We start from the raw sequence: 57,671 nt of genomic DNA, 5'->3' as shown, positions 1-57,671 counted from the left end.
GTCGACCAGCTCGCCCTCGGCGTGCTCGTCTGCGCCGTCGCCCAACTGGTGCTGACCCGGTTCGCCCTCAACCAATCCCACCGGTTCGGCGAGCGGGCCCTCGCACGGCTCCGGGAGGAGGTCGTGGACCGGGCGCTCGCCCTGCCCGCCCGGGTGGTGGAGCAGGCCGGCACCGGCGACCTGACGACCCGTGCCTCGATGGACGTCGGCACCGTCGCCACCACACTGCGCAACGCCATCCCGGACGTGTTCGTCGCCGGAATGCAGTTGCTGTTCATCTTCGTCGCCGTCTTCCTGCTGCACCCGATGCTCGGCCTGTGGGCCCTGGTCGGCATGCCCTTCGTGTTCCTGGTCACCCGCTGGTACCTCGCCCGGGCCAGGACCGCCTACCTCGCCGAGGGCGAAGCCGCCTCGGAGGTGGCCGAGATCGTCGCCGCCACCGCCGAGGGCGCCCGTACGGTGGAGGCGTTCGGCCTGCGCCGCCGCCGCGTCCGGGACGCCGACGCGGCCATCGGCCGCGCGTACGGTGCCGCCCGCCGCACCCTGTTCCTGCGCACCGTGCTGTTCCCCGTCACGGAGTTCGCACACTCCCTGCCCGTCGCGGTGACCTTGCTCGTCGGCGGCTACGCCTACCTCGACGGCACCGTCAGCCTGGGAGTGGTCGTCGCCGGCAGCCTCTACATGTGGCAGTTGGTGGAACCGCTCGACCGGGTGCTGATGTGGATGGAGCAGCTCCAGCGCAGCGGCGCGGCCTTCGCCCGCATCAAGGGCATCGGCATGGTCGCGGGCGAGCCCCGCAGCGGCGTGCCCGCACCCGCCGACGACCGCATCGAGGTCCGCGGCGTCACCTACGCGTACGTGGAGGGCCACGACGTGCTCAAGGACGTGGACCTCACCGTCCGCCCGGGGGAGCGCCTCGCCCTGGTCGGCCCGTCCGGCGCGGGCAAGACCACGCTCGGCAAACTCCTGTCCGGCGCGGACACCCCGCGTACGGGCAGCGTCAAGGTCGGCGGTGTGCCGGTCGTGGACCTCGCCGCCGCCGACGAGCTCGGCAACCGAGTCGTCCTGGTCACCCAGGAGCACCACGTCTTCATCGGGAGCCTCCGCGACAACCTGACCATGGCCGCCCCCGACGCCGACGACGAGCGACTGCTGGACGCGCTCGCCGTGATCGGCGCCGACTGGGTCAAGGACCTGCCCGACGGCCTCGACACGCAGGTCGGCTCCGGCGGTGCCGAGCTCGACCCCGCGCAGGCCCAGCAACTGTCCCTGGCCCGGGTGGAGCTGGCCGACCCGCACACCCTGATCCTCGACGAGGCCACCTCGCTGCTGGATCCGACCACCGCACGGCACGCGGAGCGGGCCATGGCCGCCGTACGGGCCGACCGCACCGTGATCGCCATCGCCCACCGCCTGCAGACCGCCCACGACGCCGACCGCGTCGCCGTGGTGGAAGACGGCCGGATCGTCGAACTCGGCTCACACGACGAGCTGGTCACGGCCGGGGGGCCGTACGCGGCGCTGTGGCGCTCCTGGCACGGCCGGGGCGCCACGGCGGACGAAGGCCACGCGGGCTGACCCCCGCGTTCCCTTCCCACACGACCACCTATCGCATCTGGTTCCACGAGAACGAACGAATGGGGACGCCGCAGTGCCGGATGACGAGAAGAGCAAGGGCGGCGCGGGAGGCACGTACACACTCGCCTGCCTGTGCTGTGACGTCGAACTCGAACTCGCACTGGTGTACCGGTGCCCGAACTGCTCCGGGGCACTGGAGCCGCGCCACACCCTCCGCGGCGCGGCACGCCGCGACCACGAAACCCCCGAGCGGGCGTACTTCGACTTCCTTCCGCTGAGCTCTCCGGACTTCCTGGACGACGGCATCACACGCCGTACGCCCTGCCGGCCGGCCCCGGACCTCGGCGCCGCCATCGGCGTGCCCGGGCTGTGGACGAAGGACGAGTCGCGACAGCCCACCGGCACCACCAAGGACCGCCTGGCCTCGGTCGTGCTGGCCGTGTTCCGGCAGTTCGGGATCAAGGAGTTCGTCGGGTCGAGCACGGGCAACAGCTCCACCGCCCTCGCCCGCGCGGTCCGCAGGGACCCCGCGATGCGCGCCCACTTCTTCTGCGGCGAGGACTTCGTCACCAACCACGACGTGCCCGACCACGCCAGGACCTCGCTCACCGTGGTTCCCGGCACCTACGTGGACGCTTCCGCGAAGGCCCGCCGCTTCGCCGCCGAACAGGGGCTCCACCTGGACGCCGGGTTCTTCAACTGGGCGCGGCGCGAAGGCCTCAAGCTGGCCTACCTGGAGGCCCTCGACCAGATGGACCGCACGCCCGACGTGGTCGTCCAGGGCATCAGCAGCGGCATGGGGCTGCTCGCCGCCCACAAGGGCATGCGCGAGTACCTGATGACCGGTGCGATCGATCGGATGCCGCGGTTCCTCATGGTCCAGGAGGAGTCGTGCGCGCCCGCCGCCACCGCCTGGCGGCAGGGCCGGCGTGAACTGACCGCCGCCGACCGGATCGACCGGCCCCAGGGGCTGGCCACGGCCATCCTGCTCGGGGACGGCGCACCGTACTACCCGTACCTGTACGACATCGCGTCGCAGACCGGGGGAGCCGTCGTCTCGGCCTCCCGCCGGGAGCTGGTCGAGGCCAGGACGATGCTGCGGGAACTCGAGGGCCTCGACGTGTGCTACGCCGCGGCGGCGACGATCGCCGCGGTACGCAACGAGGCGGCCGCCGGGCGGATCGGTGAGGACGCGACCGTACTCGTCAATCTGACCGGGCGCAGCCGGACGGACGTACCCGCCTGAGCCGGGGATCCGAGGACGGGGGAGAGACACATGCTCGCTGCGGGAACGGGAGACCGATGACAGACCAGCAGTTCGACGAGTACGCGGAGAGCCTGGACATCGCGGTGATCGGCATGGAGGGCCGGTTCCCGAAGGCTCCGGACGTCGACGCCTTCTGGCGCAACATACGGGACGGGAAGTGCGCGGTCACCTTCCTGTCCGAGGACGCGTTGCTCAGCCGCGGGGTCGCCCCGGAGACGGCCCGCGACCCGCTGTACGTACCGGCGGCCAACGAGCTGGCCGACATCGACGCCTTCGACGCGGAGTTCTTCGGCTACTCGCCGCGCGAGGCCGAACTGATGGACCCCCAGCACCGGCTGCTGCTGGAATGCGCGTGGGGCGCGCTGGAGAAGGCCGGCCACGACCCGGCCCGCTACGACGGGCTGATCGGCGTCTACGCCGGCGCCGGCACCAACACGTACCTGATGTTCAACGTGGCGGCGAACCGCCGGGCCGCCGGCATGCTGGGCGGCAGCCAGGTCATGATCGGCAACAGCGGTGACTTCCTCGCCTCCCGCGTGTCGTACAAACTCGGTCTGCAAGGCCCCAGCGTCAACGTCCAGTCGGCCTGTTCCACCTCGCTGGTCTCGGTGGTCCTGGCCTGCCAGGCCCTGCTCTCCTTCCAGTGCGACACGGCACTCGCGGGCGGTGTCGCCGTCGACGAGTCGAAGCACAAGGGCTACCTGTACGCCGAGGACGGCATCTTCTCGCCGGACGGCTACTGCCGCTCCTTCGACGCGGACGCCCGGGGCACCGTAGGCGGCAACGGCGTCGGGATGGTCGTCCTCAAGCGGCTGGGTGACGCCATCGCCGACGGGGACCACGTCCACGCCGTCATCAAGGGCTCGGCCCTCAACAACGACGGCGACCGGCGCGTCGGCTTCACCGCACCGAGCGCCGACTCCCAGGCGTCAGTCATCACCACCGCCCTGGCCAACGCCGACGTGGAACCCGAGACCGTCGGGTACGTCGAGACGCACGGCACCGCCACGGTCCTCGGGGACCCCATCGAGTTCGCCGCGCTCACGGCGGCGTTCGGCACGGCCACCGACAAGCGCAACTTCTGCGCCCTCGGCGCCGTGAAGACCAACATCGGCCACCTCGACGCGGCCTCCGGCATCGCCGGACTGATCAAGGCCGTCAGCGCCGTCGAGCACGGACAGATCCCGCCCACCCTCCACTTCGAGCGGCCCAACCCGCGCATCGCCCTGGACGACAGCCCGTTCTTCGTCAACACCGAGCTCGCGCCCTGGCCCGTCACCGAAGGCCCCCGCCGCGCCGGAGTGAGCTCCTTCGGGCTGGGCGGCACCAACGCGCACGTCGTACTGGAGCAGGCCCCGGACCGTCCCGCGCCCGAGCCCTCGGGCGAGGAGCAGCTCATCGTCCTCTCCGCCCGCAGCGACACCGCGCTCGAGGCGATGTCCGACCGGCTCGCGGACCATCTGCGGGAACACCCCGACACCCCCCTGGGCGACCTGGCGTTCACCCTCCAGAGCGGGCGCAGGCCGTTCCACCACCGCCGGGTGCTCGTCGCGTCCGACGCGGCGGAGGCCCTCGACGCCCTCGACGCCCGCGACGACGGGCGCGTCCTCAGCGCCGCCCGCGCCGGGGACGGCCACCGCCCGGTCGCCTTCATGTTCAGCGGCTTCGGCGAGCAGTACCCGATGATGGCGGAGCGCCTCTACGCGACCGAGCCGGCCTTCCGGGAGGCGCTCGACGAGTGCGTCTCGATCCTCGACCCCCTCCTCGGCCGGGACATCCGAGAGGTCGTCTTCGACCGGGAGGCCGCGCGCCGCCCCGAGGGGGACGGGAAGCCGGACCTCCGGCGCATGCTGACGGGCCCCCGGATCAGCGACCACCCGCTGGACCAGCCCGCGCTCGGCTACCCGGCCGTGTTCGCCGTCGAGTACGCGCTGGCCCGGCTGTGGCGCGCCTGGGGCGTCGTCCCGGAAGCGATGATCGGCCACAGCCTCGGTGAGTACGTCGCCGCGTGCCTGGCCGGGGTGTTCTCCCTGCCCGACGCCCTGCGGCTGGTCGTGGAGCGTGCCCGGCTGATCTCCGCCTGCGGCGAGGGCGCCATGGTGGCCGTACCCCTCACCGAGGAGGGGGCCGCGCGGTACCTCACCGACGAGGTCTCCGTAGCCGCCGTCAACGACCCGCGCACCTGCGTGCTGGCCGGCCCGCCGCACGCGATCGACCGGGTGTCCGCCGCACTGGAGGCGGACGGCGTGGTCTCGCGACGGCTCAACACCCGGCTCGCGTTCCACTCCCCGATGATGGACCCGGTCGTCGCGTCGTACGCCGAGGCCGTGCGCCGGGTACCGCTGAACCCGCCCGCCATACCGTTCGTCTCCAACGTCACCGGTACGTGGATCACCGCGGAGCAGGCGACGGACGCCGACTACTGGGCCCGGCACGTCCGGCTCCCGGTGCGCTTCGCCGACGGCATGCGCACCCTGTGGGGCGTGGACGGCGTCGTCCTCGTCGAGGTCGGCCCCGGCCGGGCGCTGACCTCGGGGGCGATGCAGCACCCGGCGAGCGCGGAGGTCACCGACCGGGTCGTCGTCCCATCACTGCCCGACGCGTTCACCGCCGAGTCCGACCGGGCGGTCGCGCTCCGGGCGCTGGGCCGGCTGTGGCTCGCCGGCATCACCCCCGACTGGGCGGCCCTGCACGCGCACACCCCGCGCCGCCGGGTGGTGCTGCCCTCCTACCCGTTCGCCCGCACCCGGTACTGGCTCGACGCCGACCGGAGCGACCGGCACACGGCCGCGTCCGGGGAACGGGCCGGGACGGACGACTGGTTCTACGACACCTCGTGGCAGCGGCTCGGGCCCGTGGAAAGCACCCTCGCCGTGGACGGCCACCGCTGGCTCGTGTTCGCGGACGACGGCGGCCTCGGCGGCGAGGTCGCCGCCCGGCTGTCCGCGCTGGGCGCCCCCGTGGTGACCGTCACGGCGGGACCCGCCTGGCAGGACGACGGGGCCGACCGGTACGTCATGGACCCCGCCGATCCGGACCACTACGGCAGACTCGCCGAGAGCCTGCGCGCCCGGGGGACCTTCCCCGACCGCGTGGTGCACTGCTGGGCCGTCGACCCGGGGCCCGCGACGGACGACCGCGCGGCGGCCGAGGAGACCCTGGAGCGCGGGTTCCACAGCCTCGTGCGGTGGGCCCGCGCGTGCGAGCCCGAACTGATGGTGGGCCGGCAGCACTGGACCGTGCTGTCCAGCGAGACGTACCCGGTGCTCGGAGACGAACCGGTGAACCCCGTCAAGGCCACCGTCCAGGGAGTGTGCAAGGTCGCACCCCAGGAGTACCCCTCCCTGCGCTGCGCCCAGATCGACGTGCCCGTCCCGGCCGGAGCCTTCGGCCTCGCGGACCGGGTCGTCGCGGAACTCGCCACCGAGGCCGACAGCGGGATCGTCGCGCTGCGCGGCACGACGCGCTGGCGCCAGGTCCTCGTACCGGCACCGCTGACGGCACACACCGGGACCGCGCTGCGGCCCGGCGGCGTCTACCTGATCACCGGCGGCCTCGGCAGGATCGGGCTGGTCCTCGCCCGCGCCATCGCCGCCCGCACCCCCGGTGCGCACCTCGTCCTGATGGGACGTACGGGCCTGCCCGACCGCAGCGCCTGGGACGGCGAGCACGACCCCGCCACCGCCGCGGCCGTCGCCGCCGTCCGCGAACTGGAGGCCATGGGCGCCACGGTCGTCATCTCCGCCACGGACGTGGCCGACCCCGACGCCGTCGCCGCGGCGGTGGACAAGGCCGTCCAGGAGTGCGGCCCCGTCAACGGCCTCATCCACGCCGCAGGCACCACGGGCCCGGCCGCCCACCAGGTGCTCGCCGACCTGACGGACGACGACTGCTCCCGCCACTTCGGGCCGAAACTGCACGGCGTGCGCGTACTCGACCGGGCTCTGGCGGGGCAGCCCCTCGACTTCGCGGTGCTCTGCTCCTCCGTCGCGTCCCTGCTCGGCGGACTCGGCTTCACCGCGTACGCCGCCGCCAACGCCTTCCTCGACTCCTTCGCCCGGCGCGAGCCCCGGCCCGGACGCGTCCGGTGGACGTCGCTGAACTGGGAGGCGTGGCACTTCCCCGGCGACGACACCGCGCAAGCCGGCATCGGCGCCGCCATCCACCACGTCGCCCTCGACCCGGACGAGGGGCGCGCCGTCTTCGAACGCCTCCTCGACGCGGCGGCCCGCCCTCAGGTCATCGTCTCCACGACCGACCTCGCCGAGCGCGTCCGGCAGTGGTCCGCACCCGGCCAGGACACAACGGCGGCGGCGGAGCAGCGCCACGCCCGTCCCAGCCTGCGCAACCCGTACGTGGCCCCGGCCACCGACCTGGAACGCCGGCTCGCCGCCATCTGGGAGGAACTCCTCGGCATCGAGGCGGTGGGAGTGCAGGACAACTTCTTCGAACTGGGCGGCAGTTCGCTGCTCGGCCTCCAGGTGGTGCACCGGCTGCGCAGCGGCCTCGGGATGGCCGTCCCGCTGACCGTCGTGTACGAGGGCCCCACCATCCGCTCGCTGGCCGGCCTGATCGGTGAACTCGCATGAGCCGGGACCGGGACATCGCGATCGTCGGCATGGCGGGGCGCTTCCCCGGCGCGCGCGACCTGGACGAGTTCTGGGCGAACATACGCGACGGCGTGGAGAGCGTCTCCTTCTTCACCGACGAACAGCTCCTCGCCGCGGGCGCCTCACCGGACCACCTCGACCAGCCGAACTTCGTACGCGCCGGCGCCTGCCTGCCCGGTGTCGACACGTTCGACGCCGAGTTCTTCGGCTACACGGCCCGCGAGGCGGAGATCATGGACCCGCAGCACCGGGTCTTCCTGGAGACGGCGTGGCAGGCGCTGGAGCACTCCGGGTACGACCCGGCCCGGTTCGACGGGGACATCGGCGTGTTCGCCGGCGCCGGCAGCAACGGCTACCTGGCCCACGTCTACTCCCACTCCGAGATCGTCGAGACCACCGGCGGCACGCAGATCCTCCTCGGCAACGAGCTGGGCTTCCTGTCCACCCGGGTCTCCTACAAGCTCGACCTGCGGGGCCCCAGCGTCTCGCTGCGCACCGCGTGCTCCACGTCGCTGGTCGCCGTGCACCTGGCCTGCCGCTCACTGCGCGAGCGCGAGTGCGACATGGCGCTGTCCGGCGGTGTCTTCCTCAACCTGGAGCAGGAGCGCGGCTACTTCCACCAGGAAGGCTCGTTCGTCTCCCCGGACGGCCACTGCCGCCCCTTCGACGCCCGTGCGGCCGGCACCCTGTTCGGCAGCGGAGCGGGTGCCGTGGTGCTCAAGCGCCTCGACGACGCCCTCGCCGACGGCGACACCGTCTACGCCGTCGTCAGGGGTTCGGCCGTCAACAACGACGGGGCGGTCAAGGTCGGTTTCACCGCCCCCACCGTCGCCGGCCAGGCCAGGGTGATCGCGGACGCGCTGCGTGACGCCGGTACGGACCCGGCCGACATCGGATACGTCGAGGCGCACGGCACCGGCACCTCGCTCGGAGACCCGATCGAGGTCCGCGCCCTCACCAAGGCCTACGACGGCGTGCCGTCCGCCACGGTCGCCCTCGGATCGCTCAAGTCGAACTTCGGTCACCTGGACGCCGCTTCCGGCATCGCGGGACTGATCAAAACGGTCCTGTCCCTGTGGCACGAGACGCTGCCACGCACCCTGCACTTCGAATCCCCCAACCCGGACATCGACTTCGCCGCCGGACCCTTCACCGTCCAGCGGGACACGGCGCCGTGGCCGCGCTCCGGTGGGCCCCGCCTGGCCGGGGTGAGCGCTTTCGGCTTCGGCGGCACGAACGCCCACGTCGTCCTCCAGGAAGGCCCTCCTCAGGGCCGCCCCGACGCCGGAGGGGACACCCGGCCCGAACGCCCCTCGCACCTCCTCGTGCTGTCCGCACGCAACCACGCGGCGCTGGAGGAGCTGAGCGACGCGATGGCCGCACGACTGCGCCGGGGAGGGGCACGGCTCGCCGACGTCACGTACACCGCCGCGACGGGCCGCCACCGCTTCCCGGTCCGCCGCAGCGTCACCGGCCCCGACGCCGCGTCGCTCGCCGCCGCCCTGGAGGCACGGGACCCGGCACGCGTGACGACCGGCGAGTGCGGCGGCACACCCCCGCGCGTCGCGTTCCTGATCAGCGGGCAGGGAGCCCAGTACCCCGGCATGGCCAGGGAGCTCTACGCGCACGAGCCGGTCTTCCGCGAAGCCGTGGACCACTGCCTGACGGAACTGGCCTCGCGCGACGGCGCCGACGCGGGCCTCGTGGAACTGCTGCTCGACGCGGACGGGTCCGAGGCCGCTTCCACCGAGCTCGACCGGACCGGGCTCGCCCAGCCGGCCCTGTTCGTCCTCGAATACGCCCTGGCACGGCTCTGGGCGTCATGGGGCGTCGAACCCGCCGCCCTGCTCGGCCACAGCCTGGGAGAACTCGTCGCGGCCTGCCTCGCCGGAGTGTTCACCCCGCGAGACGCCCTCGCCCTGGTGGCGCTGCGCGGACAGTTGATGCAGGAGCAGCCGACCGGGGCGATGCTCAGCGTCGTCGCCGACCGTGCGACCGTCGAGTCCCTCCTGCCCGCCGACGTCTTTCTGGCCGCCCACAACGGTCCCAAGGACTGTGTCGTCTCCGGAGACCACACCGCCGTGGCGGCGTTCGCCGCGCTGCTCGCGGAGCGGGGCACCGCGTCCCGGCCCGTCAGCACCTCGCACGCCTTCCACTCCGCGATGATGCGGCCCATGGTCGACCGGTTCGTGGCCGCCGTCGCCGCCGTACCGAGGCAGGCACCCCGCACCAGGTTCGTCTCCAACGTGACGGGCACCTGGATCACGGACGACGAGGCCCGCGACCCGGCGTACTGGGGCCGGCATGTACTGGCCCCGGTGGAGTTCGACGCCGGTGTGCGCACCCTGTCGGAGGAACCCGGCCTCGTGTTCCTGGAAATCGGCCCCGGCCAGACCCTCACCAGTCTCGCCCGGCGCGTCGTCACGGGCGGAGCACCCCGCCTGGTCACCTCCACCTTGCCGCACCGCCAGGACAGGAGGCATCCGGTGGAGGCCGCGCAGCGTGCCCTCGGCCAACTGTGGCTCGCCGGCGGCGAACCCGACTGGACCTCCTTCCACCAGCCGCGAGACGGCGGGCGGCGCCGCAGAGTCGCCCTGCCCGTCTACCCGTTCCAGCGGCAGCGGTACTGGCTGGACCGGCACGCCGCACCGGCCGCGAGCACCCCGGCGACCCGGCGGTCCGACGTCACCGACTGGATCCAGGCCCCCTCCTGGGAACGCAGCGTGCTGCCCCCGGCGTCCACCTCCCCCGGCGGTCGGCGCTGGCTCGTCTTCGACGACCGGCAGGGGCTTGCCGAGGCGCTCACGGCCCGGTTGCGCCGCGACGGCGCCCAGGTGACCACTGTGATCGCGGGAGACCGGTGGACGCAGGCCCCGGACCGTTTCACGATCGACCCCGCCGACGCGGAGCACTACACACGGCTGCTGCGGGCACTGCGCGAGCAGGACCAGCTGCCCACCCGCGTCGCCCACTGCTGGAACGTGACCGGTGCCGCCCCCGACCCCGAGAACGGCGACGCGGCCGCCGGGTTCGCCGCCGCCCGCCGCGCCTTCGACGGCCTGCTCTTCCTGGCCCAGGCCCTCAACAGCCACCCCGACCAACCGGACTGCGACATCTGGGTCGTCAGCGACGGCCTGCACCGGGTCCTCGGCACCGAACGGCTCATGCCGCTCAAGTCCACCCTGCTCGGCCCCGTCCGGGTCATCCCGCGCGAACACCCCGGCCTCGCCTGCCGCAGCGTCGACATCGTCCTGGACGGCGAGCCGGCCGAGCGCACCGTCGACCAGTTGCTGCGCGAATTCTCCCTGCCGCCCGGGCACGCCGCCGTCGCCTACCGGGGAGCGCACCGCTGGTCGCAGACCTACGTGCCCGCGCCGCTGCCGCCCTCGGACGGCGCCCCGTCCGCCCTGCGCGACGACGGCGTCTACCTGATCACCGGCGGAACCGGCGGGCTCGGGCTCGCCCTGGCGGAGCACCTCGCCCGCCCCGGCCGGAGACTGGCCCTGCTCGCCCGCACCGCCGTCCCCCCGGAGGAGGAGTGGGACCGCCGGCTCGCGCAGCCCGGCGGCGGCAGGACCGCCGAGGTCATCGAGAAGGTCCGCGCCGTCCGGCGGCGGGGCGCCGAGGTGATGCTGCTGACCGCCGACGTCTGCGACCACGCCCAGGTCGAGGCCGCCGTGTCCGCCGTCGTGGACCGGTGGGGAGGCGTCCACGGCGCCTTCCACGCGGCGGGCTTGGCCGGCGGCGGCCTCGTCCAGCTCGCCACCTCGAAGAAGGCCGCCCAGGTCATGGGCCCGAAGGTGCTCGGCACGCTCCACCTCGACCACGCGCTGGCCGGGCTGCGGCCCGACTTCCTGTTCCTCTTCGGCTCCAACGCCGCCCACGTCGGTGACTTCGGCCTGGCCGACTACGTCGCCGCCAACAGCTTCCTCGACGCGTACGCCCACACCCACGCGGTCGAACGCCGGGTACTCACCGTCGACTGGGGGCCGTGGAAGGAGGCGGGCATGGCCGTCGCCGCGGACCTCCCCGACGCGCTGGCGGAGGTCCGCGGCAAGGACGTCGCGGAGCGAGGCATGGCGTCGGCGCAGGCCCTGGAAGCGCTGGAGCGCGTCCTGTCCTCGTCACCAGAACCCCAGTTGATCGTGTCCCCGGTGGACGTCAAGGCCCTGATCGAGCAGGCTTTCGCCCTGGGCGCGGACGGCGGGGGCGACGAACGGCTGGCCGGACTCGGCGCACCGCAGGCCCTCCACCCCCGCCCGGACGTCCCCAGCACCTACGTCCCGCCGAACAGCGAGACCCAGCGCCGGCTGTGCAAGGCCTGGCAGGACCTGCTCGGCATCGACCAGGTCGGTGTCGAGGACAGCTTCTTCGACCTCGGCGGAAGCTCCCTGGTCGCCATCCAGCTCGTGGCGACCGTCAACAAGGCCCTGGGCGCCTCGCTCACGGTGGCGCAGCTTTACGAAGTGCTCACCGTCGCCGGTCTCGCGCGGCTGATCGACGGGGCGGACGCCGAACCGGCCGAGACGAGCGGGCACGCGATCGAGCAGGTCAAGAGCCGGGCCGGCGCACGTCGGCAGCACCAGCAGAACCGGATGGCCCGCGCCCGCGCCCGTCGGCAGACCTGATCCGGCGGCCGGCCCGTCCCGCGCCGGGCCCACACCGGGCCCACACCGGGCCCACACCGGGCCCGCGCCGGAGCGCACCCGAGTCGACACCGTCGCCCCACCGGCCGGTGGGTGTTCCCGGCGCTCCCGTCAAGGGGCGCCGGGCGCGGTACGAAAGGAGCATGATGCCCGCTCCCTCCTCCAGGGGATCGAGACTGGACGTCCTCGTCAGGGAGATCCGCCAAGGGCTGCGCGTCCCCGTCGGCCGGTGCGAGCAGGCGGGCCGGCGGGTGGCGGACATCGTCGCCGCCCATCTGCGCCACGACGACCTGCTGACCGAGGAGCAGCTCACCCCCGACCCGGCCGCGTACAAGCAACACGTCCTGCACATCGAGCCGGACGGTACGTTCTCCGTCGTCGCCCTCGTGTGGCTGCCCGGCCAGCACACTCCGATCCACGACCACGTCTGCTGGTGTGTGATCGGCGTCCACCGGGGGGCCGAGGAGGAGATCCGCTACCGGCTCGTCGACGAGGACGGCTCACCGCACCTCGTCCCCGTCGACGTCACCGTCAACCACACCGGAACCGTCGCCCACCTCTCGCCGCCGGGGGACATCCACGAGGTCCGCAGCGCGACCGACGGACTGACCGTCTCCCTGCACGTGTACGGGGCCGACGTCGGCAGGCTCGGCACGAGTGTCCGGCGACGCTACGACCTGCCGGTGCGGTTGCCGCACGCCGCCCTCGGTGCGGCACAGCGGCCTGTCAGGCCGTAAGGGAAGCGACATCATGGGGGACAGCGTGCACAACCCGCCGACCACCCTGCCCGAGCTCTTCTCGGCGCAGGTGGCCAGAACGCCCGACGCGGTCGCGATCGTCGCCGACGGCACCGTACTGACCTACGCCGAACTGGACGCCCGGACCGAGCGGCTGGCCCGTGCCCTGGCGGCCCGCGGCGCCGGGCCGGAGACAGTCGTCGCGGTGAGCGTGCCGCGTTCCGTGGAGCTGGTCCTCGCCCTGTACGCGGTCCACCGGACGGGGGCGGCCTACCTGCCGCTCGACCCGGGGCATCCGGCCGAACGGGTCGCGCTCATGACCGAGGACGCGCGGCCCCTGACGGTGCTGACCGCCGACGACGTCCGGGACCTGTCGGCACGGGACACCTCGGAGGACCACCCCCTGCCGCCGCCGCACCCGCTGAACACCGCGTACGTGATCTACACCTCGGGGTCGACCGGACGGCCGAAGGGCGTCGCCGTACCGCACCGGGCGATCGTCAACAGGCTGCGGTGGATGCAGGACCGGTACCACCTCGGTGCCGACGACCGGGTGCTGCAGAAGACCCCGGCGGACTTCGACGTCTCGGTGTGGGAGTTCTTCTGGCCCCTGAGCGTCGGCGCGGCCCTGGTCGTGGCCGAGCCCGGCGGACACCGGGACCCGCGGTACATCGCGGAGCTGATCCGGTCCCAGCGGGTGACGGCCGTCCACTTCGTGCCGTCGATGCTCAGGCTGTTCCTCGACGAGCCCGCAGCCGCCGCGTGCACCGGTCTGCGCCGGGTCTTCGCCAGCGGAGAAGCCCTCCCCGGCGAACTGCGCGACCGGTTCTTCCCCGTCCTCGGCGGCGCCGAGCTGCACAACCTGTACGGCCCCACGGAGGCGGCCGTCGACGTCTCCCACTGGGAGTGCCGGGCCGGTGACCCGCCGGGGCCGGTCCCCATCGGCCGGCCCGTGTGGAACACCCGCCTGTACGTTCTCGACACCGACCTCCGGCCGGTGGAGCCCGGCGTCACCGGCGAACTCCACATCACCGGCGTCCAGGTGGCCCGCGGCTACGTGAACCGCCCGGACCTCACCGCGGACCGTTTCCTGCCCGACCCGTACGGACCGCCCGGCAGCCGCATGTACCGCACCGGCGACCTCGCCCGCCTGCGCCCCGACGGAGCCGTCGAGTACGCCGGCCGGACCGACCACCAGGTCAAGGTGCGGGGCATGCGCGTCGAACCGGGCGAGGTCGAGGCAGTGCTGGCGGGCCTGCCCGGCGTGGCGACCGCCGCGGTCGTGGCCCGGCCGGACGAGACGGGCGGCGCGCGACTCGCCGCCTACCTCGTCCCGGACGCCCGCGAGGCGGGCCCCCTGCTCCAGGTGTGCCGGCTCGAACGCCAGGGCCTGCTCGGCGCCGACGAGCGGCACACACTGCCCGACGGCACGCTCGTCGCGTCGGGCAACCACACCGAGACGGACTTCGTCTACCAGGAGGTCTTCGAGCGCCGCGAGTACCTCCGCAACGGCATCACCCTGCCGCCGGGCGCGTGCGTGTTCGACGTCGGCGCGCACATCGGGCTGTTCACCCTCGCCGTCGCCCGGTCCTTCCCGGACGCCGTCATCCACGCGTTCGAGCCCATACCCGACCTGTTCCGTCTGCTGGAGCTGAACACCCGCATCCACGGTGCCGACGTCCGGCTGTTCCCCTACGGGCTCGGTGAGAAGGAGGACACGGCGACGTTCACCTACTACCCGGGCCTGTCCATCATGTCCGGCAGGTTCGGCGACACGGCGCAGGAGCGCGGCGTCGTGGAGGCGTACGTACGCAACGACCCTCTGGCGACAGGCCTCGGCACGCCCGGGTCCGAGGCCGACCTCGACGTGCTGCTCACCGAACGGCTGCGGCACGAGGAGGTGGTCTGCCGGCTGCGGACCCTGTCCGACGTCATCCGCGAGTCCGCGGTGGACCGCGTCGACCTGCTGAAGATCGACGCGGAGAAGAGCGAACTCGAGGTCCTGGACGGCATCGACGACGCCCACTGGCCCCTCATCCGGCAGTTGACGATCGAGGCGCACGACGCGGGCGACCGGGTGGCCCGCGTCAAGGACCGGCTCACGGCTCACGGCTACTCCGTCGAGGTCGAGACGGCGCCCCTCCTCACGGGCACGGGACTGGTCACCGTGTACGCCCGCCGCCCGGGCGACGCGCCGGACGGTCCGGCCCGAGCCGCCGCCGAGCCCCGCCCCGGCCGGCAACTCCCCTCCGACCCGGACCTGTTCGCCGAGGAGGTCCGCCGCGCCGCGGCACGGCGTCTCCCGGAGCACATGATCCCGTCGACGTTCACGGTCCTCGACGCGTTTCCGCTGTCACCGAACGGCAAGCTCGACCACAGGGCGCTCCCGGACCCGCTCCCGCGCACCGTCGCCTCCGCCGCTCCGCGCACTGCGCAGGAGGAGCTTCTGTGCGCCCTGTTCGCGGAGGTGCTCGACCTCCCCGGGATCGGAATCCACGACAATTTCTTCCACGTGGGCGGTCATTCGCTGCTGGGCATCCGCTTGACCGAGCGCATCCGCTCGGTCTTCGGTTGCGACCTGGACATCCGCTCCCTCTTCGAGTCGCCCACCGTGGCCGGCGTGGCCCACCGTCTGATCAACCGGCCTTGAGTTCGGCGGATCGGAGGAGCCGGACGTACTACGGTGAGGGCTCGACGCCGTGTGCAGGTATCCGCAGCACCCGTCGGACGCGGACCTACCGGGGTATGGGTCCTCGCTGGACACCCCATTTCGGCTGCGGGACGCCGCCATGCGTGGGGCGGAGGTCCCTCCACCCGCGAAAACGCCAGTGCCATCCGGCAGTGCTGTGCAGCCTGTGGGACGTTCTCGCCCATGGCGTCGTCGACCACCACCCGCTCGTGGCCGGCACCTTCGCCGACGTGGCCGACCACGTGCGGGAGCGGTTCGAGGCGGGAGCCTGCGACGGCTTCCCGCTCGTCATCGACGACCATCGCCAGGGCGTCGGAACCATGGTCGACCAGGTCGTCCCATCCGCGGGCACGGTGCCTGTCCCCCCTCGACCGAGAAGGCTCCACCCCGCGCAACCATTTCGGAGCCCGCGACCAGTTCGGGCTCGACTCCCGCGTCATAGAAACGGCCCGGTATGCCCACCCCCAAGCCCTCCAGCACCATGACCCCGCAAGCGTTTCGCGACGCCATGTCCACTGTCGTCTCCCCTGTCGCCGTGGCCACCGCGATGGACGGTTCGCGCCCGCACGGCACCACGGTCAGCGCCTTCGTCTCGCTGTCCCTGACGCCCCCGATGGTGCTGGTGTCCCTGGCCAACGGCTCTCGACTCCTCGCGGTCATCCGCCGCACCGGTCGCTTGGGTCTCAACATCCTGGGCGCCCACCAGGCTGATCTCGCCATCGCCTTCGCCCGTTCCGGACCGGACAAGTTCGACGGCGTGACCTGGTTGCCGAGCCAGGATCGTCCCCGCCTGCCGGGATCGGCGGCATGGATCGCCGCCGAGGCCGGTGACTACGTCACCGCCGGGGACCACACGGTCCTGCTCGCCCATGTCCTCACGGCCGAACCGGGTGAGGGAGACCCGGTGAGTCCCAGCCCCCTCACCTACCACCAACGCTCCTTCGGCACCCATACACCGCTCGCCTACTGACGCTGCGGTGCCGGACCGCAGGGGGGCGGGTGTGGGTGCGGGAGGGTCAGTACTCCAGTTCGGGCCGCAGCGGTCCGCCGACGGCGTGGAGATGCCTCAGCACCTGGGCGTAGGAGTCGAGGAGCCCCGTCTCGTGGTAGGCGATGCCGTGCCGGGCGCAGAACGTGCGTACGAGCTGCTGGGCGTGGCGCAGGCTGGGCCGCGGCATGGACGGGAACAGGTGGTGCTCGATCTGGTAGTTCAGTCCGCCGAGCGCCAGGTCGGTGAGCCGGTGGCCGCGGATGTTGCGTGACGTCAGCACCTGGCGGCGCAGGAAGTCGACCTTGTCGTTCTTGGCGAACAGGGCCATGCCCTTGTGGTTGGGGGCGAACGAGCACCCCATGTACAGACCGAACAGCCCTTGGTGCACCAGGAGGAAGGCCACGGCCTGGAGGGGGGTCAGGAACCAGAACAGGGCGACGAGATAGCCGACGATGTGCGTCGTCAGCATGCCCGCCTCGGCCAGTCTGGCCGCCCGCCCGGTCCGCCTGCCGGTGCCGTCGAACGTCGCCCGTACACCGGCGACGTGCAGGGCGAGTCCCTCCAGCAGCAGCATGGGGAAGAAGAGCCATGCCTGGTGACGGCCGAGCCAGGCGTACGCTCCCCGGCGGACGCGGGCCTGGTCCTCGGTGAACGCGATCGCGCCGTCGGCGATGTCGGGGTCGCGGTCGACGTGGTTGGGGTGGGAGTGGTGCCGGGTGTGCTTGTTGATCCACCAGCCGTAGCTCAGACCGACCAGCAGGTCGGCGTGGACGCGGCCGAGGAGGTCGTTGACCCGCTTGGAGGCGGCGATCTGGTGGTGGCCGGCGTCGTGCCCGATGAAGGCGGTCTGGGTGAACATCACCGCGAGGAAGGCGGCGGTCACGAGCTGCCACCACGACTGCCCGAGCAGGGCGAAGGCGGTCCATCCCGCGGCCAGCAGGAGCGAGTTCGCCCCGATCTTGACGGAGTAGTAGACCGGGCGGCGCCTCAGCAGCCCGCTCTCCTTCACCTCGCGGGAGAGGGCGGCGAAGTCACTGCCGCGGCGGGTGGGCGGAGGTCCCGTCATTCGGGCGGGGTCCGCCGGGCCGTCGCCCCGGTCGATGGTCTGCGTGGTCACGTTCTACCTCTCGGGCTGCGTGGGCGTCGGCCGTGCGGGCAGGGCCCCAGGGGGGAAGCACCCCGGGCAGGTTCGCGCACGGGCCCGCCCCGGGAGGTGTCGGCCTCGGGGCAGGGATTCTGGGAATGGGCCTGCCCGGCAACGGCCTGCCTCGGAAACGTGCGGCTCAGAGCGCGCGGACCCGGTCGGCCTGCGGGCCGGCGCCGCCGCCCTCAGCAGGGGCGATGAAGCCGGAACCCTTCTCCGCGTCGAACCACTTCGCTGTGTCTCGAGCCATGTGCTGTCTCCTTCTAGATGACGAACCGGGCGGAGAGCACGGGGCCGCGCGCTTCCGGGTTGCCGGTCGCCGGCCGTCGAAGGAAACTCCGAACGAAGGCGCCCGCTGTCAGAACTCCGCGGGCGCTTCCACGTACGCAAACTTCAGCTACAACCACTCGTCACAACGTGCGGTGTGCCCGACAGGTTCCCGCTCCGGTGGAAAGGTGCCCGCGGCGCGGCCACGGCATCACCTCGACCGATCGCGCCCGACGGCCGCGAAGCCGGTCCGGCCCGTGGGAGCCGGCGGCCGCGCCGAGGCGCCGTGTCACCGCGTCGCCGTGTCGCCGTGTCGCCCCTCGTGACGTAGGCCACCCGTGTGCATTTCGCGTCGGGTGTTTGCCGTCGCGTCGGTGGGAAAGGTGCTCCGTGATCTCCGGGGCCACAATCCGGTGGACAGCACGTGAAGGCACAGGAAAAGGAGGGTTCGATGTCCTCGAAGCGACGTCGTAAGAAGAAGGCCCGTCGCAAGAACGGCGCGAACCACGGCAGCCGTCCGCAGAGCTGAGGACGGGGCGGCGCATCGGGTGGGTGGCGATCGCCACCCACCCGATGCGCGTTCGTGGGGCGGGACAGACCCGTGCGGCAGGGCGTGCTTCCCGTCTTACGGGAAACCTGAGGCGCCATGGCGAGACTCGGAGAACAACCCTCGGCGGACGCGCGGGGCGGCCCGGCGCTCAAGCGCGCGCTGACCACCCCGCTGCTGTACTTCTTCATCCTGGGCGACGTGCTCGGCGCCGGGGTCTACGTCCTGGTGGGGCAGGTGGCCGCCGACGCCGGGGGAGCGGTGTGGCTGCCGCTGGTCGTCGCGCTGCTGCTGGCGATGCTGACCGCCGCCTCCTACGCCGAGCTGGCCACGAAGTATCCGCGGGCGGGCGGAGCCTCCCACTACACCACCCGCGCCTTCGGACCGTTCGCCGGATTCGTCGCCGGTTTCTGCATGCTCGCCGCCGGCGTCGTCTCCGTGGCCGCGCTGGCCCGCGGCTTCGGGGGCGACTACCTCTCCGCCTTCGTGACGCTGCCGGTCGGGCTCGTCGCCGTGCTGTTCCTCGCCCTGCTCGCGCTGGTCAACGCGCGGGGCATCAAGGAGTCGACCCGCGCCAACGTCGTCGCCACCGTCGTCGAGGTCGGCGGCCTCCTCGTCATCGTCGTCCTCGGCGTCTGGCTGCTGCTGCGCGGCGACGGCGACGTGGCGCGGCTCGGGCAGCTCGGTACGCCGGAGAAGGGGGCCGCGGCGGCGGTGCTGAGCGGCTCCGTACTGGCGTACTACTCCTTCGTCGGCTTCGAGACGTCCGTGAACGTCGCCGAGGAGACCCGCGACCCCCGGCGTTCCTACCCGCGTGCCCTGTTCGGCGCCCTCGCCACCGCGGGCGTCGTGTACGTGCTGGTGGGGCTCGCCGCGTCCGTGGCGGTGCCGACGGCCCGACTGGCCGGGTCGAGCGGGCCGCTGCTGGAGGTCGTCGAGGCGGCCGGCGGCGTCCCGGCCCGGCTGTTCAGCGCCATCGCGCTCGTCGCCGTGGCGAACGGCGCGCTGCTCACCGGCATCATGTCCTCCCGCCTGGCCTACGGCATGGCCCGGGACGGGCTGCTGCCCGCCGCGCTGGCCAAGGTGCTGCCCGGCCGCCGTACGCCGTGGGCCGCGATCGCGGTCACGACCTTGCTGTCGATGCTCCTCGCGCTCACCGGCGACGTCGCCACCCTGGCGTCCACGCTGGTCCTGCTGCTGCTCGTGGTCTTCCTCATGGTCAACACGGCCGTACTCGTGCTGCGCCGCGACCGCGGCGAGGCCGACCACTTCCGGGCCCCGACCGTGCTCCCCGTGCTGGGCGCCCTGTCCTGCGTCGCGCTCGCCACGCAGATCGAGGCCGAGGTGTGGCTGCGCGGTCTGCTGGTCGTGGCCGTGGGGATGGTGCTGGCCGCGCTCGCCGCCGTGCGGCGGGGCCGGGGCGCGGACCCGGCCGGACGCGGGTAGCCGGTCGCGGGGCCGCTGTGCGCCGGGCGTCCGTCGTGGGGCCGCTGTGCGCCGACGTCCGTCGTGGGGCCGCTGTGTGCCGGGCGTCCGTCGTGGGGCCGCTGTGTGCCGGGCGTCCGTCGTGGGGCCGCTGTGTGCCGGGCGTCCGTCGCGGGGCCGCTGCGCCGGGCGTCCGTCGTGGGGCCGCCGGGCGTGGTGGCGCGTGGGGCCGTGGCCGAGCCGTGCGCGGGCCGACCACCGGTCGGGCCGGGCACGGGGCCTCCGTGCCAGAATGGGCGCCCCCGCAGCCCGCCGTTCCGTCCCAGAGGTACCCGTGACCAAGCCCGTTGCCCGTGAGCCGCAGCGACGCAACGCGCGGTCCAACCGGGCGCGCATCCTGGCCACGGCCCGCCGGGAGCTGGGGCGGAACCCGGACACCACGCTCGAGGAGCTGGCCCGGGCCGCCGGCGTCGTGCGGCGGACCCTCTTCGGCCACTTCCCCGGGCGCGCGGCGCTGCTGGAGGCCCTCGCGGAGGAGGCCTCCCAGGTGCTGCGGAGCGCGATGGCCGCCGGTGCGGACCGGGTGGGGCCCGCCGAGCCGGCCGAGCGCGCGCTCGCGCACTTCGTGCTGCTGATGTGGCCCGTGGGCGACCGCTACCGGATGCTCCTGGCGCTGGCCCGGCACGATCTGGGCGTGGAGCGCGTGGCCGAGATCCTGGCCCCGGCCCGGGCCGAGGTCACCGCCATCCTGGAGCGGGGGCAACGGGACGGTGTCTTCCCGGACCACCTGCCGCCGGCCGTACTGAGCGCCGGTCTGGAGGCGATGACGGTCGCCCTGCTGGAGCAGGTCAACACCGGCGCGCTGGAGGACGACGGCACCCGGGTCGCGGTCGCCCAGCTCATCGCCGCCGGTGTCCCGGAACGGCGGGCCCGGGCGGTGGTCGGGGACGTGGCACCGACGGTGAGCGCGGAGGCCGTCCCGGACGAGTGAGGCGCCGGGCCGGACGGATTCCCGCGCGCCGGGCGCCTCCGCGCCGGACCGGGTGAGCGCTCCCGCGCAGGCATTGTCCGGCACATCCCCTACCGTCCTCCATACCGCCCGCATCGCGCACCGTCCCCGTCGCGACGTCGCTCGCCACCCCCGCGGCGACCAGCGCCGCCACGGCCGCGCCCGCGCCGTCGCCGTCCGCAACGTCCGCGCCCGTCATCGCGCGCCGTACCACCTCCGCCGCCTGCCCGACGAGTCCCTCGATCAGTGACTCCCGGCCGGCGAAGTGGGCGTAGCGGGTGCGGCGCGCCACGCCGGCCGCCGCGGCGATCTCGGTGAGGCCGCGGTAGGGGTCGCGGTCGGGGTCGCGGCCCGGTTCGCGCTCGGCCGCCCGCAGGATGCGGGCGCGTGCGGTGGTCACGTCGACACCTCGATCGGAGGGACTTCGCAAGGGGCTTCGAGCGGAGCCGCGGAAGGGGCTTCGGAGGGAACTCCGCGTATTTGCACGCCCCCGTGCAACAAACTATTCTGCCACTAGTCTGCACATCGATGGGCAATTAACTTTCCCTCGCTTGCCCTAGTTCCCCAGGAGCCCCGATGCCCCTCCTAGCCGCCACACCCGTCGAGAAGATGACCGGGCCCTACACACGGCGCTGGTGGGCGCTCCTCGTGCTGTGCCTGAGCCTGCTGATCGTCGTCATGGCCAACACGTCCCTGATCGTGGCCGCGCCGGCCATGACCGCCGACCTGGGCCTGAGCAGCAGTGACCTGCAGTGGGTCATCGACGGCTACACCGTCCCGTACGCCGCGCTGATGCTGGTGCTCGGCTCGATCGGCGACAAGTACAGCCGCCGCGGGGCCCTGATCACCGGCCTGGTGATCTTCGCGGGCGGTTCGGTGATGGGCAGCCTGGTGGACGAGACGGCGCTGGTCATCGCGGCTCGGGCGATCATGGGTGTCGGTGCCGCCGTCGTCATGCCCGCCACGCTGTCGCTGCTGGTCGCGGTCTTCCCCAAGGGGGAGCGGGCCCGCGCCATCACGGCCTGGACCGCCACCTCCGGCCTCGCCATCGCGGTCGGTCCGCTGGTCGCGGGCTGGCTTCTGGAGGACCACGCCTGGGGCTCGACCTTCCTGGTCAACGTCCCCATCGCGGTCGCCGCCGTCGTCGGTGCGCTGCTCCTCGTCCCGCCGTCCAAGGCGGCCGGCGTGGGCCGGATCGACTACGTGGGCGGCCTGCTCTCCATCGTCTCCGTCGGCAGCCTGGTCTACGCGAGCATCGAGGGCCCGCACTTCGGCTGGGGCGCCGGCCCGGTCGCCGCGGCCGTCGTAGCGGGTGTCGGCCTGGTGGCCTTCGTGGCCTGGGAGCTGCGCCACCCGCACCCCATGCTGAACGTGCGCAGGTTCCTGCTGCGGCCCTTCAGCGGCTCGATGCTGGCGGTGCTGTTCTTCTTCTTCGGCACCTACGGCGCCATCTACTACGCCACGCAGTTCCTGCAGTTCGTGCTCGGCTACGGAGCCCTGGAGACCGGCGTACGGCTGCTGCCGCTGGCCGGGGCCGTGTTCGTCGGCGCCGCGGTGACCGGGAAGCTGACCCCGAAGCTGGGCGTGCGGGCCATGGTGGGCTCCGGCATGGTGATCGGCACCGTCGGTGTCTTCCTGCTGGTCCTCATCGAGAAGGACTCCACCTACGCCGACTTCCTGGCCCCGATGCTGCTGCTCGGCCTCGCGATCGGGCTGAGCGTGTCCCCGGCCACCGACACCATCATGGGCTCGTTCCCGGAGAGCGAGCTGGGCGTCGGAGGCGGCGCCAACGACACCGCGCTGGAACTCGGCGGCTCGCTGGGCATCGCCGTACTGGGTTCCCTGCTCGGCACCGCCTACCGGGACGAACTCGCCGGCCTGGTCGGAGACCGGCTCCCGGCCGCCGCCCTGGACACCGCCCAGGACTCCGTGGGCGGCGGGCTGGCCGTCGCCGAGCGGCTCGCGACGAACCCCGCCGCCGGACCGCGGCAGGCCGAGGCCCTCGCCGACGCCGTGAACCAGGCCTTCGCCCACGGCGTCGCCACGACCAGCCTGGTCGGCGGGATCATCATGGCCGCAGGTGCCCTGATCGTCATCGCCGTCCTCCCCGGCCGCCGCAGCACCCGGCAGGGGGCGGCGGAGAAGCCGGCCGAGGCCCGGGACGCGGAGTACAGCGACTCGGCCCGGTGAGCCCGAGCCGCCCTGCCCGGCACCCCGTCAGTCGGTCAGGGCGGCCAGCTCCTCCGCGGTCCGGGGGCCCGCCGCCGAGTCCGCCAGCAGACCCTGGGCGCGCAGCAGCCGGGCCGCCGCGACACCCCACGGCAGCCGCAGCCCGGCCTGCCGCAGCAGTTCGGTGCGGGCCAGGGTCGGGGCCGTCGGGCCGGTGTGCACACCGGCTGGGGTGAGCAGGGCGGCGTCGTCGGACCAGCGCAGGGCGAGGTCGACGTCGTGGGTGGCCATCACCACGGTGGTGCCGCCCGCGCGGAGCCGGTCGAGGGTGGCGAGCAGCCGTTCCTGGCCGTCCGGGTCCAGTCCGGCGGTCGGCTCGTCCAGGATCAGCACCCGGGGCCGCATCGCCACGGCCCCGGCGATCGCGGTCCGCTTGCGCTGCCCGTACGACAGCAGGTGGGTGGGCCGGTCGGCGAGCGCCGTGATGTCCAGGGCGGCGAGCGCCTCCCCGACCCGGGACCGGACCTCCGTGTGGGACAGGCCCAGGTTCAGCGGGCCGAAGGACACGTCCTGGGCCACCGACGCCGCGAACAACTGGTCGTCCGGGTCCTGCACCACCAACTGCACCGTGGTCCGCAACCGGGTCAGTCCCTTGCGGTCGTACGTCACCGGCTCCCCGCCGACCGACAACGTCCCCGTGCGCGGCCTGAGTCCGCCGCTGAGCAGCCGCATCAGCGTGGTCTTGCCGCTGCCGTTGCGGCCCAGCAGCGCGAGCGCGCGCCCCTCTCGCACCGTGAAGTCCAGGCCGGCGAGCACGTCCGGCCCCTCCTCGTACGCGAAGGACGCGCCCCGCAGCACGACCAGGGCCGTCCCTGCCTCCGCCGCCTTCGTCGACTCGGCTCCCGCCGCCGATCCCGCCGAATCCGTCTCCGTCGACTCGCTCACGACAACGGCCCTTCCAGTACGAGGGTGAGGGCGGCCAGCGCCGCCAGCAGCGCGACGCTCGCCGCCGTGAAGGGCACCGAGACGCGGGCCTCGGGCACCAGGACGCGCAGGGTGCCGTCGTAGCCGCGCCCCGCCAGTCCGGTCTGGAGCCGCGCCGCCCGGTCGAAGGCCCGTACGAACGCCGTCGCGCCCAGGCCGCCGAGCGAACGCCAGGCGGCGGCCCGGGTGGTGTGCCCCAGCCGCGAGGCCTGCGCCTCCCTGACCCGGCGCACGGAGTCCAGCAGCAGGAAGCTCATGCGGTACGTCACCAGCGCCACGTCGACGACCGGCGCGGGCACCCCGGCCCGCACCAGGCGGGGCAGCAGGTCGGACATCGGCGTGGTGAACGCGAACAGCAGCACCCCGAGGGAGGCCGCCGAGGTACGCAGCAGCAGTTCACCGGCGCGCACCGGGCCGCCGTCCGCCGCCGTCAGGAACCCGCCCGGGCCACCGACCCGCACCAGCAGCGGCAGCGCGCCGGTCACGCAGAAGCCCAGCGGCACGCGGTACGCCCGCCACAGCCGGCGCCCGGGCACCCGCGCCGGGCCGAGGAGCACGGCGAGCGCCGTCACCAGGACCAGCGCCGCCCCGGGCCAGGGCGGCAGCGAGATCGCGAGCACGGTCAGGCCCAGTGCGAGCACGGCCTTGTCCACGGGATGGCGGCGGCGCCAGTGACTGCTGTGCGCCGCCGCGTCGATCGGCAGCACTCAGTCGCCCGTGGGGGCGTCGCCCGCGGGGGACGTCCCCGCGGCCAAGCTGCCCGCGGGGGCGTCCCGCAGCGCCGCCGCGGCCCGCTCCTCGCCCTGGCGACGGCCCCGGCGCAGCCCGAAGTAGTAGGCCAGCACTCCCGCGCCGATCGCGGCCTGCACGGCGAACAGCGCCGACTCGATCTCCCCGGACGGCGGCTCGTACAGGGGTGAGAACCACGGCTCGTAGTCCGGCTCGATCTCCGTGATCGCCGTCTCCGCCTCGGCGTCGGCGCCGGCGAACGGCTCCTCCTTGTGGTCGCCGAGCCCCAGTACCAGGGGCAGCACCGCGAGCACGGCCACCGCGAGCAGCAGCAGGGCGTTGATCTTCGCGTTGCGGCTCATCGGGCCACCGCCTCCGGCTCACCGGACGTGGTCTTGCCGGACTTGGCCGACAGGACGCCCAGCCGGGCGAGTTCACCCTTGCTGGACTGCACCAGCAGCCGCATCACGACCACCGTGAGCAGCCCCTCGCTCACCGCGAGCGGGATCTGCGTGACGGCGAAGATGGACCCGAACTTGCCGAGCGCGCCCAGGAACCCGCTGCCCGGGTCCGGGAACGCCAGCGCCAACTGCACGCTGGTGACGCAGTAGGTGGACAGGTCGGCGACGAACGCCCCGCAGAACACCGTGACCATCAGCGGCACGTCGTACCGGCGCAGCAGCCGGTAGACGCCGTACCCGGCCCAGGGGCCGACGACCGCCATCGAGAAGACGTTGGCGCCGAGCGTGGTCAGCCCGCCGTGCGCCAGCAGCAGCGCCTGGAAGAGCAGGGTGATGGTGCCCAGCACCGCCATGACCGGCGGACGGAAGAGGATGGCGCCCAGGCCGGTTCCGGTCGGGTGCGAACAACTCCCGGTGACGGACGGCAGTTTCAGCGCCGACAGGACGAACGTGAAGGCCCCGGAGGCGCCGAGGAGCAAGGTGCTCTCCGGATGCTCCCTGACCTCACGGGTGAGTGAACGTACTCCGTGTACGACGAACGGCGCGGACGCGACACCCCAGGCGATCGCGTGCGCCGGTGGCAGAAAGCCCTCGGCTATGTGCATGGCTCAGCAGACCCTCTCCAGCACCTCGTGGATGGACGACGCGCCTTGGCCGGTCTCCTGGCTTACGGGTACCACCGCCCGTGCTCCGCCTTCCCGGGTCACGAGGACCCAGTGGCTGCCCGTGAGGGCCGGAGCCGGACTTCCCGATTCACAGTGGCGAGGGCCGCACCGGCATCACACCGGATTTCCCGTTCACCAAGGCGTGGCGACAGTAGTGCTCCCTCAAGGGTGGTGACAAGCGGGCCTCCGGGCCGGCCGGCGCCCGGAGGCCCAGTCGGGAGGGTGACGCGGCGGCACCTGCGGGTCCACGCCCCGTCAGCCGGACCGGTCCCGCTCCGTCCGCCGGACCACCACGTCGCGCATCCGCTGGGCCAGCGCGGTGGCGGCGGCGGTGAGGAACACGAAGCTGTAGGTGATCTGCAGCACCGTCACGACCCGCGCGGCCTGGCCCCGCGGCGTGATGTCCCCGTAGCCGACGGTGGCGAGCGTGACCACGGTGAAGTACAGCGCGTCGACGCGGGTGCGCAGGCCGGTGAACTCGTCCGGCTGCTTGGCGAGGGCGTAGTACGCGGCCGAGAAGACGTGCACGGACAGGACGATCAGCAGGGTGATGACCACACCGGGCCGGGTGTCCGGGCGCTCGAGGAGGACGTGGCGGATCTGCCGGAGCAGCAGCGCCGCCACGGCGGTCAGCAGCAGGGCGAACAGCAGCCAGCTCAGCACGGGCCGCCGCGGGCCCAGAAGGTCGAGGGGAAGCAGGAAGTAGGCCACGACCACGACGGCCGCGATACCGGCCCGCACCAGCCAGGGCAGGGCCGCACGCCAGGCGGCGGCACGCGGTCGGGTGCGGCCTGTGCGGCCTGTGCGGTCCGTACGCCCCGCTGCGGCCCGGCGCTTTGTCACCGTGCCGTCTCCGTGGCCGGGCCCGATGCCGATCCCGGGCCCGGTTTCCGGTCCGGTCCGGTCCGGTGCACCAGTTGGGCGACGACGAAGGCGACGACCGACGCGGTGACGATCAGCGGCATCTGGTCGTACGCGTCCCCGCCGACCAGCAGCACCGCCAGCACGGAGCTGGCCAGCGGCAACCCGGTCACCGCGGCCGACGCGGCGGAGATCCCGAGGGCGAGGGCCGGGGTCGCGCCGAAGCCGGGGAGGCCGGAGCAGGCCATGGCCGTCGCCGTGCCCAGCAGTACGGCCGGGAAGATCGGGCCGCCGCGCAGGCTGCCCAGCGCGATGCCCCAGGCCAGTCCCTTGCAGACGACGAGCGCGACCAGCGCGCCCACGGACCAGGCGTGCGGGTCCGCGGCGAGCCGAGCGAGGGTGGCCTGTCCGGACAGCGCCGCCTCCGCCGGGGAACGCCCGGTGATCAGAGCGTACGCGGCGATGCAGACGCCGACCGCCGTGGCGCAGGCCACGGTGCGGACGGCGGTGCGGTGCCGTGTCCAGGAGACGGTGCGGTGGCCCAGCTCGCGGGCCAGCGTGACCAGTACGGCGATCAGTGCCGCCGTGGGCACGCCCCACAGGAAGTCGCCCGCGTCCGGGTTGGCGCCCGGCGGCACGTCGTGCAGGGCCAGCCCGCCGATCTTCAGGCCGGTCCACTGACCGAAGCCGGTGAAGACCACGGCGCCCGCCGCGCTGGCCAGCAGACAGGGCAACAGCAGGACGACCAACTGCGCACCGCCGAGGCCCGCCCCCTCGATGAGCAGCACCGCCGCCGCCACCGGTCCGCCGAGGATGGTGGAGATCGCCGCGGTGGAGCCGGCCGTCGCCAGGATCGCGCTCGCCCTCGGGTCTCCGGCCGCCCCCGCCCGCCGCACCGCCAGCAGGGCGAGCCCGCTGCCGACGGCCATCAGCGGGGCCTCAGGGCCCAGCACCACACCGAGCGGCAGCGTGGCGAGTGCCGCCAGGACGGCGCCGGGCAGCGCGCGCGGGCCGACGGGCGCGCCGCCCAGCCCGTTCACCGGCAGATGGCCGCCGCCACCCGGCAACCGGGTCACGATCGGCGCCAGGACCAGCCCGGCCAGCACCAGCGCGGGCAGCGGCCACCACCAGGGCGGGGCGTCGTACCCGGCCGCCTCCGGCAGCGACGTCCACACCCAGTGCTGGAACTCGTGCTGGAGACCGACGAAGAAGAAGCAGGCCAGCGCGATGGGCACGCCCAGCAGCACGCACAGCAGCAACAACCGCAGATAGCCGGGGCCGAGCAGGGTGCGCCGCAGGGACTGCTCGGCCCGGGCCGGCACCGCGTTCGCCGGCTCGGGCCGAGAGGTCACGGGCCCTCCTCCGTCCGCCTACGTCTACGTCGCGCGCGTTCGCATGTGCGCTTCAGTAAACGCGAGGCGGGGGAGGGTCGCACGCGCACGATGCCGTGCCCGGTGACCGGGCGGCGGGACGCGCTCGCACCCGGTTCACCCGTCCGGCGGGCCCGCATGGCCGCGCGGGTCGGGTGCCCGCAGGCTCGGAGTGTCCTGTCGGCGCCCCCGGGGTGCCGGTGGGCGCAGGCCCGTACGGGGACACGCAGAAAGGACTCCGCTCATGAGCCAGCACGCCGCACCCTCTCCCGGCAGGCCGACCCACGGCGCCGACGGCCCGTGGCCCCCGCGATCGGCGGACCGCACCAGCGACTGGGTGACCGGGGGTGTCGTCTTCGCGGGCGTACTGATGCTGCTGAACGGCGCCCTCGCCGTCCTGCAGGGCATCGCGGCCATCGCCGAGGACGACGTGTACGCCCGCGTCGGCAGCTACGTCTACGAACTCAACCTCACCGGCTGGGGCATCATCCACGTCATCCTGGGCGCCCTCGTTCTCGCCACCGGTTACGGCCTGCTCAAGGACATGTCCTGGGCGCGTTTCGCGGGCATCGTCCTGGCCTCGCTGAGCCTCGTCGCCCAGTTCCTCTTCCTGCCGTACGCGCCCGTCTGGTCCGTGATCATGATGGCGATCGACGTGTTCGTGATCTGGGCCCTGGCCAGCCGCCAGGACCAGGCCGGCCGACGGGCCTGAACTACCGCGAGCGCGCCGACGCCTCGCCGAGCACCGGGCGGGGCGTCGGCGCGCCGGCGGCCGGGGCCCGCGACGTCGCGCCCCGCGAGCCCCGCGCGTCGCACCGGCGCCGTCGCCGCGCCGGCGGCGGCCGGCCCCGCGCCCGGCGGGGTTCAGGGGCCTGGGCCGGGGCGCGGGGCCCGGGCCGGGTGTCCGGGGCCTGTGGCGTCTCGTGACGCGTGGTGTCCGGTGGCGGGTGTCCGCCTCAGCGGCGTCGCAGAGCTCGCGTCAGTGCCGTCGCCGCGCCGGCGGCGGCCAGCCCCGTGCCCGCGAGGGCCAGGGACTTGGCCCGGCGGCCCGGGGACACCGGCCGGGCGCCGGGCGCGGTGCCGTACGCGCTGCCCGGCACGTCCGGGTCGCCCGAGGCGTCGGGGAGCGCCGAGGCCAGCAGCTCCGCCAGGTGCACGCCCTCGTGGCCGCCGCTGTCGAACTCGTGGATCTGGGTGCGGCAGCTGAACCCGTCGGCGAGCACGACGGTCGCCTCGTCCTCCTCCCGCAGCCTCGGCAGCAGCACCCGCTCCGCGCACGCCTCGCTGACGTCCAGGTGGCCGCGCTCGAAGCCGAAGTTGCCGGCCAGCCCGCAGCAGCCGGAGTCCAGCCGCTCGGCGTCCACCCCGGCCCGCCCCAGCAGTTCGCGGTCGGCGTCCCAGCCCATGATCGCGTGCTGGTGGCAGTGCACCTGGGCCAGCGCCCGCGCGGACCGCTCGGGCACCCGCGGCGGCTCGTAGCCGGGGGAGTGCTCGGTGAGCAGCTCCGACAGCGTCACCGTCTGGTCGCGCAGCCTCAGCACGTCCTGGTCGCCGGGGAACATCTCCGCCGCGTCCGCCCGGAACACGGCCGTGCAGCTCGGCTCCAGCGCCACCACCAGGCCGCCCGCCCGCACGTGCTCGGCCAGCCCTCGCACGGTCCGGGTCAGGATCTTCCGCGCCGTCCCGAGCTGCCCGGTGGAGATCCAGGTCAGTCCGCAGCACAGCGGCTCGGCCGGCAGCTCCACCCGCCAGCCGGCGTGTTCCAGCACCCGGACCGCCGCCCGCCCGATGTGCGGATGGAAATGGTTCGTGAAGGTGTCCGGCCACAGCAGCACCGTTCCGCGCCGCCCGTCGCCGTCCGGCTCGTGGTGAGCGAACCACTGCTCGAAGGTCTGCTCCGCGAACAGCGGCACCTCACGGTCCGCCACCCCCGCGACGGCCACCGCGGCCTTCGACAGCAGCGGAGCGTGCGTGAGCGCGTTGACGACCGGCGCGAGGCGGGTGCGGCCCACGACCCGCGCGAGCGCGGGCAGCCAGCCCATCGACCAGTCGGAGCGAGGCCTGCGCCACGGCCGTCCCTCGTAGTGGTGGGACAGGAACTCCGCCTTGTACGTGGCCATGTCCACGTCCGCCGGACAGTCCTTCTTGCACCCCTTGCAGGCCAGACACAGATCGAGGGCGTCCCGGACCGCCTCCGAGCGCCAGCCGTCCTGGATCGCGCTGTCGCCGTGCCCGTCGAGCATCTCGAACAGCAGCCGGGCCCGGCCCCGGGTGGAGTGCTCCTCCTCCCGCGTCACCTGGTACGACGGGCACATCACCGTGCCGTCGCTGGTGTGCTGCCGGCACTTTCCGACCCCGACGCACCGGTTGGCCGCCTGGGAGAACGACCCACCGTCGTGCGGGAAGCGGAAGCGCAGGTCGCGGGGCTCGTACGGGGCCCAGTCACCGCCCAGGCGCAGGTTCTCGTCCAGCCCGTACGGCGCGACGACCTTCCCCGGGTTCATCCGGTCGAGCGGGTCGAAGACCGCCTTCAGCCGTCCGAACGCCTCGACGAGACCGTCCCCGAACATCCGCGACAGCAGCTCACCCCGGCTCTGTCCGTCCCCGTGCTCGCCGGAGAGCGATCCGCCGAACTCGACGACGAGGTCGGCCGCCCGCTCCATGAACCTCCGGTACGTCGCCACCCCGTCCGCGGTGTACAGGCCGAAGGGGATCCGGGTGTGCACGCAGCCCTGCCCGAAGTGGCCGTACAGGCTCGGCCCGGTGTCGCTCAGGTAGCCGAACTCCTCGAACAGCGCGCGCAGCCGCCGCAGGTAGTGGCCCAGTTTCTCCGGGGCGACCGCCGAGTCCTCCCAGCCCTCGAAGGTGTCGGGCTTGCCCGGGATGTGCGCGGTGGCGCCGAGCCCGGCCTCGCGCACCTGCCACAGGTCCTGTTCGTGCGCCGGGTCGTCCATGAAGGCGCAGTCGGCGTCGTGCTCGGAGCGGTGCACCGCGTCGAGCATCCGGTGGGCCCGCGCGCCCGCCTCCTCGACGGTGTCGCCGCCGAACTGCACCATCAGGTAGGCGTTCCCGTCGGGCAGCTCGGCCAGCGCCTTCTCGTTGAGGTGCTTGATCCGCTCGTCGCGGACCAGCCGGGCGTCGACGCCCTCCAGCGCGATCGGGTCGTGCGGCAGGACGTCGGGCACCGCGTCGGCGGCCTTGTCGATGGTGTCGAACCCCAGTACCACCAGGGTGCGTTCCCTCACCACCGGCACCAGCTCCAGCTCCGCCCGCAGGACGGTGACCAGCGTCGACTCGCTGCCCACCAGCAGCCCGGCGACGTCGAAGCCGTACTCCGGCAGCAGCGAGTCCAGGTTGTAGCCGGAGACCCGGCGCGGGATGTCCGGGAACCGGCGGCGGATCTCGTCCGCGTAGGTGTCGCGCAGGGTACGCAGCCGCCGGTAGACGGTCGCCCGCAGATCGCCCTGGCGCTCGATCTCGGCGTACTCCTCGTCGCCGGTCTCCCCGCACCAGAAACGGGTGCCGTCGTAGAGCAGAACCTCCAGGCGGGCGACGTTGTCGACGACCTTGCCGTGCGCCTGTGCGGTGGCGCCGCAGGAGTTGTTGCCGATCATGCCGCCGATCGTGCAGTTGGCGTGGGTGGCGGGCTCGGGCCCGTAGCGCAGGCCGTACGGCGCGAGCTGCCGGTTGAGGTCGTCCAGCACGATCCCGGGCTGCACGACACACGTGCGGGCGTCGGTGTCCACCGACTCCACCCGCGTGCAGTACTTCGACCAGTCGAGCACCACACCCGCGTTGGTGCACTGCCCGGCCAGGCTCGTCCCACCGCCCCGCGACAGGACCGGCGCACCGAACTCCCGCGCGACGGCCACCGCCTCGGCGCCGGCCTCGGGGGTACGCGGGACGACCACGCCGATGGGCGTCTGCCGGAAGTTCGAGGCGTCCGTGGAGTACGCCGCCCGGCTCCCGGCGTCGAAGCGGACCTCACCGTCGACCCGCTCGCGCAGAGCGGCTCGGAGCGATGCGGTGTCCACCGGCGGCGGTGCCCCGTCGCGGGTGACGGGGCCGGGCAGATCCAGGGCACCCATGGGCTCTCCTTCGGATGTCGGCACGACTGCGGCGCCCGCGTGCGGAGCGGCCGTCGCTGAGTACCCCGGTGGCCGCGGAGCCAATCAGCCGCGGGGCCGATCACCGGACACGGAGCGTCGCCAACCGTGTCGCTGTTGGGCCGAACGGGTGACTTGGCGTAAGAATTGGCTGGTGCAGGCAATGAAGGCGAGTGAGATCGGGGGGAGCCGGTGAACAGCCACGACGTCACCGATGAACAGTGGGAAGGGCTCGCCCAGGTCGTTCCGTTGCGCGGGCGCGACGCATGGCCGTCCGCGGTCGGCCACCGGGCGATGCCGGAGGCGGAGACGGAGACCCGCCGCCGTTTCGTCGTGCTGCGGGTCAACGTGTTCGCGGACGCCCGGGAGGTCGCCGAGATCCTCATGGCGGGCATCCCGGTCCTGCTGGACCTGACCAATGCCGAGACCGAGGTCGCCAAGCGGGTCCTGGACTTCAGTACGGGCGTCGTCTTCGGCCTGGCCAGCGGCATGCACCGCGTCGACCGCAACGTCTTCCTGCTGACACCGGCCGGTACCGAGGTGAACGGGCTGATGGAGAGCGCGGCGGAGGTACCCGGCGTGTGAGGGAACCGGCGGGGCGGAGTGCGGCGCCGTTCGGCGGGGCGGAGCGCGGTGCCGCTGGCGGGGAGGGCGCCCGGACCTCCCAGGTGTGACGGGCGCCCCGGCCCTGACGGCCCCGTCCCCCGATCGTGGGAACGTCCTGCGGGCGGAACGGTTCACCATGACGGCGGGCTTCTACGGTCCGCGTATGGCCGTGTCAACTGCGTCAACGGTGTCCGCCGCTCCCGCCCCGCCCCATCCGGACCGGCCCCGCATCACGGAGCTGCGGCTGTCCGCCTTCGCCGGGCACCGGCGCGCCGTGCTGCGGCTCGGGCCGCTCACGGTGCTCGCCGGGCCCAGCGGCAGCGGCAAGACCAGCGCGCTGAGGGCGTACGACGCACTGGCCCGGCTCGGGGGCGGCGCCCAACTCGGCGCGGTGTTCCCCGACCCGGTCGCCTGCGTGCCCGAGCGGGCCCGGCCCGACGCCCAGCACCGCCGGGGCTTCCGCATCGGCTGCACGGCCGACGGCGCCGCGGGCCCGGTGCACCTGGACGTCGCCGTGCAGGCCGAGCCCGAGTTGCGCATCGTGGGGGAGCGGTTGACGGCGGACGGCGTCGTACTGCTGCAGACGGCCCTGCGCGACCCCGGCCGGCGTGCCGTGCAGGCGGCCTGGCACACCGCCGGGGCGGCGCCCGTGACCCGGGCCCCGCTGCCGGACGACCGGCTCGGCACGCCGCTGCTGCCGCTGCGGGTGGCCGGCAAGACGGACGGGCAGCGCAGGGTGCTGGCCGCGGCCGAGCAGATGGTCGTCGCCCTGCGCTCCGTCTTCGCCTGCGACCCGCGGCCCGGCCGGATGCGGGAGCCCGTGCCCACCGGCTCCGGGCGCCTGCTCGGCGGCTGCGACAACCTCGCCGACGTGCTGTGGCGCACCCGCGCCGAGTGCGGGCGGCGGCACGCGCAGTTCGTCGCGGCGGTACGCGCCGGATGCGCGGGCCCCGTCGCGGACGTCCTGGCCGAGCCCGTCGCCGGCGGTGTGGTGCGCGCGCTGCTGGACCGGGGCGACGGCACCCGCACCGGCCTCGCGCGCCTCGGCTACGGCGAGCTGCGCTACCTCGCCCTCGCCCTGGTGCTGTTCACCGGCCCCGGTGTGCTCGAGGTCGACCCGGCCGGCGAGGTGCCCGCGGCCTTGCAGACCCTCACGGTCCTCACCGACGGCTTCGACCGGGGCCTGGACGCGCGGCAGCGGACCGAACTGCTCCGACTGGCGGCCCGGATGTGCGACCGGGGGCACATCCGCCTCGTCGCGGCGGCCTCGGACGCCACGTGGGCGGCCGGTACGGACGGCGTCACGGTGGTAGACCTGGGCCCGTGACCGATCATCCCCAGGACCTCGCGGCGTTGCAGCGCAGGCTGGCCGAGTTCGCGGCCGCGCGGCACTGGCAGCCGTACCACACGCCCAAGAACCTCGCCGCCGCGCTCAGCGTGGAGGCGTCCGAACTCGTCGAGATCTTCCAGTGGCTGACACCCGAGCAGTCGGCCCGGGTCATGACCGACCCGGACACCGCGCACCGGGTCCGGGACGAGGTCGCCGACGTGCTGGCGTATCTGCTCCAGTTCTGCGAGGTGCTCGGCGTCGACCCGCTGGCCGCGCTGGAGGCGAAGATCGAGCGGAACGAACTCCGGTTCCCGGTACGGGAGGACCGGGAGGACCGGGACGACCGGGAGGGCTGACGGCGAGGCCGAGCGGGGCCCGAGTGGTGGGGAGTCAGGCACTCCGTTATCACTCTCCGCAGTCAACAACCGGCCAGAAATCAATTTGTTGTCCGAAGATTTCCCCCTTCCTCTGGCTTTTCGTCCCACACGCCTTCACTCTGGGTAGTGAACAACGGAGTTCGGGCGGACGCGTCATGAGCGCGTCGGAAACAGACGGGGGCAGCGCATGGACGCTGTGCGGCTCATCGTGACGAGTGGCCGTGCCCTGGAAGCCGGCGGCGAGGTGCCGGACATCCTGACGGAGGTGTGGCAGGTGCAGGCCCTGGCGCAGGCGATCGGCAGTCGGCTGGCGGTCTCCGGACCACCCGAACTGCGCGGCGAGGCACTGGGGCTGACCGAGCTCGCGGGCCGCGGCTGCGGAGTGCTGCGTACTCCGGAGCTGGCCCCGGGTGAGCTGCGCGCCGCCCAGCTCACCGAACTGGGCGACGCGCGCCAGGCCCTGATGCGCCTCGGCACCCTGCTGGGCGAGACCGGCATCGCCCTGGTCGGCATCGCCTGCGCCGCGGACGACGAGGCAACGTACTGGCAGTGCATGGAGGCCATCGACGCGGCGGACGAGTCGCGGGACCGGGTCATGGAGATGCTGCGCAAGCTGGCGGACCGCGACGCGGAGTTACCGGAGCGGGAGGCCGGCTAGCCGGAAGCCCCGAGCCACCGGCACACCCCGCTCCCGCACGCCTCAACCGGCCCGCTCCTCCATGCCTACCGGCCGCACCCGGCACGCCTCAGCCGACGCGCTCCTGCTGGCCTATCGGCCGCACCCGGCATGCCTCACAGCCGGCGCGCCCCCGCGAGACGTGTCGGCCGCACCCGGTACGCCCCGGCCGGCGCGCTCCTCCTGGTCCGTCGGTTGCGCCCCCGCATGCCTCACGGCAGGCGCGCCCCCGCGAGACGTGTCGTACGCCCCGGCCGGCGCGCTGCTCCCGGCCCGTCGGCTGTGCCCCCGGCACAACTCGGCCCGTGCGCCCCGCCAGGCCGTCGGCCGCTCCCTCCGCACGTTGACGCGAATTCACCCACCGGGGGACCGGGAATGCGCCGGGCCGACGGGCACCTGTCCGGCAGACCCTCGCCGAGCAGGCAGGATGGAGACATGGATCTCCGTATCTTCACCGAGCCCCAGCAGGGGGCCACCTACGACACCTTGCTCACCGTGGCCAAGGCCACCGAGGACCTGGGCTTCGACGCCTTCTTCCGCAGCGACCACTACCTCCGCATGGGCTCCGTGGACGGCCTTCCCGGTCCCACCGACGCCTGGATCACCCTGGCCGGCCTCGCTCGCGAGACCAAGCGCATCCGGCTCGGCACCCTCATGACCGCCGGCACCTTCCGGCTGCCCGGCGTCCTCGCCATCCAGGTCGCGCAGGTCGACCAGATGTCGGGCGGCCGGGTCGAACTGGGCCTGGGCGCCGGCTGGTTCGAGGAGGAGCACAAGGCGTACGGCATCCCCTTCCCGAAGGAGAAGCTCGCCCGCCTGGAAGAGCAGTTGGCGATCGTCACCGGTCTGTGGGCCACCGAGACCGGCAAGACCTTCGACTTCCACGGCACGTTCTACGACATCACCGAGTCGCCCGCGCTGCCCAAGCCCGCGCAGGCCAAGGTGCCCGTGCTCATCGGCGGCCACGGCGCCACCCGCACGCCGCGGCTGGCCGGTCAGTACGCCGACGAGTTCAACATGCCGTTCGCCTCGATCGAGGACACCGAGCGCCAGTTCGGCCGGGTGCGGGCCGCCGCCGAGGCGGCCGGCCGCGCGGCGGACGCCCTCACCTACTCCAACGCCCTCGTCGCCTGCGTCGGCAAGGACGACGCCGAGGTCGCCCGACGCGCCGCCGTCATCGGCCGCGAGGTCGAGGAGCTGAAGGCCAACGGCCTCGCGGGCTCCCCGGCCGAGGTCGTCGAGAAGATCGGCCGCTACGCCGAGGCCGGCGCCCAGCGGATCTACCTCCAGATCCTCGACCTCGACGACCTGGACCACCTGGAGCTGATCTCCTCCCAGGTCCAGTCCCAGCTCACGTGAGGCCGTCCTTCCAATAACCGAAGGCGCCGGTCACCCGCCCCGTGCGATGGTATGACCGTCGTCACGCCGGAGCCCCCGGGAACAACACCCTGGGGGCTCCCGTGCGTACGGCGACCCGCAACCATCCGCCGGCCGGAGAGGCCCTCCGCATGTTCCTGACCATCACCACCACCGGTACTCCCGAGCGCCCCGCGACCGACCTCGGTTTCCTGCTGCACAAGCATCCCGACAAGGCGCAGGCGTTCTCCACCTCCTTCGGCACGGCCCACGTGCTCTATCCGGAGGCGGAGGAGCAGCGCTGCACGGCCGCGCTGCTGCTGGAGGTCGACGCGGTGGCGCTGGTGCGGCGCGGCAAGGGCAAGGGCCGCGGCGGCGCCCCCGACGCGGCACTCGCGCAGTACGTCAACGACCGCCCCTAGCGAGCTCGTTCGTACCCTGCTTCTAACGCACGGTCGTAGGTGACGTGTTGAAACAACGGTGCTTCACCCTGGCCGAGTCGGGTCAACGGGCCGGCCAACGTCGGCGGCGGGTGGCCAACCGCAGCGTCGATGTTCCGCCGCCTCCTCGGCCTGTCGCTCTCCGGACCTCTCTCCGTGAGCGCGAGTCGAATTCCCTGGATGCCGAGCAGCGACCTCAGGAACGCTTGGTTCGAGTCTCGGTACGCCTGCACCAGCTCAGGCGTCGCGTAGAGCGTCAATTCGGTGACGACCAGGCGGGACTGCTCATCCTGATGACCGGGGTCGAGATCGCGCGCTGGGTGAGGCTGGCCGAGATCAAGGTGCCTACTGTGCCGATGACCGACCCCAGTAACCCGGCACCGGTACCGATCAGGGCGAGAGTTACCGGTGTGATCGTCACAGCATGAGCGTAGGCACGGGAGTGACGCCAGGAGGGTGAATCGGGCGAAGCCCCGGAGAGCCGACCTCCGGGGCTACCGTGCGTTCAGAGCACGCCGAGCGCCGACAACACCACCACGGCCAGCGTCAGCGAACCCGCGAACACGCCGCCGCCAAAGATCACCGCCTTGCGCTTGGGTGTTCCCGGGTCGTGGTTGAGGAGAGCTGCCAGCCCACCGACGATGACGGATACCAAGGCGCAGATGACGACGATCAGCACCTTGACACCGAGAGAGAGATTCAACGGTCCGAGTACCTTTCCGGTGGTTCGGACCGTGGCACGCAGCGCTCAGCCCGACCACCACGTGAAACAACGTGAGGTCATGCTGAGGCCGTGCCGACGTTCAGGCTCTCGGTGCCTTGCCAAGGCTCGTGTGGCCGTGCTGCTCCATCCAAGATCCCCCGTGCGATCTGTGATAACGCTCGCGGGCCGCACTGAACCGTGACAGAGAAGCAGCAGCGGCACTACCCGGACACGTCGGAATCCAGGCCGCGAGGTTATAGAAATCACCGCAACTCTACACCGAGTCATCGTAGTTAGCGGTTGAACAGCCATAGGCCAGAGGCGGCATCCCCCTGGGCCTCGTGCTGGCCGGGGCTTCCTCGACGACGCGACGTCTCGGAGGCGATCCTCGACCGGCTGCGCACCGCGATCGGCGAGGCCGGCCTGTGGGACGAACTGGCCACCGACTGGCTGCTGCTGGACGCCGAGCTGATGCCCTGGTCCCTGAAGGCGTCCGGACTGCTGCGTTCCCAGTACGCCGCGGTGGGCGCCGCCTCCGGGGCCGTGTTCCCGGGCGCGCTGGCCGCCCTGGAGGGCGCCGGGGCGCGCGGCGTCGACGTCACCGGCCTGCTCGAGCACCAGCGCGCCAGGTCCGCCGCCGCCTTTACGGACGCCACCGCCGGTACTGCTGGAGCACCGACGGCTTGGACGGCGTCCGCCCACGAGGCGGTGTTCGGCGTCCTCGCACTGGAGCCGGAGCCCGTGGACCCCCGTCTCTGACACACGTTTCCGGCCGAGTCGTCCCAGCAGGGGGACGCGGCCGGACTCCGTGTCCCCACACCCCACATGTCCCTGGTTAACCGTCAGTTCCCGTGCTAACTTCGCAGGCCGGTCAGGCAGACGTACCGACTCATGGGGGACAGTCGGTGGAGACAGGCGCGGGATCCGGCGGAGCCGAGGGCGAGGCCGGGCATGCGCGAGGACTGGCCCTGCTGCTGGAGCTGACCGAGGCCCTGTGCGGACTCGGCTGCACGGAGGACCCCCAGGGGCGGGGTCAGTTCGCCGCGGTGCTCGGGGACCAGTTGGGCCGCCCCGTCGACCTGCGCGGTGTCAAACAGCGCGAGGACGTGGTCACCCTGGTCCGCACCGCCCTGAACGTGGCGGGCGGGGAGCACGTACTCGTCGCAGTGGTGCGCATCCTCGAAGGCCCCCTGGCCGGCGACGAACTGGACCGGCTGATCGCCCCCGATCCGCCCGCCGCGCCCGGGGCGCCGCCGGGCCCGCTCGGCAGCGACGACGAGACCGGCGCGCGCGCCGTCCTCGCCCGGGGCGAGCTCCCGGCCGGCCGGCTGCGCGACGACCTCGCCGAGGAACTCAACGGCCTCGACCTGCCCACCGGGCTCTTACCCGACCAGCTCTTCCTCCACGTCCTCGCGTGGAACGCCCAGCCGGACGGCCTGCCGCCCGCCGTCCTCCTCCTGGACCGGGCGGCCCTGCTCGCCGCCACGTCCGGTCACCGCGCTGCTCTGACGGACTGGGTCGACGACTGGGCGAAGCGGGCCGGCCTCCCCCAGGAGCTGCGGCGGCGCCGGGAGGCCCGCACCCGGGTCGCGAGGGACCCCGACATCCCCCGCGTCCTGATCGTCGCGGTGGAGCCCGCCCGGGACGGCTCCGACGACGTCGTCGTACGCCCCTGGCTCAACACCGTGCCGGGCCACTGGGACCCGCAGCCCGGCGCGCCGGCGGTGACCACCCTGGACGCGCTCGGCCCGGCCGTCGACGACGCGCTGCGGCAGGGCGCCCGGCTGTGGACCGGGCCGGGAGAGCCGGCCCCCGGTGGACGCGGGCAGCCGTCGGCGTACGTGGAGTTCGTCCTTCCGTACGACCTCCTCAACCACGATGTGGCGGGTTTGACGTACCGCATCGGCGACGGGCGGCCGTTGCCGCTCGGTCTGAAGTACGGGGTGCACCTACGGAGTCTGGAGCGGATGCGCACCGACGACGCGCTGGTGCGACACCAGTGGCAGGAGCGCTGGCAGGCGCTGCGGCAGCACGGGGTCGGCGTGCACGGCTGGAGCGAGCCGGACGCCTCGCGACTCGACGCGTGGCAGGCGACACTCGCGGGGGACACCAGACACACGGCCGTGGTGCTGGACGCCCCGGCCCGGGTCTCCGCCATGGAGGCACTCAAGGCGGCCATAGCGGAAGGCATCGGGCTGGCGGTGTGGGACCGCAGAGGAGCCTTCCCCGAGGAGCGGCGCGAGGTGGTGACGGCCGTGTTCGCCGCGGTGCCGACACCCGGTCAGATCCCGCTCGCCATCCACCGCCTGCGGCAGAACGCCGAACTGAACCGGCGGGGGCCCGGCCGGCTCCTGGGGCGGCACATCGGATTCTTCTGGGATGATCCCACTCGAATTGTCGACATGCACACAAACGAACCCGGCGATCTCGCCGGCGAGGAGGCACCGGCATGAGCGCGCAGGAACAGACGTCCCCGAACGGCTGGCGCGTGTTCCACGGCACCGGCCGGCCCCCCGTCGCCCCGCCCCCGCTGCCCCAGGCACCGCCCTGGCGACGCTTCCTCGGCACACCGCCCCAGCCCGCCCCGCCGGACGAGCCGGAGGCCGCGGTGCGCCGGCTGGGCCCCGGCGACGTCACCCCGCAGCTCGGTCCCGACGAGATCGACACCGTCAACGCCGCGCTGCTGCTGCGCCGGCCGCTGCTGATCACCGGTCCGCCCGGAATCGGCAAGTCCACGCTCGCCTACGTGATCTCCCGCGAACTGGGCCTGGGCCGGGTCCTGGAGTGGAGCATCGTCAGCCGGACCACACTGCGGGACGGGCTCTACGTCCACGACGCCATGGGCCGCGCACAGGCTATCGCCGCCTGGCAGGCCGGACTGCGCACCACCGCGGCCCGGGAACCGGACGGGACCGGACCGGCGACGGCCCACCCGGAGGGCGCGGCGCCCGCACCTGGTGACGTCAACCCGACGGTCGTATCAGCACACAGCCAACTCCCGCCCGTTCTCGGGGACTTCATCACCCTCGGGCCACTGGGCACCGCCCTGCTGCCCTACGATCGTCCCCGGGTACTCCTTGTCGACGAGCTCGACAAGAGTGACATCGACCTGCCGAACGACCTGCTGCACGTCCTGGAGAACGGAAGTTATGACGTCCCGGAACTGGTGCGCGACGCCGTGGACACCGCGCGCGTCCACACCAGCGACCCCACCGGCCGGGCACTGGTCCGGGACGGCCGCGTCGAGTGCCGGGAGTTCCCGGTCGTGGTGATCACCAGCAACGGCGAGCGCGAGTTCCCCGCGGCCTTCCGCCGGCGCTGCCTGCCGCTGGAGATGCGCACCCCGAGCCGCGAGCAACTGCTCGCCCTGGTGGAAGGACACCTGGGCGTCCGGCCCGAGGGCACCGAGCGACTGGTGGACGAGTTCGTCGGGCGCGTCCGGTCAGGCGGCACCCACTCCCTGGATCAGCTACTCAACGCTGTGCAGATGACTACCGCGGGTGGTTTCCAGGCGCACGGTGACGGGCGTAAGCTCGTGGAAATGCTGCTCCGCGACCTCGCGAAGGGCCGCTGAATGACCGGCTTTCCCAGGGAGCGCGCATCCGGACCGGGCGACGGTGATCCCGTATCAGGGACGTCGCCTCCGTCGGCGTTCCCCGAGTCCGTCGAAGGCGCGAGTGGGCACGGAGCGGCGCTCACCGCTGCCCCGGCCCGGCAAGCCGCCGCACGCGAGCAGCGGCCCCCGGACGGACCGGAGCCGTCCGACGCGCACTGGCGGGAGGTCGCCGAAGCGGTCTGGCTCGCCGCGTACTGGGACCGCCACGGCGGCCCGGGCACCGGCCGCCCGGAACCGGCGACGGACACCGCCCCCGACCGTCCGCGGCCCGCTCACCCGGCCGGCACCGGGACGGAGACCGAGCCCGGGGCCGGCACCGAGGACGCACGGCCGCCGGAACCGTCCTCGGCCGACGACGGCACACACGCCGCCGATCCCGCGCCCCCCTCGGCACCGGCCCTCGCCGACACCGCGTCCCGCGCCGCGCCCGCCCCACCGCACGACCCCGCCGACCGGCCCCCGCCCACCGGCCCGCCGGGCGGCGCGCACGACGGACAGGCCGCCCGCCGCCCGCTGTCACCCGACGCCGAGGGCACCTTCACGCTGCACGTCGGGCGGCCGCTGCTGCCCGCCGAGGAACGCCCCCGGCCCGGCCCCGGCCGCACCACCGCGCTGCTCGCCCGGGCCCTGCACCGACTGGCCCGCCGCATCCCCTCCCGCCACACCCTCGAGCTCGACGAGGAGGCCACCGCCGAGCAGGGCGTGTCGGACGGTCTGTGGCTGCCCTTCCTGCGGCCCGCCCGGGCCACCGCCTTCGACCTGGTGCTGCTCGTCGACGACGCCCCGACCATGCGGATCTGGCAGGAGACCTGCGCCCGCCTCGTCGAGGCCGCCGAACACAGCGGAGCCTTCCGCGGCGTCCGCGCCGTCCGGGTCCACGTGCCTCGCACGGGCACCGCCACTCTGCGCCGCCCCGACGACCGCGCCACGGCCGATCCCGCCGAACTCCTCGACGGCAGGGGCGGCCGCGTCTTCCTCGTCGTCACCGACGGGCTCTCCCACGGCTGGGCGGCCCCGGCCGCCGACGACCTGCTCGGCCGCCTCGGTCACGCCGGTCCGACGGCCCTCGTCCACCTGCTGCCGCCGCACCTGCGTCACCGCACCTCCCTCTACCCGTACCAGGCGGTCCTGGAGGCGGGCGGGTTCGGCGCCGCCAACGAGGGTCTCGGGCACTGGGCGCCGCCCGGCGGCCCGGATCCGCTGCGCCCGCTGCCCGAGGCCGGCGACGGCTCCGTTCCGGTGCCCGTGCTGTCCCTCAAACCCGGCTCCCTCGGCACCTGGGCCGACCTCGTCACCGGCGAGCGGGGCGTGCGCCGGTCGCTGCCCGTGGTCCTCGCCGGGGCTCTCGCCAAGGGCGCTCCCGCACCCGGTCTGCGCGCCCCGCGCCTGCCGCGCGCCGCCACCGCCGCCGTACGCCGCTTCTTCACGCTCGCCACCCCCGCCGCCCGCCGGCTCGCCACGCAACTGGCGGCCGTGCCCCTCGAGTTCGACCTCGTGGAGCAGTTACGGCGGCGCACCATGCCGGAGACCGGCCCCGACCACCTCGCCGAGATCCTGATGGGCGGGCTGATCGACTGGAACAGCGGCGGCGAGGGCCGCCCCGAGTTCGCCGACGGGGTCCGCGAGGCTCTGCTCGCCACCACGACCCGCAGTCAACTGGCTCGCACGGTCAGCATGGTGGGCGAGCTGCCGGCCGCCGGACGACGGGGTGTCGCCCTGCGGGCCGCCCTGCACGACCCGGCCGGAGCAGCCCTGCCCGACCCGGCCGAAGGCGGCTGGGTGCGCAGTGAACTGGCCGTGATGCGCGCCCTCTCGGGGCCCTACTCCGAACGGGCAAGGCGCATCGAACCCCGACTCTCCGGACGCCCGCCGTCCGGTGCGGCCGAACGGGTGGGCGCCGGTTTGCCCGCGGGTACACCCACTGAGGTGAACCCTGCGGGCGGCGGGGGATCATCCGGCGGCCGAGAAGGCAGTGATCCAGCGTCGAGCAACCCCGACGAACCTGGAGACCACGTGCCGCCCCTGGTACCCGACGCGACCCGACCCGAAGCCCCGGAGGCTGAGCAGCTCATGCAGAGCACCACGACCGCGACGCCCGCCCTACTGGTGAACGTTCCCCTGCGGAACACCTCGTTCGTCGGCCGGCAGGGGCTGCTGAGGGCCGTGGAGGAGCAACTGAGTTCCCAGGACACGGCCGCGGTGCTGCCGCACGCGCTGCACGGCCTGGGCGGCGTCGGCAAGTCCCAGCTCGCGCTGGAGTACATCTACACCCACCAGCACGACTACAAGGTGATCTGCTGGATCCCCGCCGAGCGGGAGAGCCTCATCCTGGCCACCCTCGCGACCCTCGCCGCCCGGCTGGGCATCGCCCCGGCGGGCCAGGACAGTGTCGGCAGCCTCACGGCCAACACCGCGGTGCCCGCCGTGCTGGAGGCGCTGCGCGCCGGGGCGCCGTACGACAACTGGCTCCTCGTCTTCGACAACGCGGAGAACGTCGACGCCGTGCGCCAGTACTTCCCCACCAACGGCCCGGGGAAGGTCGTGGTCACCTCCCGCAACCGCGCCTGGGAGCGGGTGGCCACCCCGCTGCCGGTGAACGTCTTCGAGCGCTCCGAGTCGATCGAGCTGCTCCAGAAGCGCTCGCCCGACCTGTCCACCGAGGACGCCGACCGGCTCGCCGAGGCCCTCGGCGATCTGCCCCTGGCCGTCGAACAGGCGGGCGCCTGGCGGGCGGTCACCGGCATGCTCGTGGACGAGTACCTCGACCTGCTCGCGCAGCGCAGTCCCGAGATCCTCGAGCTCGACCCCACCCCCGACTACCCGGTCTCCGTCGCCGCCGCCTGGGACATCTCGCTGGAGCGCATCCGGCAGAACAACCCGGGAGCCCGGCAGCTCCTCGACATCTGCGCCAGCATGGCACCGGAGCCGATCCCGCGGTCCATGCTGCGCGGCAGCCGCGGGGTCAGCGTGACCCCCGACGTCGACCCGCTGCTGCGCGAGTCGATCAAACTGAACCGGGCCGTACGCGACCTCAGCCAGTTCTCCCTGGTGAGGGTGGACCCGCGGTCCGACACCCTGCAGATGCACCGCCTGCTCCAGACGGTGCTCCTGGCCAAACTGAGCGCCGACGAGCGCGAACGGATGCGGGACGCCGCCCACCAACTGCTGTCGGCGGCCAAGCCCGGCCCCTCCGGTTCCTCGCTGGAATGGCGCGCGTACCAGGCGCTGCTGCCCCACCTCCTCGCCTCGCAGGCGGTGACCAGCACCGACACCTACGTGCGCGACCTGGTCTACGACACCGCGTGGTTCCTCTACTACTGGGGAGACCACGAGGGTGCCGCCTCCTTCGCGCGCCAGGCGTGGAACGCCTGGCTGGCGGCGTCCGGCGAGGAGGACGTCCAGGCCGTCCGCATGGCCAAGTGCCTGGCCTTCCTGCTGCGCCAGACCGGTCAGGTCGCCGAGTCCCTGCCGCTCACCGAGCGGGCACTGGAGGTGACCCGCCGGATCGGCGACGATCCGGAGAGCCTGATCGACTCCCTGTGCGAGCTGTCCGACGCGCGGGGCTACCAGGGCCGCTTCGAGGAGGTCCGGACCCTGACCCTGGAGGCCAGGGAGCTGGCCCGCTCCCTGTTCGGGCCGGACGACCCGACCGCCCTGCGCGCCACCCACGCCCACTGCGTGGGCCTCAGACTGTGCGGACAGTTCCGGGAGGCGCTGCCCCTCGACCAGGAGAACGCCCGGCAGCGCGAACTGCTCTTCGGCCCCGCGAGCTTCTTCGCCCTCAACGCGCTCAACGGCCTCTCCATCGACATGCGCGAGAGCGGCGACTACCCCGGTGCCCGGGACTTCCAGGAGGACGTCTACCGCCGCGCCCGCGGCACCCTCGGTGACGAGCACCCGCTGACCCTGCGCATCGCCCGCAACCTGGCGGTGTGCCGCCGCCGCGACGGAGCGCTCACCGAGTCCGCCAAGCTCGCCGAGGAGACCCTGCGGCACTTCCGGGCCCGCTACGGCCCCGATCACTTCGACTCTCTGTCGACCGCGACGAACCTGTTCGTCGACCAGCGACTGGCCGGTGACCTGGAGGCCTCGCGCGCGCTGGCCGAGGAGACCGTGCGCGGCCTTGTGCAGCGCCTCGGCGTGGACCACGCGCACACGCTCCTGGCGCAGGCCAACGCCGCCGCGACACTGCGGGCGATGGGTAACCTCGACGCCGCGCAGGAGATGGAGGACGCCGTGGCGGACCGGCTGAGCGAGACCGTGGGTCCGCACCACGTCCTCACCCTCACCGTGGCCATCGGACAGGCGAACACGGCGTACGCGCGGCTCGACTTCGACCGGGCGCACCAGATCGACGAGGCCAATCTGCCGCTGCTGGCCGAGCATGCGGGGGAGGATCATCCGCTGACCCTGTCGGTGACGGCGAACCTCGCCCTCGACCTGCGCGGGCTCGGCCGGGGAGCCGAGGCGGACGAACTGCAGCGCAAGGCGGTGGAGGGCTTCACCCGCGTGGTCCGTGCCGACAACCCCTGGCTCCTGGCGGCAAGCCGGCGCCGCCGCATCGAGTGCGACCTGGCTCCCATGCCGATCTAGGGCATCCCCGCCCCGGGTGCCGGGCGCCCGTGCCGGGTGTCGGGCCGCGGAGGTGGCGGAAGCGGCCGGGCGGGCCGTGGGAGGTGTACGCCCCCCCCACGCAGCCCCCACGGCCGCCCCTCACGGCCCGCCGGTCAGCCCGCGTCCGGCAGCGCGGCGGCCGGTGGATCGTCGGAGGCGCGTTCCCGCGGCAGCACGCCGGCGTCCGACGGCCGGGACCCGACGAGAACGTCGGGACCGTCGCCCGCGACGGTGTCCGGCCGGGCCGCGGCCAGCCGGCCGGCCAGCAGCAGCAACGGCTGGGTGAGAAGCGTCGTGGCCAGCGCCATGAGCACCAGGACCGTGTACAGGGGCTTGCTCAACAGCCCCGCCTGGAACCCCGCGTCGAGGGCGATCAGCTCGGTGAGCCCGCGGGTGTTCAGCAGGACCCCCACCGTCCGCGCGTCGTCGCGGCCCAGCCCGCCCAGCCGGGCCGCCGCCGTACCGCTGCCGATCTTCGTGGTGACCGCCAGCACCGTCACCACCAGCACCGCGACCCACCCCGAGGCCGTCAGGCTGTTCAGGACGACGGCCTGGCCCGAGAAGACGAAGAAGAAGGGCAGCAGCAGTGAAGCGATGGCGTGCAGCGGACGCAGCAGGTCGGGGTCGAGCGTGCCGTTCTTCTCACGCGGGCAGACGACACCGGCGAGCAGCGCGCCGCAGATGGCGTGCAGCCCCAGGTACTGCGTCACGCACGCCGACCCGAAGGCGAAGGCGATCAGCAGCGACAGCCGGAGCAGCGGCTCCATCCGGGTGCGCCACAGCAGCCTGCGCAGCAGCGGCCGGGCGACCACGAGCATCAGGCCGATGAAGGAGACCGCGGCCAACGCTCGCCACCCCGGGCCGAGCGACCGCTCCCCGGCACCGTCCAGCAGCGTGCCGGCCAGGACCGTCCAGCCGACGACGTCCATCAGCCCGGCGGCGGAGACCGCCAGCACGCCCGGAACCGAGCTGGCCAGGCCGTTCTCCCGCACCATGGCCGTGAGCACCGGCACCGCCGTTATCGACAGCGCGACACCCGCGAAGACGACCACGGCGGGACCGACCCGGGACACGCCCAGGCCGTGCAACTGTTCCCGGAACAGCAGCGCGGCGCCGCTGCCCGCGGCCATCGGCACCAGGAAGGCGGCGGCCGCCACGGTCAGTACCGTGCGCGCACGGTCGCCCAGCACCTTCAGGTCCAGTTCGTACCCGACCGCGAACAGGAACACCACCAGGGAGAACTGGGCCAGGCCCGTCAGTGCCGTCGTGAGTCCCGCCGGGAACAGCACCGAGTAGGCACCCGGTGCCGCGCTGCCGAGCAGCGAGGGGCCGAGGGCTATGCCCGCCACCAACTGACCGACGATGTAGGGCTGCTTCAGTCGCCGGGCGGTCCAGCCCGCTCCGTGACCGACCGCGAGGATCAGCGCCGAGGCGAGCAGGAAGTGCGTGACGGTCGAATCAGGGCTCACGGCGAGTCCCCCCGGTGTCCGGTTGTCGGTACCGGTCGCCCGGCGGTGGAACGGGCCGTCGACGCCGCGTCGGCCCGAGTACCGGAGGGTATGGGTACCTTGACGTCACCAAGGAGTCGTACACAGCAGGGCACTGGTGTCACGGGGGGCACATGACGGCGGTCGTTTTCATCCACGGCACGGGGGTGCGCGAACCGGGCTTCTCGAAGCTCGCGGGGCGCGTCGGAGCAGGGCTGACCACACTGCGCGACGGGCTGCGCATCGTCCCGTACTACTGGGGTGGCTCGCACGGCGCCACCCTCGCCGCCGGCGGGGCCAGCCTGCCGCCGGGGCCGGGAGCCACGGCCCGGGGACCGGCGGCGTTCGCGGGCGGTGCGGCCGCCGCCGAGGTCACCACGGCCGCCGGGGAGGACACCACGGACGCCTGGGCCGCCCGCTACGCCGATCCTTACGCCGAACTCGCGCTCGCCGCGGCCGGCGGCACTCCTGGCGCCGAACGGCCGCCCGGATCCGTTCCGCCCGAGCAGGGCCTGCGCGAGCGCCTGTTCGCGCTCGCCGCCCAGGGCGACGGACCCGCGGCCGAGTTGGGTGACGGCCTGTCCCGTGCCGCCGGTGAGCTCGCCGTCCATCCGCTCCTCGGCCCGGCCGCCGACGCCCTCGGCCCCGGCGATCTGGCGGCCGTCGCCGCGCGCAGCCTCACCGCGCGGATCATCGCCGACGCCCTCGACACCGACACACCTCTCGTACCGGGCGGCGACATCCGCGACGCGGTCGCCGAACGGCTCGCCGCGGCCCTCGGCGCCCCCGCCCCCGGCACGGAACGCGGAGTGCGCTCCATGGCACTGCGGATCGCGGGCTCCGCGGCATCCCGTGCCGCCGTGCGCCGCCGACGCGCCCTCACGGAAGCCGCCCACCCCGCGGCCGCGGACATCCTGCGCTACCTCAGCCGCGGCGCCGCTGTCCGTGCCGACCTGCGCGCACTCGTCGAAGGACTGCGGCCCCCCGTCGTCCTCATCGGCCACAGCCTCGGCGGCATCATCGCCCTGGACACACTGATCTCGGCACCGCTGCCCCAGGTCCGGCTCCTGGTGACGGCCGGTTCCCAGGCACCCTTGCTGTACGAGTCGGGGTCCCTGCCCACCCTGGAACACCCCGCTCCGCTGCCGCCGCACGTCCCGGACTGGCTGAATCTCTACGATCCGCGGGACCTGCTCTCCTACCTCGGGGAGGGCCTCTTCCCGGGGCGCGTCACCGACACGGCGGTCGACAGCCGCCAGCCCTTCCCGGCCGCGCACAGCGCCTACTGGACGAATCCCGAGGTCTTCCGCCACATCGTGGAACGCCTGCCGTGACCGGCCCCGAGTCCACCACCGCGCCGGCGGGAACACCCTCCGCGCCGCGCCTCGACCCCGCGCGGGTGCACGCGCTGATCGTCGGCATCGAGGCCTACGGCGCCGGCCCGCCCTGGGACCTGCCCGGGCCCGCCCGGGACGCCGTGCGCTTCCGGCACGTGCTGCGGACGGCCGGGGTGCCGGAGGACAACCTCCACGTCCACCTGTCACCGCTGCCGCCGTACGCCCCCGCAGTGCCGTACGCCCCCGCCGACCACGCCACCCTCCGCCGCGCCCTGGTGCGCCACCTGCCGCAGGTATCCGGCGACGTCCTGTGGGTGTGGTGGGGCGGCCACGGTGTGCTCGATCTCGCCGGCCACCTCAGACTGTTCTGCGCGGACGCCACCACCGCAGACAAGCTGGGCATCGACCTGGACTCCGCGCTGGCACGGTACGCCGGGGACGCCGTGCCGGGATTCGCCGAGCAGTTGTGGATCGTGGACGCCTGCGAGACCTTCGAGGAGGACCTGGCCTTTCGCGAGCAACTGCCGCCGGACGCACTGCCCGTGGGGCGCCGCACCCTCGGCCACCGGCAGACGGTGCTGCGGGCCGCTGGCCGCGGCCGGGCCGCCGCCAACGACCCGCGGCGCGCCACCGGGCTCTTCTCCGACGTGCTGCTCGCCCTGCTGACCGAGCGGAGTGACGCGCTGCCCGCGCCGCCGGATGCGGAGGAACTGTTTCCGGCCGTACGGGCGCGCATCGCGGCCCTCAGGGAGTCGGGCCGTACTCTGCAGCATCCCGAGATCCGGTTGCAGGGCCCCGACCGTACCGAGTCGCTGGGGCCGCCGGCGCGCGCCCCGGTGACCCGTCCGGCCTCGCCGCTGGCGCGGGCGGTCGAGGCGCTCCTCGCCTACCCCTTGATGGGCGACCCCGCCGAACGGCAGACCGTGCTGGCCGCGTTGGACCCGGGGGTCACGGCGGTGCTGCCCCGCCACACCAAGGCCCGCACGGACGCGGCCGGAATCCTGAACGCGCTCGCCCGACGCCGTCCCGAGGAGCTGTGGACGCTGTACGACGCCGTCGTGGCCGTCGACGACGACGCCGATCGGAAGGCTGAACTGGGGTCGGCCCTCGACGCGTTGGCGGCATCGACGAGACCCGGCGGAGGCCGGCGGTGATCGAGTGGCGTGATCGTACGGTTTTCGACAGCGCTGGAAATGGCCATGATGGAAGGAACACGTGCACGAGGCATCGAGTGCCATCGTGCGAGAAGGGGGAGCACCTTGGACCAGCCGCCCGCTCTGCACCGAGCCGCAGCCGCCGCCCGTGAGCCGGCCGCCGCTGTGGGTGCCGACGTCTGGGAGTCGGACCTGTCCGACCTCGCGGGGCTGCCCCTGACCGCAGTGGACGGTCTGGCGCCGCTTCGCCCCACCGCCCGTCTGCTGGAAGAGGTACTGCGTGCCCGTGGCGGAGTCCGCGGTGGCCAGGACGGTGGTGGTGCCCGGGCCGAATAGTCGCTGCCCGCTGCCCGCCGCACGTCGTACGTCGCACCCTTGACGGGTCCGGCCGTGCGCCTGCCGGGGCCCCTGCCTGCCCGCACCCGCAACCGGAGGTCCCCGCCCATGACCGGTGAGCCGCGCCCTGCCGTCTTCCGCATGCCGGAGCGGCTCTTCGCGGAACTGGCCGCCGGAGGCGGCGCCGTGGAGGCCGTCTCCTTCCTGGCACGGGCGGAACGGGCCCGCCGACTTCTCCTGTTGCGCACGCTGCTCGACCGTCTGGCGGGCGTGCCCACCCCGCTGGCCGCGCCCGCCGAGGCCTGGTCCGTTCTCAAGGAGGCCGCCGAGCGGGTCCCGGAGGCGGTCGAAGGGCTGCTGGCCGCCCCGGCCACCGGCGGATGGATCGCCCACATGCTGCGCCGGCTGCACGGCACCGCCACCGGGCCTCCCCTGTGGGCGGAAGCGGGTCACCTGAACCTGCTGGCCCTCACCGCGACCCTGCACGCCGGCCTGGAGACGACCCTCGAAGTCCCGCTCACCGACGGGACGGTGTACCTCCCGGCCCTGGGACAGGCCCGGCTTCCCCAGGCGGAGCCGGGCCTCACGGTGGCCCTGGCCGCGACGACGAGCCGGGGCGAACTGACCCTCTCGGCCCAGCGGCGCGACGGCTCCCCGACGACCATGACCTGCCGACCGGCCACCACACCGGCCACCGCACCGGCCACCACCCGGCCCGTCCCGCCCACCGGGCCTCCTACGCCGTCTGCGTCCGCTTCCGTGGGGCCCTGCGCGCCGTCGGCGTCCGGTTCTCCCGGGTCTTCCGCGCCGCCCGAGTCCGGTTCCCTCGACCCTCCCGCGCCGTCGGCGTCCGGTTGCCTCCGGTCTTCCGTGTCGCCTGCGTCCGGCTCCGTGGGGCCGCCCTCTGTGCCGTCTGCTTCCGGTTCTCCCGCGCCGTCGGCGTCCGGTTCCCCCGGGCCCTCCGTGCCACCTGGGCCCGGCTCCCTCGCGCCGTCGGACGAGCCGTCGGACGCCGCCGGGCCGGTGACCACCACGGACGCCTCGCTCCGGCCCGCGCCCACCGCCGCATCGCCCCCCGCCCGCCCGGCGCCCCCGGAGCGCGCTCCCACCGACGCCCGTCGCGTGTCGTCGGCGACGGCCGCCACGCCGTCGGCCGTCCGCCCGGTGACACCGGCCCGGGGTGCCACTTCGCCGACGCCCGGTCCGCCGTCGCCCGGCCCGGGACGCGTCCCGGAGCCGCACACGCCGGGGCCGGCAGCACCCGCCGGTGACGCCGACGGGCCCTCCTGGCTCCCCCTGCGGACCCTCACCCACACCACCCCCGCCGGCCCCGTCGCGATACCCCTCGACGACCTCGGCCCCTACCGCGACCTCGACGATCCGGTCCCGCCCGCCCGGCTCCACGCCGGTGAGGCGGCGGAGTGGCAGCGGGTCTTCGACGGCGCCGTCGCGATCCTCGCGGGGGCCGGCGGCGGTCAGGGGCCGGGGCGACTCGACCCGGCCCTCATACGCGCCGTCGTGCCCTACGGCCGTACCGCCCCCACCCCGCCCGCTCCGCCGAGCGTCGCCGTCTCCGCGTCCAGCGGCGACTCCTTCGGCGCCATGCTGATATCCCGCCCGGCATCCGCGCTCGCCCTCGCCGAGACCCTCGTCCACGAGTTCCAGCACAGCAAGCTCGCCGCGCTCCTCCACCTCTTCCCCCTCCTCGACGACGACCGCGAGGAGCGCTACTACGCCCCCTGGCGTGCCGACCCGCGCCACCTCACCGGGCTGCTGCACGGCGCGTACGCCTTCACCGGCGTCGCCGGCTTCTGGCGGGACCGGTTCGAGGAGCCGGAGCACGCCGAGGCCGCCGCCTACCACTTTGCGCTGCGCCGGCTGCAGAGCCGACTGGTCGTACGGACCCTCCTGACCAGTGCCCGGCTCACCCCGCCGGGGCGCCGGCTCGTCGAGGGCCTCGCCCGGACGCTGGACGGCTGGCTGCGCGTACCCGTCGACCCGGCCGCCCTGACCCGGGCCCGTACGGCCGCCGCCCTGCACCGCACCCAGTGGCGGCTGCGCAACGTAGCGGTGCCGCCCGGGCCGGACGGCACCCTCCGTTTCCGGCCGGACCGCGGTTTCTGGCCCGACCCGCGCACCCACGCGTTCGCCACCCGCCCCGTCGCCCCCCGTACCCCCGACGAGCACCTCGCCGCCGGTGACCCGGCCACCGCGCTGGCCGGCTACGCCGGGGGACTCGCCCGTGACCCGGCCGACCCCCACGCGCTGTCCGGCTGGATCGTCGCCCGCGCGGCCCTGGACCCGGGGCACCTGACCCGCCGCCCGCTCGCCCGCCCGGAGCTGCTCCAGCCCCAGCCCAGCGGCTGAAGCGGGGGGCACGGGTCTGGGCAAGCAGGGGGTGAACAGGCGCCCGAATGGTCAGGATGGTGGCATGGGATTCCAAGTCGACTCCGAAGCCGGGCGGCTCACCCGCGTCATCCTGCACCGGCCGGACCTCGAGCTCAAAAGGCTCACCCCCAGCAACAAGGACGCCCTTCTCTTCGACGACGTGCTCTGGGTGCGCCGGGCGCGCGCCGAGCACGACGGGTTCGCCGACGTGCTCCGCGACCGCGGAGTCGCGGTGCACCTCTTCGGCGACCTGCTCACCGAGACCCTGGACGTCCCGGCGGCCCGGCGGCTCGTCCTGGACCGGGTCTTCGACGAGAAGGAGTACGGAGTGCTGGCCACGGACCATCTCCGGGCCGCCTTCGAGACCCTGCCGACCCGCGAACTCGCCGAGGCCCTGGTCGGCGGCATGACCAAGCGGGAGTTCCTCGACGCGCATCCGGAGCCGACCTCCGTGCGCTTCCACGCCATGGAGCTGGACGACTTCCTGCTCGGGCCGCTGCCCAACCACCTCTTCACCCGGGACACCTCGGCCTGGATCTACGACGGCGTCTCCATCAACGCCATGCGCTGGCCCGCCCGGCAGCGCGAGACGGTCCACTTCGAGGCGATCTACCGGCACCACCCGCTGTTCCGGGACGAGACGTTCCACCTCTGGTCCGAGGGGCAGGCCGACTACCCCTCCACCATCGAGGGCGGCGACGTCCTCGTCATCGGCAACGGCGCGGTACTCATCGGCATGAGCGAGCGCACCACACCCCAGGCGGTCGAGATGCTCGCCTACAAGCTGTTCGCGGCGGGCTCCGCGCGCACGATCGTGGCCCTCGACATGCCCAAGCGGCGGGCCGTCATGCATCTGGACACCGTGATGACCATGGTGGACGGCGACACCTTCACGCAGTACGCCGGGCTCGGCATGCTCCGCTCGTACACGATCGAGCCGGGCGCGGGGGAGAAGGACCTGAAGGTCACCGACCATCCGCCGGAGCACATGCACCGCGCGATCGCCGCCGCGCTCGGCCGGGGGGAGATCCGGGTCCTGACCGCCACCCAGGACGTCCACGCCGCCGAACGCGAGCAGTGGGACGACGGCTGCAACGTCCTGGCCGTCGAGCCGGGCGTGGTCGTCGCCTACGAGCGGAACGCCACCACCAACACCCACCTGCGCAAACAGGGCATCGAGGTGATCGAGATCCCGGGCAGTGAGCTGGGGCGGGGCCGGGGCGGGCCGCGCTGCATGAGCTGTCCGGTGGAACGAGCGGCTGTATAGAAATTCAGAAGTTCGTATACACTTCCAACCGTCCCCGTCCCTGCACCTCTGGAGCGCCCCCATGGCGACAGTCCCGACCGCCCTCGCCGGCCGCCACTTCCTCAAGGAGACCGACTTCACCGCGGACGAGTTCCGCGGCCTGGTCGAGCTGGCCGCGGAGCTGAAGGCCGCGAAGAAGGCCGGGGCCGAGACACCGTACCTGCGGGGCAGGAACATCGCGCTGATCTTCGAGAAGACGTCGACGCGCACGCGTTGCGCGTTCGAGGTCGCCGCCGCCGACCAGGGTGCCTCGACGACGTACCTCGACCCCGCGGGCTCGCAGATCGGTCACAAGGAGTCCGTGAAGGACACCGCGCGGGTGCTGGGGCGCATGTTCGACGGGATCGAGTACCGGGGCGACAGCCAGCGGAAGGTCGAGGAGCTGGCGGCCTTCGCCGGCGTGCCCGTCTACAACGGTCTGACCGACGACTGGCACCCCACCCAGATGCTCGCCGACGTGCTCACGATGACCGAGCACAGCGCCAGGCCCCCGCACGAGATCACGTTCGCCTACCTCGGCGACGCCCGCTTCAACATGGGCAACTCCTACCTGGTCACCGGCGCCCTGCTCGGCATGGACGTACGCATCGTCGCCCCGAAGTCCTACTGGCCCGCCCAGGAGGTCGTCGACCGGGCGAGGGCGCTCGCCGAGTCGAGCGGGGCGCGCGTCACGCTCACCGAGGCCCTGGACGAGGGCGTGCGCGGCGCCGACTTCGTCGTCACCGACGTCTGGGTCTCCATGGGCGAGCCCAAGGACGTCTGGGCCGAGCGGATCAAGGCCCTCGCCCCGTACGCGGTGACCATGGACGTCCTGCGCGCCACCGGCAACCCGGACGTGAAGTTCCTGCACTGCCTGCCCGCCTTCCACGACCTGGGCACCAAGGTCGGCCAGGAGGTCTTCGAGGCCCACGGTCTCGAGTCCCTGGAGGTCACGGACGAGGTCTTCGAGTCCGCGCACTCGGTCGTCTTCGACGAGGCGGAGAACCGGTTGCACACCATCAAGGCGGTCCTGGTCGCCACGCTGGCCTGACCGTCCATGCGGTCCGGGCTGCCACCCGGCCTGACCGTCAAGGCGGTCCGGGCTGCCACCCGGCCTGACCGTCAAGGCGGTCTGGGCTGCCACCCGGCCTGACCGGCAAAGCGGTCCTGGTCGCCGCGCCGGCCTGACCGGCAAAGCGGTCCCGGCCGTAACCCGGCCCGGACCGGGCGGCGGCCCGGACCGATGCGGTGACCAGGCCCGTTTATCCTGACCGGCGGCCCCGGAGCCACCCCTTCCGGTGCCACCGTTCGCGACCACCGTCGCGCCCCCCCGCACCACCAGAAACGAGCACCACCCGCAATGCCCGCTTCCCGCGTCAAATCCCCCCACCTCCTCGTCGCCGAATCCGGCGCCGACCGCGAAGGCCACGGCCTCAAGCGCACGATGGGGCTGTTCCAACTCGTCTGCTTCGGCGTCGGCGCGATCGTCGGCACCGGCATCTTCGTCGGTCTGTCCGACTCGGTCGCCGAGGCCGGCCCGGCCGTCGTCGTCTCCTTCGTGCTGGCCGCCGTCACCTGCGTCTTCACCGCGTTCGCCTTCGCCGAGCTGGGCGGCGCGATCCCGGTCTCCGGCTCCTCGTACTCCTTCGCCTACGCCGGACTCGGCGAGCGCACCGCCTTCCTGGTCGGCTGGTGCCTGCTCCTGGAGTACGGCGTGTCCGTCTCCGCGGTCGCGGTCGGCTGGAGCCAGTACGTCAACGAACTGCTCGACAGCGCCCTCGGTGTCCAGTTGCCGCACGCGCTCTCCGCGGGCCCCGGCGACGGCGGCGCGGTCAACCTGCCCGCGGTGATCGTCATCGCCCTGGCCTGCGTGCTGCTGGTGCGCGGGGTGCGGGAGAGCGCCCGGGCCACGGCCGCGATGGCCGTCCTCAAGCTGGCCGTCCTGGTCGCCTTCTGCGCCGTCGGCTTCCTCGCCTTCGAGGACGGCAACCTCAGCCCGTTCTCCCCGGCCGGCCTCGGCGGGATCGGCGCCGGCACCACGGCCGCCTTCTTCTCGTACATCGGCTTCGACGCGATCACCACGGCCGGCGAGGAGGCCAAGAACCCGCGCCGGGACATCCCCATCGCGATCCTGGTCTGCATCGGCCTGGTCACCCTGCTGTACTGCGCGGTCGCCGTCGCGGCGATCGGTGCCGTCGGCGGCGACGCGGTCGGCGACCGGCCCGCCGCGCTGTCGTACGTCGTGAACGAGGTCACCGGCTCCACGGTCGGCGGCGGCGTGGTCGCCTTCGGCGCGGTCGTCGCCATCGCCTCGGTGGTGCTCGCCGTGATGTACGGCCAGACCCGCATCCTGATGTCCATGTCCCGCGACGGTCTGATCCCGCGCGTCTTCGAGAAGGTCTCGCCGCGCACCGCGACCCCCGTCGCCGGCACGCTCGTCGTCGGCGTGGTCTTCGCCCTCCCGGCGGCCTTCGCCCCGCTGGACGCGGTGGTCAACCTGTGCACCATCGGCACGCTGGCCACCATGGCCGCCGTGAACGTCTCGGTGATCACGCTGCGCCGCCGCGAGCCGGGCCTCGCCCGCACCTTCCGGGTGCCGCTCTACCCGGTGACGCCGCTGCTCGGGGTCGGTTTCTGCCTGTACCTGATCTACGAGACGGGTGCGGCGACCTGGCTCCAGTTCGCGGTGTTCCTCGTCGTGGGCCTGCTGGTGTACGCGGCCTACGGGCGCCGGCACTCCCGCCTCGCCCGGGCCGGCGCGGAGGTCACGCCGGAGGGCGACGCTGAGCGGGTACCGCGGGGAGCCTGAACCAGACCGCCTTGCCCGCCCCGTTGGGCCGGTGACCGCAGGACGAGCTCAGGGCGCGGATCAGCAGCAGACCTCGCCCGTGCTCCTGCCAGGGGTCGGGCGGCTCCACACCGGGCCGGGTGAGGTCACCGGGCGGCGCCGGGTCCGGGTCGTGCACCTCGACCTGGCAGCCGGTCGGCATCAGCTCCACCACCAGCTCGATCGGCGACCCGCCCGAGGTGTGCTCGACGGCGTTGGCGACCAGCTCCGCCGTGAGCAGCTCCGCGGTGTCGCCGTCCGCCGTGTGCTCCAGCTCGGCCAGCGCCGTACGGACCAGGGCACGGGCGACCGGCACGGCCGCGGCGGAGTGCGGCAGCGCGATGCGCCAGGAGGCGGGAGCTTGGGGATGATCGTGCACGGCGAGTCCGTTCCGGAGCAGGCTGTCGTCCTGTCCTGCTTTCAACCTTATGAATGGTACGGCGCCACCCGGCAGAGGCGTTCGACGGGCACCTCCCGGGACCTTCGGCCCCGGTACGGGGCGGCCTACCCAGGTGAACGCCGCACCTCGCCCGGGTGCTCGCGCTGTTACCGCGTTATCGACGTCCGGTGACTTCCGACGGACCAGGGTATCGCGCACTCGTGACGACGGTCACGGATGAGTGATAGCTTCGAGACGTAGCGAGACGTAGCGCTCAGTGAGGCCGTGCCCGCCCTAGGAGGCCGCCCGTCATGAGTCCCTTCACCGGCTCCGCCGCCCCCACCCCCGACTGGCGGCACCTGCGCGTCGATCTCACCGACGGCGTCGCCACCGTCACCCTCGCCCGGCCCGACAAGCTCAACGCCCTCACCTTCGAGGCCTACGCCGACCTGCGCGACCTCCTCGCCGAGCTGTCCCGGTCGAGGTCCGTACGGGCTCTGGTGCT

Annotated in this window: 39 protein-coding genes, 3 pseudogenes and 1 riboswitch (2 of these 43 only partly in view); of the genes and pseudogenes, 30 read left to right on the top strand and 12 right to left on the bottom strand. The window is 73.4% G+C overall.

The annotated features are described in order from the left end of the window. The 7 genes and pseudogenes from B1H29_RS09185 to B1H29_RS09155 form a co-directional block, all read left to right on the top strand. A protein-coding gene (locus B1H29_RS09185) for an ABC transporter ATP-binding protein (RefSeq protein WP_055419771.1) crosses the window boundary here: on the top strand, positions 1–1,578 show its 3' portion. 207 nt of this gene lie to the left of the window's left edge; only the last 1,578 of its 1,785 coding nucleotides appear in the window; its start codon lies off the left edge, out of view; its stop codon occupies positions 1,576–1,578. 73 nt (positions 1,579–1,651) lie between these two features. Then, a complete protein-coding gene (locus B1H29_RS09180; RefSeq protein WP_055419770.1) occupies positions 1,652–2,824 on the top strand; it encodes a threonine synthase in 1,173 nt (390 codons plus the stop codon). Between the two features lie 56 nt (positions 2,825–2,880). Continuing rightward, positions 2,881–7,434 carry a type I polyketide synthase gene (locus B1H29_RS09175; RefSeq protein WP_063787513.1) on the top strand — a complete coding sequence of 1,518 codons (4,554 nt, stop codon included), beginning with the start codon at positions 2,881–2,883 and terminating at the stop codon, positions 7,432–7,434. After that, entirely contained in the window at positions 7,431–12,083 is a 4,653-nt protein-coding gene (locus tag B1H29_RS09170; protein ID WP_055419769.1) for a type I polyketide synthase, read from the top strand. The genes B1H29_RS09175 and B1H29_RS09170 overlap by 4 nt, the downstream gene beginning before the upstream one ends. Before the next feature lie 161 nt (positions 12,084–12,244). Continuing rightward, positions 12,245–12,838, top strand: coding sequence for a cysteine dioxygenase family protein (locus B1H29_RS09165; RefSeq protein ID WP_055419768.1), 594 nt, complete (start codon positions 12,245–12,247; stop codon positions 12,836–12,838). Between the two features lie 34 nt (positions 12,839–12,872). Continuing rightward, positions 12,873–15,488: pseudogene (locus tag B1H29_RS40005) on the top strand (amino acid adenylation domain-containing protein); the annotation flags it as partial. Between the two features lie 547 nt (positions 15,489–16,035). Then, entirely contained in the window at positions 16,036–16,497 is a 462-nt protein-coding gene (locus tag B1H29_RS09155) for a flavin reductase family protein (RefSeq protein ID WP_234393082.1), read from the top strand. A 46-nt stretch (positions 16,498–16,543) separates the two neighbouring features. Here B1H29_RS09155 and B1H29_RS09150 read toward each other — a convergent pair whose 3' ends face one another. Beyond that, the gene (locus B1H29_RS09150; RefSeq protein ID WP_079160115.1) at positions 16,544–17,635 is read right to left on the bottom strand and encodes a fatty acid desaturase family protein; all 1,092 of its coding nucleotides are present in this window, start codon (positions 17,633–17,635) and stop codon (positions 16,544–16,546) included. Between the two features lie 166 nt (positions 17,636–17,801). Beyond that, positions 17,802–17,912, bottom strand: a complete 111-nt coding sequence (locus B1H29_RS39855) for a cold-shock protein (protein WP_167392521.1) — start codon at positions 17,910–17,912, stop codon at positions 17,802–17,804. 468 nt (positions 17,913–18,380) lie between these two features. Here B1H29_RS39855 and B1H29_RS40175 point away from each other — a divergent pair, with 468 nt between their 5' ends. From B1H29_RS40175 to B1H29_RS09130, 4 genes are all read left to right on the top strand, one after another. Further along, the gene (locus B1H29_RS40175) at positions 18,381–18,458 is read left to right on the top strand and encodes a 50S ribosomal protein bL37 (protein WP_370443954.1); all 78 of its coding nucleotides are present in this window, start codon (positions 18,381–18,383) and stop codon (positions 18,456–18,458) included. A gap of 117 nt (positions 18,459–18,575) precedes the next feature. Beyond that, positions 18,576–19,922 (top strand): APC family permease, encoded by a 1,347-nt coding sequence (locus B1H29_RS09145; protein ID WP_055419766.1) that lies wholly within the window; start codon positions 18,576–18,578, stop codon positions 19,920–19,922. Between the two features lie 313 nt (positions 19,923–20,235). Then, a complete protein-coding gene (locus B1H29_RS09140; protein WP_055419765.1) occupies positions 20,236–20,892 on the top strand; it encodes a TetR/AcrR family transcriptional regulator in 657 nt (218 codons plus the stop codon). Positions 20,893–21,486: 594 nt separating this feature from the next. Beyond that, on the top strand, positions 21,487–23,100 hold the full coding sequence (locus B1H29_RS09130) for an MFS transporter (protein ID WP_055419763.1): 1,614 nt from the start codon (positions 21,487–21,489) through the stop codon (positions 23,098–23,100). A gap of 27 nt (positions 23,101–23,127) precedes the next feature. Here the strand turns inward: B1H29_RS09130 and B1H29_RS09125 are convergent, their stop codons facing one another. The 6 genes from B1H29_RS09125 to B1H29_RS09100 form a co-directional block, all read right to left on the bottom strand. Beyond that, positions 23,128–23,943, bottom strand: a complete 816-nt coding sequence (locus B1H29_RS09125; RefSeq protein WP_055419983.1) for an ATP-binding cassette domain-containing protein — start codon at positions 23,941–23,943, stop codon at positions 23,128–23,130. 77 nt (positions 23,944–24,020) lie between these two features. Further along, the gene (cbiQ, locus tag B1H29_RS09120; protein ID WP_055419762.1) at positions 24,021–24,770 is read right to left on the bottom strand and encodes a cobalt ECF transporter T component CbiQ; all 750 of its coding nucleotides are present in this window, start codon (positions 24,768–24,770) and stop codon (positions 24,021–24,023) included. Continuing rightward, positions 24,771–25,154, bottom strand: a complete 384-nt coding sequence (locus tag B1H29_RS09115; protein ID WP_055419761.1) for an energy-coupling factor ABC transporter substrate-binding protein — start codon at positions 25,152–25,154, stop codon at positions 24,771–24,773. Continuing rightward, positions 25,151–25,858 (bottom strand): energy-coupling factor ABC transporter permease, encoded by a 708-nt coding sequence (locus B1H29_RS09110; protein ID WP_055419760.1) that lies wholly within the window; start codon positions 25,856–25,858, stop codon positions 25,151–25,153. The genes B1H29_RS09115 and B1H29_RS09110 overlap by 4 nt, the downstream gene beginning before the upstream one ends. A 30-nt stretch (positions 25,859–25,888) precedes the next feature. Further along, positions 25,889–26,073, bottom strand: a riboswitch (cobalamin riboswitch). Between the two features lie 100 nt (positions 26,074–26,173). After that, positions 26,174–26,671: a potassium channel family protein gene (locus B1H29_RS09105; RefSeq protein WP_234393093.1), complete on the bottom strand. Its 498-nt coding sequence runs from the start codon at positions 26,669–26,671 to the stop codon at positions 26,174–26,176. A gap of 86 nt (positions 26,672–26,757) precedes the next feature. Then, complete coding sequence (locus B1H29_RS09100; protein ID WP_055419759.1) at positions 26,758–28,131, bottom strand: chloride channel protein; 1,374 nt, start codon at positions 28,129–28,131, stop codon at positions 26,758–26,760. A 262-nt stretch (positions 28,132–28,393) separates the two neighbouring features. Here B1H29_RS09100 and B1H29_RS09095 point away from each other — a divergent pair, with 262 nt between their 5' ends. After that, on the top strand, positions 28,394–28,861 hold the full coding sequence (locus tag B1H29_RS09095; RefSeq protein ID WP_055419758.1) for a DUF7144 family membrane protein: 468 nt from the start codon (positions 28,394–28,396) through the stop codon (positions 28,859–28,861). A 244-nt stretch (positions 28,862–29,105) separates the two neighbouring features. Here B1H29_RS09095 and B1H29_RS09090 read toward each other — a convergent pair whose 3' ends face one another. Further along, positions 29,106–32,237 carry an FAD-binding and (Fe-S)-binding domain-containing protein gene (locus B1H29_RS09090; RefSeq protein WP_055419757.1) on the bottom strand — a complete coding sequence of 1,044 codons (3,132 nt, stop codon included), beginning with the start codon at positions 32,235–32,237 and terminating at the stop codon, positions 29,106–29,108. Between the two features lie 210 nt (positions 32,238–32,447). Here B1H29_RS09090 and B1H29_RS09085 point away from each other — a divergent pair, with 210 nt between their 5' ends. The 6 genes and pseudogenes from B1H29_RS09085 to B1H29_RS09060 all read left to right on the top strand — a co-directional run. Then, entirely contained in the window at positions 32,448–32,840 is a 393-nt protein-coding gene (locus B1H29_RS09085; RefSeq protein WP_055419756.1) for a cell division protein SepF, read from the top strand. Positions 32,841–33,024: 184 nt separating this feature from the next. Next, positions 33,025–34,188 (top strand): ATP-binding protein, encoded by a 1,164-nt coding sequence (locus B1H29_RS09080; RefSeq protein WP_055419981.1) that lies wholly within the window; start codon positions 33,025–33,027, stop codon positions 34,186–34,188. Then, positions 34,185–34,547, top strand: coding sequence for a nucleotide pyrophosphohydrolase (locus B1H29_RS09075; protein ID WP_055419755.1), 363 nt, complete (start codon positions 34,185–34,187; stop codon positions 34,545–34,547). The genes B1H29_RS09080 and B1H29_RS09075 overlap by 4 nt, the downstream gene beginning before the upstream one ends. A 208-nt stretch (positions 34,548–34,755) precedes the next feature. Next, positions 34,756–35,226: a DUF6099 family protein gene (locus tag B1H29_RS09070; RefSeq protein ID WP_055419754.1), complete on the top strand. Its 471-nt coding sequence runs from the start codon at positions 34,756–34,758 to the stop codon at positions 35,224–35,226. A 453-nt stretch (positions 35,227–35,679) separates the two neighbouring features. Beyond that, positions 35,680–36,603 (top strand): LLM class F420-dependent oxidoreductase, encoded by a 924-nt coding sequence (locus B1H29_RS09065; protein WP_055419753.1) that lies wholly within the window; start codon positions 35,680–35,682, stop codon positions 36,601–36,603. A gap of 149 nt (positions 36,604–36,752) precedes the next feature. Further along, positions 36,753–37,019, top strand: a pseudogene (locus B1H29_RS09060) (3' terminal RNA ribose 2'-O-methyltransferase Hen1); the annotation flags it as partial. 526 nt (positions 37,020–37,545) lie between these two features. Here B1H29_RS09060 and B1H29_RS09050 read toward each other — a convergent pair. Next, on the bottom strand, positions 37,546–37,719 hold the full coding sequence (locus B1H29_RS09050; protein ID WP_244209025.1) for a hypothetical protein: 174 nt from the start codon (positions 37,717–37,719) through the stop codon (positions 37,546–37,548). Positions 37,720–38,083: 364 nt separating this feature from the next. Between B1H29_RS09050 and B1H29_RS09045 the strand changes: the two are divergent. From B1H29_RS09045 to fxsT, 4 genes and pseudogenes are all read left to right on the top strand, one after another. Beyond that, positions 38,084–38,441: pseudogene (locus tag B1H29_RS09045) on the top strand (polynucleotide kinase-phosphatase); the annotation flags it as partial. A 207-nt stretch (positions 38,442–38,648) separates the two neighbouring features. Next, the gene (locus B1H29_RS09040) at positions 38,649–40,196 is read left to right on the top strand and encodes an effector-associated domain 2-containing protein (RefSeq protein WP_055419748.1); all 1,548 of its coding nucleotides are present in this window, start codon (positions 38,649–38,651) and stop codon (positions 40,194–40,196) included. After that, complete coding sequence (locus B1H29_RS09035) at positions 40,193–41,317, top strand: AAA family ATPase (RefSeq protein WP_055419747.1); 1,125 nt, start codon at positions 40,193–40,195, stop codon at positions 41,315–41,317. The genes B1H29_RS09040 and B1H29_RS09035 overlap by 4 nt, the downstream gene beginning before the upstream one ends. After that, positions 41,318–45,952 (top strand): FxSxx-COOH system tetratricopeptide repeat protein, encoded by a 4,635-nt coding sequence (gene fxsT, locus B1H29_RS09030; RefSeq protein WP_055419746.1) that lies wholly within the window; start codon positions 41,318–41,320, stop codon positions 45,950–45,952. It begins immediately after the preceding gene. A 134-nt stretch (positions 45,953–46,086) separates the two neighbouring features. Here fxsT and B1H29_RS09025 read toward each other — a convergent pair whose 3' ends face one another. Then, positions 46,087–47,442: a cation:proton antiporter gene (locus B1H29_RS09025; protein WP_079160112.1), complete on the bottom strand. Its 1,356-nt coding sequence runs from the start codon at positions 47,440–47,442 to the stop codon at positions 46,087–46,089. 152 nt (positions 47,443–47,594) lie between these two features. Between B1H29_RS09025 and B1H29_RS09020 the strand changes: the two genes are divergently transcribed. From B1H29_RS09020 to B1H29_RS08990, 7 genes are all read left to right on the top strand, one after another. Further along, a complete protein-coding gene (locus B1H29_RS09020; protein ID WP_055419745.1) occupies positions 47,595–48,794 on the top strand; it encodes an alpha/beta fold hydrolase in 1,200 nt (399 codons plus the stop codon). Beyond that, positions 48,791–49,951, top strand: a complete 1,161-nt coding sequence (locus tag B1H29_RS09015; RefSeq protein WP_055419744.1) for an effector-associated domain 2-containing protein — start codon at positions 48,791–48,793, stop codon at positions 49,949–49,951. The genes B1H29_RS09020 and B1H29_RS09015 overlap by 4 nt, the downstream gene beginning before the upstream one ends. A gap of 105 nt (positions 49,952–50,056) precedes the next feature. Beyond that, on the top strand, positions 50,057–50,287 hold the full coding sequence (locus B1H29_RS09010) for a hypothetical protein (protein ID WP_055419743.1): 231 nt from the start codon (positions 50,057–50,059) through the stop codon (positions 50,285–50,287). Between the two features lie 108 nt (positions 50,288–50,395). After that, positions 50,396–52,654, top strand: a complete 2,259-nt coding sequence (locus B1H29_RS09005; RefSeq protein ID WP_234393081.1) for an aKG-HExxH-type peptide beta-hydroxylase — start codon at positions 50,396–50,398, stop codon at positions 52,652–52,654. 64 nt (positions 52,655–52,718) lie between these two features. Further along, positions 52,719–53,942, top strand: coding sequence for an arginine deiminase (locus B1H29_RS09000; protein WP_055419742.1), 1,224 nt, complete (start codon positions 52,719–52,721; stop codon positions 53,940–53,942). Between the two features lie 61 nt (positions 53,943–54,003). Further along, positions 54,004–55,011 (top strand): ornithine carbamoyltransferase, encoded by a 1,008-nt coding sequence (gene argF / locus B1H29_RS08995; RefSeq protein WP_055419741.1) that lies wholly within the window; start codon positions 54,004–54,006, stop codon positions 55,009–55,011. A gap of 309 nt (positions 55,012–55,320) precedes the next feature. Then, entirely contained in the window at positions 55,321–56,769 is a 1,449-nt protein-coding gene (locus B1H29_RS08990) for an amino acid permease (protein WP_055419740.1), read from the top strand. On the opposite strand, the gene B1H29_RS08985 is transcribed toward B1H29_RS08990, so the two are convergent. Continuing rightward, on the bottom strand, positions 56,726–57,211 hold the full coding sequence (locus tag B1H29_RS08985) for an ATP-binding protein (RefSeq protein WP_079160111.1): 486 nt from the start codon (positions 57,209–57,211) through the stop codon (positions 56,726–56,728). The two genes, B1H29_RS08990 and B1H29_RS08985, sit on opposite strands and share 44 nt — an antisense overlap. Before the next feature lie 266 nt (positions 57,212–57,477). Here B1H29_RS08985 and B1H29_RS08980 point away from each other — a divergent pair, with 266 nt between their 5' ends. Beyond that, positions 57,478–57,671, top strand: the beginning of a protein-coding gene (locus B1H29_RS08980) for an enoyl-CoA hydratase family protein (RefSeq protein WP_055419738.1). The gene runs 634 nt beyond the window's last position; the window shows 194 of its 828 coding nt (coding positions 1–194); it begins with the start codon at positions 57,478–57,480; the stop codon falls past the right edge of the window.

Source organism: Streptomyces pactum (assembly GCF_002005225.1).
Taxonomy (GTDB): domain Bacteria; phylum Actinomycetota; class Actinomycetes; order Streptomycetales; family Streptomycetaceae; genus Streptomyces; species Streptomyces pactum_A.
The sequence above is the reverse complement of the archived record's forward strand: the minus strand, read 5'-3'. Positions and strand labels throughout refer to the sequence as shown.

Bases quoted from the DNA above. Each gene is read 5' to 3' on its own strand.
- B1H29_RS08990 (WP_055419740.1), top strand. From the start codon at position 55,321: ATGCCCGCTTCCCGCGTCAAATCCCCCCACCTCCTCGTCGCCGAATCC.
- B1H29_RS09095 (WP_055419758.1), top strand. From the start codon at position 28,394: ATGAGCCAGCACGCCGCACCCTCTCCCGGCAGGCCGACCCACGGCGCC.
- B1H29_RS09110 (WP_055419760.1), bottom strand. From the start codon at position 25,858: ATGCACATAGCCGAGGGCTTTCTGCCACCGGCGCACGCGATCGCCTGG.
- B1H29_RS09070 (WP_055419754.1), top strand. From the start codon at position 34,756: ATGGACGCTGTGCGGCTCATCGTGACGAGTGGCCGTGCCCTGGAAGCC.
- B1H29_RS09065 (WP_055419753.1), top strand. From the start codon at position 35,680: ATGGATCTCCGTATCTTCACCGAGCCCCAGCAGGGGGCCACCTACGAC.
- B1H29_RS40175 (WP_370443954.1), top strand. From the start codon at position 18,381: ATGTCCTCGAAGCGACGTCGTAAGAAGAAGGCCCGTCGCAAGAACGGC.
- fxsT (WP_055419746.1), top strand. From the start codon at position 41,318: ATGACCGGCTTTCCCAGGGAGCGCGCATCCGGACCGGGCGACGGTGAT.
- B1H29_RS09005 (WP_234393081.1), top strand. From the start codon at position 50,396: ATGACCGGTGAGCCGCGCCCTGCCGTCTTCCGCATGCCGGAGCGGCTC.
- B1H29_RS09080 (WP_055419981.1), top strand. From the start codon at position 33,025: ATGGCCGTGTCAACTGCGTCAACGGTGTCCGCCGCTCCCGCCCCGCCC.
- B1H29_RS09000 (WP_055419742.1), top strand. From the start codon at position 52,719: ATGGGATTCCAAGTCGACTCCGAAGCCGGGCGGCTCACCCGCGTCATC.
- B1H29_RS09145 (WP_055419766.1), top strand. From the start codon at position 18,576: ATGGCGAGACTCGGAGAACAACCCTCGGCGGACGCGCGGGGCGGCCCG.
- B1H29_RS39855 (WP_167392521.1), bottom strand. From the start codon at position 17,912: ATGGCTCGAGACACAGCGAAGTGGTTCGACGCGGAGAAGGGTTCCGGC.
- B1H29_RS09165 (WP_055419768.1), top strand. From the start codon at position 12,245: ATGATGCCCGCTCCCTCCTCCAGGGGATCGAGACTGGACGTCCTCGTC.
- B1H29_RS09155 (WP_234393082.1), top strand. From the start codon at position 16,036: ATGTCCACTGTCGTCTCCCCTGTCGCCGTGGCCACCGCGATGGACGGT.
- B1H29_RS09090 (WP_055419757.1), bottom strand. From the start codon at position 32,237: ATGGGTGCCCTGGATCTGCCCGGCCCCGTCACCCGCGACGGGGCACCG.
- B1H29_RS09175 (WP_063787513.1), top strand. From the start codon at position 2,881: ATGACAGACCAGCAGTTCGACGAGTACGCGGAGAGCCTGGACATCGCG.
- B1H29_RS09130 (WP_055419763.1), top strand. From the start codon at position 21,487: ATGCCCCTCCTAGCCGCCACACCCGTCGAGAAGATGACCGGGCCCTAC.
- B1H29_RS09170 (WP_055419769.1), top strand. From the start codon at position 7,431: ATGAGCCGGGACCGGGACATCGCGATCGTCGGCATGGCGGGGCGCTTC.
- B1H29_RS09035 (WP_055419747.1), top strand. From the start codon at position 40,193: ATGAGCGCGCAGGAACAGACGTCCCCGAACGGCTGGCGCGTGTTCCAC.
- B1H29_RS09115 (WP_055419761.1), bottom strand. From the start codon at position 25,154: ATGAGCCGCAACGCGAAGATCAACGCCCTGCTGCTGCTCGCGGTGGCC.
- argF (WP_055419741.1), top strand. From the start codon at position 54,004: ATGGCGACAGTCCCGACCGCCCTCGCCGGCCGCCACTTCCTCAAGGAG.
- B1H29_RS09020 (WP_055419745.1), top strand. From the start codon at position 47,595: ATGACGGCGGTCGTTTTCATCCACGGCACGGGGGTGCGCGAACCGGGC.